This window comes from Jeongeupia naejangsanensis (assembly GCF_016865585.1).
Classification (GTDB): domain Bacteria; phylum Pseudomonadota; class Gammaproteobacteria; order Burkholderiales; family Chitinibacteraceae; genus Jeongeupia; species Jeongeupia naejangsanensis.
Genome location: NZ_JAESND010000009.1, coordinates 1 through 56993 on the forward strand (window position 1 = coordinate 1; position 56993 = coordinate 56993).

Consider the following 56993-nt stretch of genomic DNA (forward strand, 5'->3'; position numbering starts at 1 on the left):
TTGGTCGGGAGGGTGAGATGTGTTTTAGAGACAGTCGCCGTGGCGGAGGCCGAGGCCGGTCTCGGGCAAGTTCAGGTTTGCGCCGTATGTCGATGTCAGCGGCAGCTTCGATCCGATCGGCTGGTCGCAAGCTACCGGGCTGAAGTACATCACGCTGGCGTTCTACAACTCGAACGGCGGCTGCGCCGGTACCTGGCCATCCGACGAGGGCACGATCCTGTCCAAGGTGCAGGGCCTGCGCGCACTGGGCGGTGACGTGATCATCTCGAGCGGCGGCTGGAATGCGAACGATCTGGCGCGCCGCTGCAGCGATGCCGCCAGTCTTGCCGCGGTCTATCAGGCGCAGCTCGACAAGTTCGGCGTCGACCATCTCGACCTCGATCCGGAAGCGGGCGACGTCTACAACAACCTCGAGCCGGCCATCGTCGACCGCCGCAGCGCCGCCTTGAAGATCCTCCAGGACAGCTTCAAGGCCAGGGGCAAGACGCTGACGGTGTCGTTCACGCTCGGTGTTCATCCGGTGACCGGCTTCGCTTCGGCCGACCTGTACGTGCTGCAGTCGGCCAAGAATGCCGGCGTCGAAGTCGCCATCGTCAATCCGATGATCATGGACTACTACGACGGCGTCTCGGGCAACCAGATGGGCGCGCGCTCGGTGTCGGCACTGCAGGGCGTGTTCTCGCAGCTCAAGACGCTGTGGCCGGGCAAGACCGATGCGCAGTACTGGGCGATGATCGGGGCGACGGCGATGATCGGTCAGAACGACAACCCGACCGAGGTCTTCACGCTGGCCGATGCGCAACTGGTGCGCGACTTTGCCGTACAGCAGGGCATGGGCCGGCTGGCGTTCTGGTCGCTCGGCCGTGACAACGGCAACTGCGCCGGCAACACCGCAGCGAACTGGCAGTGCAGCGGCATCGTGCAGCAGCAGTGGGACTTCAGCAGGATCTTCGGCAACTTCTAAGCCGGGCATTCACTGACCAGCCGGGGCCTGCGGGCCCCGGTTTTTTTTAACTGTTGGCACCGTCCGCGCATCGGCGATAATTGCGCTTTCGCGGAGCCATCATGACCATTTCCAGCCCCGGCGTCCGGACCGACGTCGACCTCAGTCCGTTCAACACGCTGCGTCTGCCGGCGCGTGCCAGCCGGCTGCTGACGATCGCCGATCCGGCGCAGCTGGCCGGGATCGCGGGTGACGCGCCGCTGGCGGCAATGCCCAAACACGTGCTCGGTGGCGGCAGCAATCTGGTGCTGCCCGATGTCGTCGACGGCCTGGTCCTGCAGGTCGGCATCAAGGGTCGTCGCGTGCTCGCCGAGGACGGCGATGCGGTCTACGTCGCCGCCGGCGCCGGCGAGGTCTGGCACGACTTCGTGATGTGGACGCTGGCGCAGGGCTGGGGCGGACTCGAAAACCTGGCGCTGATTCCGGGGACCGTCGGCGCCGCGCCGGTGCAGAACATCGGTGCCTACGGCGTCGAGGTCAAGGACTCCCTGGTCGAACTGACGGCCTACCGGCTCGACGACGGCAGTGCGAGGGTGTTCACGCATGCCGATTGCCGTTTCGCCTACCGCGACAGCGTGTTCAAGCAGGAAGAGGCCGGGCGCTGGCTGATCGGCGAGGTGGTGTTCAAACTGAGCAAGGCTGCGGCGCTGCATACCGGCTATGGCGACATCGAAGCCGAGCTGGCCGGTGCCGGTCTGCCGCGCACGCCGGCCGGCGTGGCGCAGGCGGTGATCAACGTCCGTCAGCGCAAGCTGCCCGACCCGGCCGTGATCGGCAATGCCGGCAGCTTTTTCAAGAACCCGGTCGTCCCGGCGGTGCTGCGCGATGCACTCGTCGCCGCGCATCCGAAGCTGGTGTCGTATCCGATGCCGGATGGGTGCTACAAGCTGGCCGCCGGCTGGCTGATCGAGCAGGCCGGCTGGAAGGGGCGCTGCCTCGGCCCGGTCGGCATGTACGAGAAGCAGGCGCTGGTCCTGGTCAACCACGGCGGCGCGCAACGTGCCGATGTGGCTGCGCTGACCGCCGCGGTCCAGTCCGGCGTCCGGGCCTGCTTCGGTGTGCTGATCGAGTCCGAACCCGTCTGGTGGTAGGCAGCGATCAGCGCTGCGGCGTTGCCGAGCGCAGCGCGCCGCTGTCGTACCAGTAGTCGGCCGAACGGACCCGTCCCGAGCGCCGGTCCAGCGAGCACTGGTAGCGCAGGTCGCGTTCGTCGTTGCGGTTGCGCGCTTCGCCGCTGCCGAACACACGGACCTCGTTGCCGTTGCGGTCGAGCTGCGGCTGGCCACGGAAGCGCAGCTTGCCGTCGCCGTAGTTGCGGCGCGCAAACTCGTCCTGCACCGCGTTCTGGCAACGCTTGACCACCTTGTTGTTGTCGTAGCCGTCGTCATCACCGGACCAGCGATCGTCGCGCCAGCGGATGTCGACGATGTAGAGCGCGTTGCTCGAACGCGGGTCGAACAGCTCGATCTGCGCCGGGCGGCGGCCGCTGGGCGGATCGGCGCGGGTCAGGTGGCCGCGGCCGCTGCGCAGTTCGACCCGGAAGTCCTTGGGATTGTCCGGCAGCGGGCCCGAGCAGTTCACCTGGCCGAGCGGGAAGTGCTCGCCGCCGAGCGTGCGCACGCGGACGTCGTTGCCGCGCAGTTCGAGCACTACTCGGTCATCGACGCGCTGGCGGATTTCGCAATGGCCTTCGCCGCGTCCGCCGCTGCTCCAGTAGCGGGCGCTGTCATCGTCGGCTGCGGCAAATGGGCTGGCGATCAGGCCAAGCAGCGCTACCGGGGCGAGCCATCGTTTCATGCGTGTTTCTCCTGTCATCATATCGACCGAGCTTAAGTGGCCCGGTCCGGCGATGACAAGAGAACCCGTTCACACTCCACCCAGTGCCGCGAGCAGTTTGCCGTGCACGCCGCCGAAGCCGCCGTTGCTCATCACCAGCACCTGATCGCCGGGGCGGGCGGTCTGCGCGACGGCCGCAACCAGCGCATCGAGGTCGGTGAAGGTCTGCGCCTTGCCGCCAAGGGGCGCCATCGCTTCGGCCGGATCCCAGCCGAGGTTGGCGTTGTAGCAGAACACCGCATCGGCGTCGGCCACCGAGCCGGGCAGGGCGGCCTTCATGGTGCCGAGCTTCATCGTGTTCGAGCGCGGTTCGAGTACCGCCAGAATCCGCGCCTTGCCGACCTTGTGGCGCAAGCCGGCGATGGTGGTCGCGATTGCGGTCGGATGGTGGGCGAAATCGTCGTAGACGGTGACGCCGCCGGCTTCGCCCTTGATTTCCATCCGCCGTTTGACGTTCCGGAATCGCGACAGCGCATCGATCGCCACATCGGGCGTGACGCCGACATGGCGGGCGGCGGCGATGGCCGCGAGGGCGTTCAGCGCATTGTGTTCGCCGAGCAGCGGCCAGACCAGCCGGCCCTGCGGTTCGCCGTTCAGCAGCACCTCGAAACCGTCGGCGTGGACGGTGCCGATCGCCCAGCCGGCCTCGGTGCCGAAGCGCTCCGCCGGTGTCCAGCAGCCGCGTTCGAGCACGCGGTCGAGGCTGGCCTCGCGGCCGTTGACGACCAGCCGGCCATTGCCGGGCACGGTGCGCACCAGATGGTGGAACTGCGTTTCGATCGCGGCAAGATCGGCGAAGATGTCGGCGTGATCGAACTCGAGATTGTTGAGGATCGCCGTGCGCGGCCGGTAGTGGACGAACTTGCTGCGCTTGTCGAAAAACGCTGTGTCATATTCGTCTGCTTCAATGACGAAGAACGGCGAGGTGCTGGCCGGATCCTGCGCCGGCTTGCCCGGCAGCCGGGCCGAGATGCCGAAGTTTTCCGGCACGCCGCCGACGAGGAAGCCCGGGGCGAGCCCGGCGTCCTCGAGTATCCACGCCAGCATGCCGCTGGTCGTGGTCTTGCCGTGGGTGCCGGCGACGGCGAGCACCCACTTGTCGGCAAGGATATGGTCACGCAGCCACTCCGGGCCGCTGGTGTAGGGCAGGCCGGCGTCGAGGATGGCCTCCATCAACGGGTTGCCGCGCTTGACGACGTTGCCGACGACGTAGAGGTCGGCACCGATCGTCAGCTGCGATGCGTCCCAGCCTTCGATCAGCTCGATGCCGAGTGCTTCGAGCTGGGTCGACATCGGCGGGTAGACGCCGGCATCGCAACCGGTAACGGTGTGGCCGGCGGCGCGGGCCAGCGCCGCAACGCCCCCCATGAAGGTGCCGCAGATGCCCAGGATGTGAATATGCATGAAAAGCCCTTTGGGTATTGACGGATGGTGCGGCTTGATGCGCTTCGCGTACAATTCCGTCGCCCACTTGAACAAAAAAAGCCAAAAAGAACATGAGCATAACGCCGCCGGATAACCCGGTCGAAGTTGCCCGAATTGCATTGAAGCGCCTGTCCGAGCGCGGCTTGCCGCCGACGCCGGACAACTATGCGCAATTCTACAACGCGATCGTCACGATCAAGTCGCCGCAGACCAAGGCGCCGGAAGAATTGCAGCAGGCGTGGCAGGTGTTGTGCCAGGTCGACGAGGCGGTGGGCGAGGCGAGCGAGGCGATGCAGCAGCTGATCGACACGCTGGACAGCGAGCGTGGCGCGATGCTGGTCAGCCTGGGGCGGCTGCAGCATGCACGCGATGCCCATGCGGCGCGGCGGGCCAGTGTCGAGGAAACGCACAACACGCTCGCCGACCTGCTCGACAGCGTGATCACGTCGACGAATTCGATCCATTCGACCGTTTCGGCGTCGCACAGCGATCTGCAGTCGATCCGCGATTCGGTCCGGCATATCGAAGAGGATCTGGCGTTCAATCGCCGGATGCTCGAGCAGGATGCGCTGACCGGGACGTTCAATCGCCAGGGGCTCGATCATCATCTGGCGCGCGAGGTGAAGGTGGCGCTGCGCAATGGCGGTCGCCTGACCGCGGTGATCTTCGATCTCGACGATTTCAAGCAGATCAACGACACGCACGGCCATCTGATCGGCGACCAGGTGCTGGTGCACGTCGCCAACCTGACCCGGGTGGTCCTGCGCGAGAACGATCTGCTGGTCCGTTATGGTGGTGAGGAGTTCCTGATTCTGCTGACCGATACCGACGTCAACGGCGCCAGCTACGTCATCGACCGGCTGCGTACCGTCGCCGGCCGGACGCCGTTCCTGCACAAGGGGCAGCGGATCGAGGTGAGCTTTTCGACCGGGATCGCCCAGCTGCGTCCCGATGAGAACGGCCGGGCGCTGCTGCTGCGCGCCGACGAGGCGCTGTACCGCGCCAAGAATACCGGCAAGAGCCGCACCGAGATCGCGCCGGCCTGACTCGATGTCGTGACGCCGCAAACCGGCCGGCAAAGTCCAAACCGGGCGCTTGCCGCGCAGGTGACGCCGTGTGCGTGTTACAGCAGCGTACGTGCCCCGTTGCTGAGCACGAGCACCGCAAAATAAAGATACAGCACCGCCGAGACGAGGTGGCAGCCCTGGATGAAGCGGGGGCCGAGCGTGCGCCCGCCATGATGGGCCGTCATGACGATGAAGCTGCTCCACGCCAGCCCGCCGGCGAAAAATCCGCAGAGGAAACGCGCGGCCGAACCGGCGCTGCCGTCGGTGGCATTGGCGATCAGCGCACCGCCGACGGCGGCGAACCACAGGATCGACGACGGTGACGCCAGCGCGAGCATCAGGCCGCGATTGAACAGCTGGCGCGGGTGCGGTCTGGATGCGGCATCGGTCGACTGCGAGGGTTGCTTGGCCGAGCGCCACGCTTCGCGCGCCATCTTCACCGCAAGCCACAGCAGCAGCGTGCCGCCGACCAGCCAAGTGATCCACTGCACGGCCTTGAACTGCAGCAGGATGCTCATGCCGACCAGCGACAGGACAGCGTAGACCAGATCGCCGAAGCACGAGCCCAGGCCGACGAGCAGCCCGGAGCGCCGGCCGTGCTTGAGGCTTGAATCGATCATCGCCACGTTGACGATGCCGATGTCGAGGCAAAGGGAGAGCGAGAGCAGAAAGCCGGTGATGAAGACGTCCATATCGCGAGTATATCGACGTCCTCGACACCGTGTCAGGCTTAGCGGCCGCCCATGCCACCGCTCATTCCGCCGCCGGAGTTGCTGCCGGGACCGGCGTGCTTTTGCAGCCAGTTGCTCTGGGCCAGACCGCTGCCGTGGTCCGAGTCTTCGTCAGCCGCCCAGGCGATCGTGCCGAGGCCGAGGGTCAGTGCAAGTGCTGCAGCGAGTGTCTTCAGGGTGCGCATGGTCGTTCTCCGAAGGGAACCGCCTTGCGGCGGCTGCCGCATTGCGTCCCTGTCACCACATACGGTCGGCATGCGGCATCGGATGCATCAGTTGCGCCAGAAAGCCGGCGTGAACAGCACCAGCACCGAAAAGACCTCGAGCCGGCCGAGCAGCATGGCCAGCGAGCACAGCCAGAGCTGGACGTCGTTGAGCACGCCGTAGTTCGACGCCGGGCCGATGACCCCGAGGCCGGGGCCGGCGTTGTTCAGGCAGGCCATGGCCGCCGAGAAACTCGACACGAAATCGAGGCCGGTCGCGAGCAGCGCGAACGTCAGCACCACCGCGCTCATGAAGTACAGGAAGATGAAGCCGAGCACGGCGAAGACCACCGGGTCGGGAATGCCCACGCCGTTGACGCGCAGCGGCCGCACCGCGTTCGGATGCAGCAGCGTGGTGAATTGCCGGCTGGCACCGCGGACGAGGATGATGGTGCGGATCATCTTGATGCCGCCGCCGGTCGACCCGGAGCACGCCGCGACGCCGGACAGGAACAGCATCCACAGCGGGACGAAGATCGGCCACTGGCCGTAGTCGGTGCTGGCGTAACCGCTGCCGGTCGAGATCGACACCAGGTTGAACAGCACCATGCGCAGGCTGGTCAGGTAATCGCCATAGGTATGCTGCCAGACGAGGTAGCCGGCGAGGCCGAGCGTGCTGAAACCCAGCAGCAGCACCATCGCCTTGAACTCCGAGTCGCGCCAGTAGCTTTTCAGGCTGCGGTTGGTCAGCGCGAGATAGTGGGTGGCGAAGTTGGTCGCGGCGATCAGCATGAAGCCGATCAGGATGGCCTCGACGACCGGCGAGTCGAACTGGCCTACGCTGTTGTCGTAGGTCGAGAAGCCGCCGAGGCTCATTGCCGACAATGCGTGGCAGACCGCGTCGAACCAGCGCATGCCGCCGACGTAACGGAGCATCAGCGCGCAGGCCAGCGTCAGCGCCGCATAGATCAGCCACAGGTTGCGCGCGGTCTCGCGGATGCGCGGGGTGAGCTTGGCGTCCTTGATCGGCCCGGGCGTTTCGGCCTTGAACAGCTGCATGCCGCCGACGCCGAGCATCGGCAGGATCGCGACCGCGAGCACGATGATCCCGAGGCCGCCGATCCAGTTGAGCTGGTGGCGCCACAGGTTGATCGACGGCGGAAGGTGTTCGAGCCCGGACAGTGCGGTGGCGCCGGTCGTCGTCAGTGCCGACAGCGCCTCGAAATAGGCGACCGAGAGCCGGATGTCCGGCATCTGGAAAATCATCGGTACCATCGCCACGGCAGGCAGCAGCGTCCACAAGCCGACGACGAGGACAAAGCCGTCGCGCACCTTCAGCTCGCGGTGGAAGCGCCGGGTCAGGGCGATGGTGATCAGGCTCAGCGTCGTCAGCCCGGCCAGCGCGTCGATGAAGTGCCACAGTGCGGCATCGTCGAAATACAGCGATGCGGCAATCGGCACCAGCATCGTGAACGAGAACAGCAGCGCGACCTTGGCCAGCACGTTGACGACCGGCAGCACGCGCAGCGCCGCCGAAATGCCGGCCGGCAGCGCCATCAGCGCCGGGCCCTGTGCGGTCCGGCGGCGCATCAGAGGAACCCCAGCTTGACGGCAAACAGCTGCTCGACTTCACGGATGCCGCGCTTCTTGTCGACGAAGACGATCACGTGGTCCTCGGCTTCAATCATCGTGTCGTGGTGGGCCATCAGCACTTCGTCGCCCCGGATCAGCGCGGCGATGTACAGCCCGGCGGGCAGGTTCAGCTCCTCGATACGCCGGCCGACGACGCGCGACGTGGCGCGCTTGCCGTGGGCGATGATTTCCAGCGCTTCGGCCGCGCCACGGCGCAGGCTGTGTACCGAGACGATGTCGCCGCGCCGGACGCGTGCCAGCAGCGAGCCGATCGTCGCCTGCGCCGGCGACAGCGCGACGTCGATCCGGCTGCCCTGCAGCAGGCCGACGTAGCGCGAGCGGTTGATGATGGCGATGACCTTGCGCGCGCCCATCTGCTTGGCCAGCAGGCCGGACATGATGTTGTCCTCGTCGTCGCTGGTCAGCGCCAGATAGAGGTCGGTCCGGTCGATCTGCTCGGCGTCGAACAGCGTCTCGTCGGTCGCATCCCCGGCGAGCACCAGCGTCTTCGGCAAGGCCTCGGCGAGCCAGGCGGCCCGTTCGCGATTCGATTCGATCAGCTTGATCTGGTAGTCGTCCTGCAGCGATTGCGCCAGCCGGAAGCCGACGTTGCCGCCACCGGCGATCATGATCCGCCGGATCTTGCGTTCCTCGCCGTGCAGTTCCCGGATCACCTTGCGCATGTGCTTGCCGGCAGCGAGCACGAAGACTTCGTCGCCGACTTCGAGCACGCTGTCGCCGTCCGGGCGGATGTAGCGGTTGCGACGGTAGATGCCGACGGCGCGGCTGTCGACGTTCGGCAGCCGCTGGCACAGGCTCGACAGCGTCTTGCCCTGCATCGGCGCATCGGCCTCGACCCGGACGACGACCATCTGCGCCTTGCCGTCGGCGAAGTCGAGGACCTGCAGCGCTTCGGGCGTTTCGACCAGGCTGACCAGATAGTCGGTAACGATCTGCGCCGGGGTGATCACGTGGTCGATGGCGAAGTTGCCGTGATCGAACAGCTCGGGCCGGGCAAGAATGTCCGGATTGCGCACCCGGCCGAGCCGGGTGGGAACGTTGAAGAGCTCGTGGGCAATCTTGCACGCGACCATGTTGACCTCGTCACTCGGCGTCACCGCGAGCAACAGGTCGGCATCGCGTGCGCCGGCGGCCTCGAGCACTGCCGGGCTGGCGGCATTGCCGACCAGGGTGCGCAGGTCGAGCCGGTCCTGCAGCCCCTTCAGGTTGGCGGCATGCTCGTCGACGATGGTGACGTGATAGTGCTCCTGCACCAGCTGTTCGGCGACCGACGCGCCGACACGACCGGCGCCGAGGATGAGGATGTTCGACACGTTCTTCCTTGGGCTGAAATGCCAAACGCAGCCGCGAGCGGCTGCGTTCAGTGTAGTGCGTACTGCGCCGGGCTCAGCTCTCGCTGACCGGCCGGTTCTTCTTCGGCATCTGGATGCCGAGCGACTTGAGCTTGCGGTACAGGTGCGTCCGCTCGAGGCCGATCTTCTCGGCGACGCGGCTCATGTTGCCGCCGGACAGCTCGATATGGCGCTCCAGATAATACTTCTCGAACTGGTCGCGTGCCTCGCGCAGGGGCAGGGCGAGGTCGAGCATCGGCAGCGGTGGCGGTGCTGCTTGCGGCAGGGTCACGATGCTTTCGCCGCCCGGCGCGAACTGCGACAGGATGCGCGAGACCGGCGTGATGTCGATATCGCCGTCGCGGCTGGTCAGTGCCAGGCTCTTGACGACGTTGGCGAGCTCGTCGAGGTTGCCCGGCCATTCCTGTTGCGCCAGCAGCTGCAGTGCAGCCTGGCTGAAACGGCGCGGACCGAGCTTGTTGACGGCCACCGTTTCGGCCAGCAGATTTTCTGCCAGCCGGGCGATGTCCTCGCGATGATCCTTGAGACGCGGGACCGGCACGATCAGTTGCGACAGCGCGTTCAGCAGCTCCGGATCAAGCTGGCCGGCGAGCTGGTCGAGCGGCTTGCTCGACGCCGAGACAAGGCGGACCTTCTGCTTCTCGAGCTTGCCGAGCAGCGTGCGCAAGCCGGCTTGTGCGCGGCGGTCGAGGTAGGCGATGTCGCGCAGGAACAGCGTGCCGCCGGTCGCCTTGTTGACGAGTTCGAGCGGCGCAACGGCGATGTCTTCGTTCGACAGCGGTGCGACGAAAGGCTGGTTCGGTGCGGCGAGGTAGCGGGCGCAGATCTCGAAACCGACGCCCGGCGCGCCGACCAGCAGCACCGGCGAGGCCTGGCTGCGGGCGGTATCGAGCACGCGGTTCAGCTCGCGCACGACGTCGGCTTCGCCAAGGCGGGCTAGCGTCGGCAGCGGCTTGGCGGCTTCGACCGGTTGCGACAGCGCGCGCTTGACCGTCGCGAGCAGTTTTTGCAGGCCGATCGGCTTCTCGAGAAAATCGAGTGCGCCGATCCGGGTGGCTTCGACCGCCGTATCGATGGTTGCGTGTCCCGACATCATGACGACCGGCATCGTCAGCTGGCCGTTGCGCGCCCATTCCTTCAGCAGCGTCACACCGTCGGTATCCGGCATCCAGATATCGAGCAGCACCAGTCGCGGTTGGGCCTGATTGCGAAGCTTGCGCGCCGCTTCGGCGTTTTCCGCTACAGCAACGCTGTAGCCTTCGTCCTGCAGAATCTCGGACAAGAGTTCGCGAATGCCAACCTCGTCGTCGACGACCAAAATATCCTGACTACCCACTTGTTTCCTCCGTGAGCGGCAGTTCGATCCTGACGAACGCGCCGCCGCTGTCGCGGTTTCCGGCCGTGATCCGGCCGTGATGCTCTTCGATGAGCTTCTTGACGATGGCCAATCCGAGCCCCGTGCCCTTTTGCTTGGTGGTCACGTAGGGTTCGAAAATCCGCGGCAGCAAATCGCCGGGGAAGCCTGAACCGCTGTCTTCTACTATCAAGCGAACAAATTTATCGGCTTTTTCCGTTTTCACGCAAATTTGCCGGACTTCGCTGGCCTCGATCGCATCCTGCGCGTTCTGCAGCAAGTTGTGGATGACCTGGCGCAACTGCGTCGCATCACCCATGACGAACATCGGCTCGTGGGCGTTGTCGATCCGGGTGACCGGCGCTGCCTCGTACAGTACCAGCACTTCGGCCAGCAGCTGCTGCAAGTCCAGACTTTTTTTCTTGCCGGTCGGTTTGCGGGCGTAATCGCGGAAGGCGTCGACCATCTGCTTGAGGGCGGCGACCTGCTTGACGATGGTCTGTGTATTCTTTGATAGCAGCTCGGCGCCAGCGGCGTCGAGTTTATCGGCCAGCTTGAACTCCATCCGTTCGGCGGCGAGCTGGATCGGGGTCAGCGGATTCTTGATTTCATGCGCCAGGCGGCGGGCGACTTCGCCCCAGGCCGCATCGCGCTGCGCCGACAGCAGTTCGGTGATGTCGTCGAAGACGACCAGATAGCCGCTGTCCTCGTCGCCGAGCATCAGGTGGGTACCGCGCAGGTTTAGCACGCGCTTTTGTTCGGCGATTTCGACCTGACGCTGCCAGTGTTCGTCGTCGCTGGCGAAACCGCGGGCAACTTCGTCGCAGAGGCCGGTCAGCGCCGGATAGCAGACCGGCCATTCGGGCAGGGGGAGCGCACTGACGCGGGCCGGATCGACACCGAGGATGCGCAGGGCGCTCTGGTTGTTCGACGCCAGTCGCCAGTCGCGGTCGAACGACAGCACGCCGGCCGAGAGCGAGCCGAGGATGCCCTCGAGATAGACCTTGCCGGCCGCCTGGGCCGCTTCCTGTTTCTCGAGCGACGTACGTGCTTCGGCCAGCTGCCGGGTCATCCGGTTGAACGAGTGGGTGAGGATGCCGAGCTCGTCGCGGCTGATCACCGGCTGGCGCCGGCTCAGGTCGCCCGAGGCGACGGCACGGGTCGCTTCGGCCAGAACCGACAGTGGTGCGGAAAGCTTGTCGGACAGATACATGGCCAGCGCCAGTGCGCCGAGTAGCGCCATCAGCAGTGCCAGCGTCAGGGTCAGGCTGAAAATCAGTTTTAGCCCCTGTCGGGCTTGCGACAACTGCTTGTAGTCGGCGCGCACCGTTTCGACCAGTTCGGCGTCGTCGGCCAGCTGTTTGGGCACGGGCTGCATCAGTTGCAGTACACGGGCGCGTTCGCCGAATCCTGACCCGTGCATCGCGACCAGCGTGCGCATCATCAGTCCCTGATCGGCGGTGGATTCGATCTGCCGGACGGGTTCGCGCAAGGCCCGCCGTAGCAGCGAGCGTTCGGGCAGATTGGGGAAGAGCCCGGCGTTTTCGTTGCCGATGTGCGCGACGGTGTTGCCCTGTTCGTCGAACAGCGAGATTTCCTGAACGCCAACCTGTTCGCGCAGCCGGGTCAGCCGGGAAAACAGCTCCGAACCGGTTTCGTCATGGACGTCGAGCGAAATGACCCGGGCCTTGCGGACAAGGTCGGTCAGTTGATAGTCGATCGCGTTGTGGCCGAGATTGAGGCCGCGGTCGAGCGCATTGTCGACGCGAACGTTGAACCAGTTCTCGATCGAACGGTTGAGAAATTGCACCGACAGCGTGTACACCAAGGTGCCCGGCAGCACAGCGACCAGAGAGAACGACAGCACCAGCCGCAGCGTCAGCCGCGAGCCGAATACCTTGGCGCGGACGCGCTTGATCAGCTGCCACAGCCGCGCGCCGACGACGATGATCAGGCCGAACAGCAGGATGCCGTTCAGCGTCAGCAGTTCGGAGTAGTACTGCGAGAATGCCGAGGTATTGCCCGATGCCGTCGCCAGCAGGAAAACCAGAATCGTCGCGATCGACGCGAGAATCAGCAGCAACCGCCTCATTCACGTGCCTCGTCGCGGCTCGGTACGATGTCGACCCAAGCCGATTCGAGCTTCCAGTCGTTCTGGCCCAGCGTCGACAGCTGGAAGGGCTTGGGCATCTGCGACAGGTCGAGCCGCAATCTGACCTTGCCGGCAAAATCGGCCTTGTCTTCGGCAATGCTGCTGCCGGCGAGCACGCTCCAGCCACGAACGACGCCGAGCGCGGCCAGCGCATCGTCGAGCGAGGCAAAGCTGCGGTAGAAGCTGCCGAGGTGCAAACGGTACTGGCGCGAGATCGCGTGATAGGAAAGCCGGTAGCCGAGTTCGGCGGTCGGCGAAAACCAGTCGGCGACCTGACGGTACATCGCGTAGCCGCGCGGCCGCGTCAGCTGGAATTCGTAAACGAAGGGCAGCGAAACGCCGTTGGCAAGGGCGTTTTCGAGTGTGGGATTCAGGGTCACGACAAACCGGGCCGACAGTTCGACCCGGTTGCTGGCGTAGCTGGCGCCAGCCGATTGCGCGCGGATGCCGTCGCCGAATGCGACGCTGGCCGCGAGCCACAGCAGTAGCGCGAAGACGGCATTAAGGACGTTTGCGGAAAAGCGCGTAGTAGAAGCCATCGTGCTCGGGGGTCGGCAACAGCTGGCCATCGACGGGAAGGCCTTCGCTCAGCGGCAGTCGCTCGGCATCCGGATGCCGAGCCGCAAAGGCGTCGGCCTGTGCGCTGTTCTCGGCCGGGAAAATCGAGCAAGTAGCGTAGACCAGTTTGCCGCCGGGTGCCAAGAGCGGCCAGAGTGCATCGAGCATCTGCCGCTGTTGTTGCGAAAAAGTGACAAAATCGTTGTATCGGCGCAACCACTTAATATCGGGGTGGCGACGGGCGACACCGGTGGCCGAGCAGGGGACGTCGGCGAGGATGCGGTCGAACGGCTTGCCGTCCCACCAGATCTTCGGTACGGCCGCGTCGCCGGCCCTGAGCGCCGCCTTGAGGCCGAGGCGCTTGAGGTTGTCGTCGACGCGCGCCAGTCGCTGGCCGTCGACGTCGATCGCCATCAGGTCGAGGTCGGCAAGTTCGAGCAGGTGCCCGGTCTTGCCGCCCGGTGCCGCGCACGCATCGAGCACGCGCATGCCGGGCTGTGCGTCGAGCAAGCGCGCGGCATGTTGTGCCCCCCAGTCCTGTACCGACACGCGGCCGTCGAAAAAGCCGGGCAGCTTGTCGACGCCAACCGGGTGCGCGAGCAGGATGGCCGTGTCGTCAAGTGCGCGGGCCTGGATGTCGACGGCGGCGAGTTCGGCCAGATAGCCATCGACCGTGCCTTGGCGACGATTGACGCGCAAGGTCATCGGCGGGTGCTGGTTGGATTGCTCCAGTACGCTGCGCCATGCGCTCGGGTAAGCCTTGCGCATTGCCGCGATCCACCAGTCCGGGTGCGACCAGTGACCGGCGTCGGTGCGGCGTGCTTCCTTGACCAGTTCGTCGCGCCGGCGCAGGAAGTTGCGCAGGATGGCGTTGACGAGGCCTTTGCCCTGACCGGTTCCGGTATGCGCAGCGACCTTCACCGCGTGATCGACGACGGTATACGGGGCCGCACGGGTGAAGTTGAGCTGGTAGATGCCGACCAGCAGCAGGGCGCGCAGCTCCATTTCATGCACCGGCTTGGACAGCAGCGTGTCGAGCATGGTGTTGAGCAGGCCAAGCTGGCGCAGTGCGCCGTAACACACGTCCTGGATGGCGCCGCGCTGTTGCGGCTTGAGTTCGGGGTCGGCACGCCAGACTTCGGCAAGTGCGTCGGTCAGCGTCTTGCCGCCCATGACGGCGGACAGGATGCGGGTGGCGTGTTTCTGGGTGGCGTACATATCGGGTTCCGCTATGGGGTGCGCCGGAAAACGGACTGAATGCGCCGCCGCGTCATCGGCGGCTGGCGTCGGTCGCGCAACCCGGCGTGGAGTATCAGTACGGCAACTGGCCGCGTGCCATCGCGCTGAGCCGCGCAACGCGGTCCGCGGTTTGCGGGTGGGTGCGGAACAGGTCGGACAGGCCGCCGCCGGTGAGCGGATTCATGATCATCATCTGCGCGGTTTCCGGGTGCGCTTCGGCGGCGTGCATCGGAATGCCGCGGGCGTAGGCTTCGATCTTCTGCAAGGCGTCGGCCAGCGCCTGCGGGTCGCCGCTGATGCGGGCGCCACCGGCGTCGGCGGCGAATTCGCGCGAACGCGAGATCGCCATCTGGATCACGCTGGCCGCCAGCGGGGCGAGAATGGCCAGCAGGATGCCGACGATCGGGTTGATCGAACGGCCGTTTTCGTCGCGGCCGCCGAAGAACATCGCAAAGTTGGCCAGTGCCGAGATCGCGCCGGCCATCGTTGCCGAGATCGTCGAGATCAGGATGTCGCGGTGCTGGACGTGCGCCAGTTCATGCGCCATCACGCCGCGCAGCTCGCGGTACGACAGTACGCGCATGATGCCGGTGGTCGCGGCGACGGCGGCATTTTCCGGGTTGCGGCCGGTCGCGAAGGCGTTCGGCTGGTCTTCGTCGATCACGTAGACCTTGGGCATCGGCAGGCCGGCGCGCTGCGCCAGCTCCTGCACCATGCCGTAGAGCTCCGGCGCAGTCCGGGCGTCGACCTGATGGGCGTTGTACATCTTCAGCACCATCTTGTCGGAGTTCCAGTAGGCGAACACGTTCATCGCGCCGCCGAACAGCAGCGCCATCATCATGCCGCTCTTGCCGCCGATGAGGCCGCCGATGAAAACAAACAGCGCCATGATGGCGGCCATCAGGATGGTCGTCTTGAGCCAATTGTTCATATCGTGAAGTCTCGCAAAGGTAAGAGGCGTGGTGACGGGCAGTACGGTGCGGCTGTACTGCCCTGCTGCAGATGTGATTGCGGCGGCGGCGGAAAATTCAATCGCCGAGCACGATTCCTGCCGACAGCGGGCGGCCGGCGAGAAAGGCCGCGGCGTCGAGGCGTTTGCCGCCGGCGAGCTGCAGCGTCGTCAACGCCAGTGCGCCCGTGCCGCAGGCGACGACGATGCCGTGGCGGTCGGCCGACAACAGGGTGCCGGCGGCGCCTCGGGCGTCGACCGGGTGTGCGGCCCAGATTTTCAGCGCCGCGCCTTCGAGCGTCGTCTGTGCCGACGGGAAGGGATTGAACGCGCGGATCATCCGGTCGAGCTCGGTTGCAGGGCGTTGCCAGTCGATGCGCGATTCGTCCTTTTGCAGCTTCTCGGCGTAGGTGACGCCGTCTTGCGGCTGTACCCGGCGCGCGGCCTGCAGCGCCGGCAGGTCGGCCAGAGCGGCGACGATGGCATCGGCGCCTTGCACGGCCAGCTTGTCGTGCAGGGTATGTGCGTTGTCGTCGGCGGCGATCGGCGTCACGTGGATGCTGAGCATGTCGCCGGTATCGAGTCCGGCGTCCATCTGCATGATGGTGATGCCGGTTTCGGCGTCGCCAGCGAGGATGGCGCGCTGGATCGGTGCCGCGCCGCGCCAGCGCGGCAGCAGCGAGGCATGGATGTTCAGACAGCCGAGTCGCGGCAGGTCGAGCACCGCCTGCGGCAGGATCAGCCCGTAGGCCGCGACGACCATCACGTCGATGTCGAGGTCCTGCAGCGGCGTCTGCTGTTCCGGCGTGCGCAGCTTTTCCGGCTGGTAGACGGGCAGGCCGTGGTCAAGTGCGACCTGCTTCACCGGCGACGGTGTGAGTTTCATGCCCCGGCCGGACGGGCGGTCCGCCCGGGTCAGCACCATTACGACCTCGTGGCCGGCGGCGATCAATGCGCGCAGTGCGCTGGCGGCAAAGTCCGGCGTACCGGCAAAAACGATCTTCATTCGACCCCGTTACAGCGTCTTGCGCTGGTTTTTTTTCAGTTTCTGGATAATGCGGTCGAGCTTGAGCCGGGAAAGCTTTTCGACGAAAACCTTCCCGTTCAGGTGATCGAGTTCGTGCTGGACGCAAATCGCCAGCAGCTCGTCGGCGTCGAATTCGAATTGCTCGCCATTCACGCGCTGGGCCCGGACCTTGATGCGTTCGGCGCGTTCGACTTCCTCGTAAATGCCGGGAACCGACAGGCAACCTTCCTCGTAGCGCGTCTTGCCGTCCATCTCGGTGATTTCCGGGTTGATCAGCACCAGCAATTCGTCCTTGGTTTCGGACAGGTCGATGACGACGATGCGCTTGTGCACGTCGACCTGCGTCGCGGCTAGGCCGATGCCCGGTGCGGCATACATGGTCTCCGCCATATCGGCGACGAACTGTTGCAAATGTTCGTCAAAAACAGTGACCGGTTTGGCGACGGTATGCAGTCGTTCATCCGGGTAGTGCAGAATATTCAGAATGGCCATGATTGCTTGCGGCTGAAAAAGTTTGTATGCAGAATCGGAATCGGTTTGGCTTTCAGGGCTTATCGCCCGGCATTACATATCGCTTAATAAAGAATCCGGAATCGGATTCAAACTAAACAGAGACGAGCGCCACCATGCGTAAAACGATTATATCGCTTCTTTTGGCCTTGGGCGCCGGCATTGGTTCAGTACAGGCCGATACGCTGGCGCTGCAGCAGGACGCACCGGAGCGTTATGTGGTGGTCAAGGGCGATACGCTGTGGGGCATTTCCGGCCATTTTCTCAAGCAACCGTGGCGCTGGCCTGAAATCTGGAAGCTGAACAAGGATGAAATCAAGAATCCGCACTGGATTTACCCCGGTGACGTGGTCATCCTCGACCGTTCCGGCGATACGCCGCGGCTGAAGCTGCTCAAGTCCGACAAGGTCGCCAATCGCGGCGTGGTCAAGGTCGGACCGCGCGTGCGTTCGACCCCGATCGACGAAAACGGCGCCGCGCCAAGCATTCCGTATGCCGCGATCGAGCCGTTCCTGAACAAGCCGCTGGTGATCGAACCCGACGCGTTCAAGGCCGCGCCGCGTGTGGCTGCCGGCCCCGATTCGCGCGTGATGTTCGCCAACGGTGATCGTATTTATGCGGTCGACCTCCAGGGCGAGCCCGGCGATACCTGGCAGGCCTTCCGCCCCGGCCAGCCGCTGACCGACCCGGATGATCCGGACGGCAAGCGGGTGATCGGTTATCAGGTCGACTATCTTGGCGACGTGCGGATGGAGAAGGGCGGCGACGTTGCAACGCTGCGCGTCGTCAGCACGAAGGAAGAGATCGGCGTCGGCAGCCGGCTGATTCGCGCCAACGATGCACCGTTCATCAACTATGCGCCGCATGCACCTTTGCAGCCGCTGAACGGCCGCGTTGTGTCGGCCTACGGCGGTGTTGCCGAGGCGGGCCAGTACACGACGGTGGTCGTCAACCGCGGCAGCGAGGCCGGTGTCGATATCGGCACCGTACTGAATACCTACAAGCGCGAGCGACCGATCAAGAAGGAAAGCAGTGCCGAGCCGGATCGCGTCACGCCGCCGGAAAAAAGCGGCAACCTGTTCGTCTACCGCGTGTTTCCGAAGTTCAGCTACGGTCTGCTGCTCGACAGCACCTTGCCGGTCAATATCGGTGACGACGTGAAGTCGCCAAGCTGAATGATTGGATGAACCTGACGGCCGCGCATTGCGCGGCCGTTTCATTTCGGAGCAGCGATGGCTGAGACTGACCTAGTCGACTGGTTGCGATTTTCGACCGTGCCCGGCATCGGGCCGCGCCGGCAGCTGGCCCTGTTGCACGCATTCGGCGAGCCCGGCCTTGCGCTGGCAGCGAGCGAAGCCGCGCTGCGTGAGCACCTGCCGGAGAGTCTCGTTTCGGCCTGGAGGGCCGCCGCTGCAGCTCCATCGCCGCAGGTCGACGCCACACTGGCATGGTTGCAGACGCCGGCAACGGCGGTGATCACACTGGGCGATGCCAACTATCCCGCACGCCTGCTCGATCTGCCCGATCCGCCGGTACTGCTTTATCTGAAGGGTTGTGCCGCGCAGCTGCAAGGCACGATGCTGGGCGTCGTCGGCAGTCGGGGTGCCACGCCGCAGGGGATCGCCAATGCCAGAGCGTTTTCCGCCGCGCTGTCGGTGGCCGGGCTGGGCATTGTCAGCGGATTGGCCGCGGGGATCGATGCGGCCGCGCACGAGGGCGGTCTGGACGGGACGGGCGGCACGATCGCGATCGTCGGTACTGGGCTCGACCGCGTGTACCCGGCCGGCAACCGCGCGCTGGCACACCGGATTGCCGAGGCCGGCCTGCTGGTCTCGGAGTTTCCGCTCGGCGCACCGCCGAAGGCCGAACACTTCCCGCGCCGCAACCGGCTGATTGCGGCCTTGTCGCACGGTGTACTGGTGGTCGAGGCGGCGCTCGGCAGCGGATCGCTGATTACGGCCCGGCAGGCGGTCGAGCTGGGGCGCGAGGTGTTCGCCATTCCCGGTTCGATCCACTCTCCGCAATCGCGCGGCTGTCATCGTCTGATCAAAGACGGTGCCAAGCTGGTCGAGTCGGCCGACGACGTACTCGACGAACTCGACTGGCAGGCGCGGTTGCTGCCGCAGCAGCGTTCAATTACATCGCCGCCGCAGCGCGTCAGCCTGCCGCCGACGCCGACGTCCGAGGCCGGCGTCGACGACGTGGTGCTGAGTGCGCTCGGCCACGATCCGGCCGATCTCGACGCCCTGGTGGTACGAAGCGGCTTGACGGTCGAGCAGCTGTGCGCGATTCTGCTCGGCTTGGAATTGACCGGCCGGGTCGCGACGTTACCGGGTGGCCGCTACCAGCGGCTGGCTTGAATCGTGCGGCAGCGGCCCCAGATGGATTGCATGCTCGACGTTCTTGCCTACCTCTTTCAGCAGTACTACGACGCCGATGGCGAACCGGACATGCCGCAACTGGCGCGCCGTTTGTCAGGGGCGGGTTTCGACGACGAAGAGATTCGTGAAGCGCTGGCCTGGCTGTCCGAGCTGCCGCAGCTCGATGCCGGTGCCTACGCCGCGCTGTCGATCGACGGGCCACGGATGCTGCATCCGATCGAAGCCCACAAGCTGAGCGACGAGGCAATCGGCTACTGGCATTCGCTCGAAGCTTCGAAGGTCCTGTCGCCCGAAGAACGCGAGCTGGTGCTGGATCGCGTGTTGCGCGACGACGCCGGCGAAGTCGAGGCCGACCGACTCAAGCTGATCGTGCTGATGGTCGTCTGGCGCAAACGCGATGAACTGTCTAACCTCCTGATCGAGGAGATACTCTTCGGTCGCGACGGCGCGACGCTGCATTAAGCCTCGCTTGCCACCCCGGCACACCGGGTCTAATATCCGCCACTTTTTTGAGCATCGGCCGCCATGCCCGCCAATCTGTTGATCGTCGAGTCGCCCTCCAAGGCGAAGACGTTGCAAAAGTACCTCGGCAAGGATTTCCAGATCCTCGCCTCCTACGGTCACGTCCGCGGTCTGGTGCGCAAGGACGGCTCGGTCGACACCGAACACGACTTCAAGATGAAGTATCAGGTGATCGACAAGAACAAGAAGCACGTCGACGCGATCTGTGCGGCGGTGAAAGAGGCGGACAACGTCTACCTCGCATCCGACCCGGACCGCGAAGGCGAAGCAATCTCCTGGCACATCATGGAGATCCTCAAGGGCAAGAAGCTGCTGGATCCGGCCAAGACGTTCAAGCGGGTCGTGTTCCACGAAATCACCGAATCGGCGGTCAAGGCCGCGATCGAGCACCCGCGCGACATCGACAGCAACCTCGTCAACGCACAGCAGGCGCGCAGTGCGCTCGACTATCTGGTCGGCTTCAACCTGTCGCCGCTGTTGTGGCGCAAGGTCCGCTCGGGTCTGTCGGCCGGTCGCGTACAGAGCCCGGCACTGCGGCTGATCTGCGAGCGCGAGATCGAAATCCGCGCCTTCACCGCGCAGGAGTACTGGAGCATCCATCTCGACAGCCACAAAGGCCGGACCAAGTTCGGGGCACGGCTGTCGCAGTGGCAGGGCAAGAAGCTCGACCAGTTCGACATTCCGGACGAGGCCACGCAGGCCGACATCCTCAAGTCGCTCGACGGCGCCGAAGCACGTGTCGCCAAGGTCGAGAAGAAGAAGAAGTCACGCAGCCCGGCGGCGCCGTTCACGACCTCGACGCTGCAGCAGGAAGGCGTGCGCAAGCTCGGCATGACGACCGACCGCGTCATGCGTACCGCGCAGCAGCTGTACGAAGGTATCAACCTCGGCGGTGAAACCGTCGGTCTGATCACCTATATGCGTACCGACGCGGTGGCGCTGTCGAACGAGGCGCTGGAAGACATCCGCGGCTATATCGGCGACAACTTCGACAAGGACTACCTGCCGAAAGACGCCATCGTCTACAAGAACAAGTCCAAGAACGCCCAGGAAGCGCACGAGGCGGTGCGCCCGACGTCGATCGCGCGCACGCCCGACTCGGTCAAGGCCTTCCTCAGCGCCGACCAGTTCAAGCTCTACCAGATGATCTGGAAGCGCACGCTTGCGTGCCAGATGACGCCGGCCAAGTTCGACACCGTTGGCGTCGACATCGAAGTCGGCGCGCAGGCGGTGTTCCGTGCTTCGGGCCAGACCCTGGTGTTCCCGGGCTTCATCGCCGTGTATCAGGAAGACCAGGACGACGTCGAGGACGACGAGGACGAAGCCCGTCTGCCGGCGCTCGAAGAGGACGAAGCGCTGCCGGTCGACAAGGTCTTCGGCGAACAGCACTTCACCCAGCCGCCGCCGCGTTACTCCGAAGCGTCGCTGGTGAAGGCACTGGAAGAGTTCGGCATTGGCCGGCCGTCGACCTACGCGTCGATCATCAAGACCCTGAAGGATCGCGAATACGTCGATCTCGACAAGAAGCGCTTCATCCCCACCGATACCGGCGAAGTGGTCAACAAGTTCCTGACCGACCATTTCACCCAGTACGTCGATTACAACTTCACCGCCAAGCTCGAAGACCAGCTCGACGAAATCTCCAACGGCTCGCGCGAATGGGTGCCGGTGCTCGACGATTTCTGGAAGCGCTTCCACAGCACGGTCGAGGAAAAGCAGAGCCTGTCGCGCAAGGAAGTGACGCAGGAAGAGCTCGAGGAAGACTGCCCGAAGTGCGGCAACAAGCTGGCGATCCGGCTCGGCAAGCGCGGCCGCTTCATCGGTTGCACCACGTATCCTGAGTGCGACTACACCCGCAACCTCGGTGACGACGCCGATGCGGCGCCGGTCGAGCCCGAGGTCGTGCCGGACCGGACCTGCCCGAAGTGCGACAGCCCGCTGCACATCAAGATGGGCCGCTACGGCAAGTTCATCGGCTGCTCGGCCTATCCGAAGTGCAAGCACATCGAGCCGCTGGAGCCGCCGAAGGACACTGGCGTCGAATGCCCGTCCTGCCACAAGGGCACGCTGAAGGAAAAGAAGAGCCGCTACGGCAAGCTGTTCTATTCGTGCAGCACCTATCCGGACTGCACGTACGCGACCTGGGATCCGCCGATCGCCGAAGCCTGCCCGCAGTGCCAGTGGCCGGTACTGACGATCAAGACGACCAAGCGTCGTGGCGTCGAAAAGAAGTGCCCGCAAAAGGAATGCGGCTGGTCCGAAGTGATCGAGCCGCCGGCACCGAAGGAATGATGACGAACACCCGGCTACGGCCGGGTGTTTCAATGGACTCCCATGCCCCATTCCTCCGATTGGTTGCCCGCCGCCGCCTCGGCCGCTCCGGCACCGTTTGCCCGCCAACAAGCCTACTTTGACGCCTTCGATCGCGTCGTGGCCCAGTTCGCCGGCTTTGATGCGCCCGACCTCGACGCACTGGTCGAAGCCCTGGCCGACGCCAGCCTGGCGGATCTCGTCTGCCTGTACCGCTGCGATGGCGCGCGACTTCGTCTCGACGCGCGATGGCTGGCGCCGGGCGCCGGCCTGTCGCTCATTCCGCTGGGCAGGCTGCCGCTGAGCGAGCACCCGCTGCTTGCCGATACGCTTGCGGTCGGCATGTTGCTGCAGCGCTCGCTGCTCGAGTTGCCGATGCCCGAACAGATGCTGCTGGCCGGCATTGGCGCACGCCGCATCGTGACGCTGCCATTGCTCGATCGCGGCGAGCCGTTCGGTCTGCTGGCGTTTTTCGACGAGGACGAGGCTCGGGTCCGCAGTCACGATGAACTGACCTTGCTGACCATGCTCGGTCGGCAGCTGGCGCAGGGTATGGTGCGGCTCGATATCGACGCTGCACTGCGCGCCGAGCGCGACAGGCTGGCCGCGCTGGTCGGCGCGACCGACGACATGGTGTTCGAGGTGTCGGCCCAAGGGGCGATCATCCGGGCCTGGTCGGGTCATCCGGTCATGCCGGATGCCGCGGCGCTCGAAGGCCGCTTGCTGACGCAGGTGCTGCCGGTCGAGCTGGCAAGCTTGCTGGTCGCCAAGCTGCCTTCGGTTTTGGCGGGCGAGGCCGCAACGGTCGAATGCCGGCTGGACGGCGTGCATGGCCCGGTGTGGTTCGAAGGCCGGATGCGGCCGGCGCAGGGGGATGTGCTGGTTTTGCTGCGCGATGTCAGCAGCAGCCGGCTCGATGCGCTGCAGCAGCAGGCGCTCGGCGAGACCTTGCAGGTGTTGGGCGAGGCGGTGATCGATCTGTCGCGGCAGGGCTATCTGGTTCGCGCCAGCGCGGCGTGGGCCCGTTTGCGCGGGCTTGATCCGCGGCTGATCGACCTTGATTTCGGCATGCCGCTGCTGCACTGGGTGCATGAACAGGATGTGGCTGCGGTGCAGGCCGTGCTGGTTCGACCTGCCCTTGAGCCGGCCACGCTTCGTTTCAGGTTGTACCGCGAAAGCGGCGAGCTGATCTGGGTCGAGGCCTGTCTGCTGCCGCTGCCCGCGGCGGCCGACCGTGCTGCGACGATGCGCGGCGTGCTGCGGGACGTGACGGAGATTCAGCTGAACCAGCAGCAGATCAGCCGGCTGGCGCTGTATGACGACCTGACGCGATTGCCGAACCGGCTGATGCTCGACGATGCGCTGGCGCAGGCGATCGCGCAGGCGCGACAGTCGCACCGCAAGGTCGCGCTCGGCTTCATCGATCTGGATCACTTCAAGCAGATCAACGATGCCTTCGGTCATCGGGTCGGTGACCAGTTGCTGACCAGCATGGCGACGCGCCTTTCGGCGGTGTTGCGCGAGCAGGACCTGCTGGCGCGCTGGGGCGGCGACGAGTTTGTCGTGCTGATGCCGGATCTGGCTGACCCGAAGCAGATCCGGACGATGGCCGAACAGTTGCGCAATGCGGCGCGCGAGGCGGTGATGCTCGACGGACTCGAAGCCCACCCGTCGGTCAGCTGCGGTTTCGCGATCTTCCCCGATAACGCCGAATCGTGTGAAGAGCTGCTCTCGGCGGCCGATCACACGATGTACCACGCCAAGCACGCCGGCCGGAACAATGTGTGTTTCTACGGCGACATCCTGCACCTGAAGGCGCTGGGTCGCGAGCACGTGGCGTTGCAGTCGCGTCTGTCTGCCGCGATCCGCTGCGAGCGGCTGAGCGTGTTCTACCAGCCGGTGGTGTCCGCGCGTGATGGCGGCGTGATCGCGGTCGAAGCGCTGGCGCGCTGGCAGGATGAACACAATGGCTGGATCAGTCCGGACCTGTTCGTGCCGATGGCCGAGAAGGTCGGCCTGATTCAGGAGCTGTCCGATCTGGTGATGCAGCAGGCGTTCCCGCAGCTGCGTGCGTGGCGCGATGCCGGACTGACGCAAAAGCTGATGCTGAACATCTCGCGCAGCCAGTTGTTTTCACCGGTGTTCGTGTCCAGGCTGGTCGAACGGCTGGCCGCTCATCGCTTGCGTCCGCACGACGTGATCGTCGAGATCACCGAATCGGCCGCGCTCAACGACTATGCGCGACAGCTCAAGCATTTGCGCCAGCTGGCCAGCGCCGGCTTCCAGATCGCCATCGACGACTTCGGTACCGGCTATTCGTCGCTGGCGCAGGTGAACGAGATGCGGGCGCAGTGGCTGAAGGTCGATGTGTCGTTTACCCAGAAACTGCATACCGAGGCCGGTCGGCGCGTCATGCAGGCCATCGTCCAGTTCGGCCAGGGGCTGGGCCTCGGGCTGGTGGTCGAAGGCGTAGAGAGTCTGGATGCGGCACGTTATCTGCAGGGGCTCGGCGTCGAGTACCTGCAGGGGTTCCACTTCAGCGAGCCGGTCCCCGCCGGCGTCGCCGAGCTGTGGATGCGGCTGGGACTGGCGAACAAGGTATGACGTAAAAAAACCGGGCATTGCCCGGTTTTTTGTTAGCCCGCCATCGAACCCGGGCCGGCCAGCTCGTGCAGCCGCTGGTTCTGGACCCGGCCGTCGACACTGCTGACTTGTGTGGATTGTGCCGTTTGCGAGTGGGCACTCGGATGCAGGTTGATCGAACGCTGCATCGGCATGGCCTGGGCACTGGCAAACTGGGCGAAGGCAAGCAGGGTGGCAGCAATGGCAAGTTTCGATGTACGCATGACAGTTCTCCTGATGGGGCGCCGGACCTGATGACCGGTGCGTCAATGAGCTCATCATATGGCATGCCATTTGGTTGATCAAAGCAATAATTAACATATTTATTATATGATCGGAACAAAGGCCGCGATCAGCGGCCTTTGTGATTCGTGCGGTCTCTTGCTCAGTGCTGGAGGATCTTGGACAGGAAGGTCTGCGCGCGCTCGCTGCGCGGGCTGCCGAAGAAGTCGTCCTTGTTGGCATCTTCGACAATGGCGCCCTGGTCCATGAAGATCACCCGGTTGGCCACTTTGCGGGCAAAGCCCATTTCATGGGTGACGCACATCATCGTCATGCCTTCGTGGGCCAGCTGCACCATCACGTCGAGCACTTCGTTGATCATTTCCGGGTCCAGAGCCGAGGTCGGTTCATCGAACAGCATGGCGATCGGGTCCATGGCCAGTGCCCGGGCGATGGCGACGCGCTGCTGCTGACCGCCCGAGAGCTGCCCCGGGAACTTGGCGGCGTGCGCGGACAGGCCTACGCGGTCGAGCAGAGCGAGGCCCTTTTTCTTCGCCTCGTCTTCCTTGCGGCCGAGCACCTTGATCTGTGCCAGTGCGAGGTTGTCGGTGATCGACAGGTGCGGAAACAGTTCGAAGTGCTGGAACACCATGCCGACGCGCGAACGCAGCTTGGGCAGGTCGGTCTTGGGCGAGCCGACCGAGATGCCGTCGACAATGATGTCGCCGGACTGGAACGGCTCCAGCCCGTTGACGCACTTGATCAGCGTCGACTTGCCCGAGCCCGACGGGCCACAGACAACGACGACTTCGCCTTTCTGTACTTCGGTAGTGCAATCGGTCAGGACCTTGAAGTCGCCGTACCATTTGCTGACGTTCTTGATCGAGATCATACGGTCAACCTCTTTTGCAGGCGCTTCACCAGGGTGGAGGCGCCGAAACTGATAATGAAATAGACGAGGCCGGCAAAGAGCAGGAACTGGTGCAGCTCACCGACGATGTCGCCGCCGGAGCGGGCGCTGTTCAGGAAGTCCATCAGGCCGACCGCGTAGACGAGCGACGTATCCTGGAACAGGATGATCGATTGCTGCAACAGCAGTGGCGTCATCTTGCGGAAGGCCTGCGGCAGGATCACCAGACGCATCGTCTGGCTGTAGCTCATGCCGAGCGCGTAGGCAGCGTTGACCTGTCCTTTGGAAATGGACTGGATGCCGGCCCGGACGATTTCGCAATAATAAGCGGCTTCGAACATCATGAACGCGACCAGGCACGAATAGAACGCACCGATCGGTTCATTGGTCCCGGTGAGCCAGCCGATGATGAAGGGCACCACGAAATAGAACCAGGTGATGACCAGCAGCAGCGGGATCGAACGGAAGTAGTTGACGTAGAAGCCGGCCAGCGTCGACAGCAGCTTGTTGTTCGACAGCCGGGCCAGCGCCAGCAGCGTACCGAGCGCGACGCCGCCGATGATGGCCAGCACCAGCAGCTTGAGCGTCAGCATCATGCCCGAGAGCAGCCCGGGCATCGCCGTGATGAGCGATGAGAAATCCATCTTACTTGCCTCCCAGCGCGATCAGTCCCGGCACGCGCACACGCTTTTCAACCCAGCGCATGAACAGCATCAGGCCCATGTTGAGCACGAAGTAGATGATCGTCGCCAGCGTGAATGCTTCGAACAGGTTGGCGGTGAATTCGGCGGTCTGTTTGGTTTGTGCCAGCAGTTCCATAAGGCCGATCAGCGACGCAACCGACGAATTCTTGAAAATGTTCAGGAATTCGCTGGTGAGCGGCGGGATGATGATCCGGAACGCTTGCGGCAGCAGCACTTCCTTGTAGATCTGCGGTACGCGCAGGCCCAGCGCATAGGCGGCGTTGGTCTGGCCTTTCGGCAGCGCCTGGATGCCGGTGCGCACCTGCTCGCAGACGCGCGCGGCGGTGAACAGCCCCAGACAGATGACGACACTGATGAACGCGCTGGTCGCCGGGTTCAGGTCCTGCTTGAACCAGGTTTGCAGGCCTTGCGGCAGCAGGTCGGGCACGATGAAGTACCAGACGAACAGCTGCACCAGCAGCGGAATATTGCGGAATATTTCGACGTAGACCGCCGCAATCTTGGGCAGGATCTTGCCCGGTAGCGTGCGCATCACGCCGAGTACGGTACCCAGCAGCAAAGCGATCACCCAGCCGGCCAGCGACAGTGCGATCGTCCACCCCAGGCCCTTGATGAACCAGTCCAGGTAGATTTCGCTGCCGATACCTGTGGAGTGGAAAAATACGCCCCAATCCCAATTGTAATGCATCTCGGGGTTCCCCCTATCAAACAAGAAGCCGGCCGCAATCCGCTGGCCTGCTCGATTCAATCGGACAGGCCGCGGTTTGCCACGGCCGGCTTCGTTCCGGTACTACCCGCTTTACATTTGCTCGGCGGACTTGTCGGTCGGCTTGGCGATCAGTTCCTTGAGCTCGTCGCTCATCGGGAAGTTCAGGTTCAGACCCTTGGGCGGAACCGGGCTCTGGAACCAGCGCTTGTAGATGGTATTGATTTCGCCGGACTTGTAGGTGTTGGTCAGCGCGGTGTCGACCAGCTTCTTGAACTGGGCGTCGTCCTTGCGCAGCATGCAGCCGTAGATTTCGTACGATTGCGGCTTGCCGACAATGGTCCAGTCGTTCGGGTTCTTGGCCTTGGCCATTTCGCCGGCCAGCAGCGCATCGTCCATCATGAAGGCGACGGCACGGCCCGATTCCAGCATCAGGAAGGACTCGCCATGGTCCTTGGCGCTGATGATGTTCATGTTCAGCTTCTTCTCGTCGTTCATCTTCTTGATGAGCCGCTCGGACGTGGTGCCGGCGGTGGTGACGACGTTCTTGCCGGCGAGGTCGGCGAAGTCCTTGATGCCCGAGGTCTTCTTCACCAGCAGGCGGGTACCGATTTCGAAGATGCCCGACGAGAAGGCAACCTGCTTCTGGCGCTCTAGGTTGTTGGTGGTCGAGCCACACTCGACGTCAACCGTGCCGTTCTGGACCAGCGGAATCCGCGTCTGCGAGGTGACGAGGTTGTAGCGGACTACAAGGCTCGGCATCTTCAGCTCTTTCTTCACCGCATCGACGATCTTGGCCGACAGGTCCATCGAATAACCGACCGGCTTCTGGGTGGCATCGAGGTACGAGAACGGAATCGAGGAGTCGCGGTGGCCGACGACGATGGTGCCGGTTTCCTTGATTTTCTTCAGCGTACCGGTCAGCTCCTCGGCCTGGGCGGAGGCTGCGAAAACGGCGGACATGGCCAAACACAACGGCAGCAGTTTCTTCATGTGGGAAATCTCCATAGCGTGTTTTTTCACACAAACCGAGTATAGGTGGCACTCGGGAATGCTGCGCTTGGTGAAAACCCTGGCTTACAACCTGGATGCGATACCCCGTTTCAAACATGAAAAAAGCCGCCCGTAGGCGGCTTTTTGCTGCTTTAGCCATGCATTGGCGACAGGATCTGTCGCAAGAACTGCTTCGCACGATCGGTTTTCGGCGCGGTGAAAAAGGCTTCCGGCGTGGTGTCTTCGAGAATTTCGCCGTCGGCGAGAAAGAGCACCCGGTCGGCGACTTCGCGGGCGAAGCCCATTTCATGCGTCACGACCATCATCGTCATGCCGGATTCGGCGAGCTTTTGCATGACGCCGAGCACTTCGCCGATCATTTCCGGGTCGAGTGCCGAGGTCGGCTCGTCGAACAGCATCACCTTGGGTTGCATTGCCAGGCCACGGGCAATGGCCACGCGCTGCTGCTGGCCGCCGGACAGGTTGGACGGGTAGGCGTCCCGCTTGTTGGCGAGGCCGACGCGCTCGAGCAATTCCATTGCCAGCTTCTCGGCCGCGCTGCGGCTCATTTTCTTGACCTGGATCGGCGCCAGCGTGATGTTGTCCAGCACCGACAGGTGCGGATAGAGATTGAAATGCTGGAAGACGAAGCCGACTTCGGCCCGCAGCGTATTGATGTCGGTCTTCGGGTCGTTGACGACGATGCCGCCCACGCTGATTTCGCCGTCGTTGATGGGTTCGAGCTGGTTGATCGTACGGATCAGCGTCGATTTGCCCGACCCGGACGGCCCGCAAACGACAACGACTTCGCCTTGCCTGACCTCGAGGTTGAGGTTCTTGAGCACATGGTGGTCGCGTCCGTACCACTTGTTGACGCTGGAAAATCGGATCATGGGAGGGCTGTCTGTCATGGGTTCAGGCGGTCGATTGTGAGTCCGGGGTCGTACACCGGGCAAGGGTATTGCTCGGTTTTTGCGATCAATGGCTGCCGCTCAGCGGGTGGCCAGCAGGTTGGCGAGTGAGACGTACTGGCCGACCGTGACATTCTCGGGGCGCCAGCCCGGCTCGATGCCGGCCGCGAGGAGTTGCGCGTCGTCGGCGATGCCCTTGAGGTTGTTGCGGATGGTCTTGCGCCGCTGGCCGAATGCGGTGGTGACCAGCTTCTCCAGTGCGTCGAGATCGCCGACCGGCCACGGATTGGCGGCCCAGGGCATCATCCGCACGACGCTGGAGTCGACCTTCGGTGGCGGGTAGAACGCGGTCGGCGGGACATCGAGTACCTTGTCCATGTTGAAACGCACCTGCAGCATCACCGAGAGCCGGCCGTAGTCGGCGGTGCCCGGCTCGGCGACCATCCGGTCGACGACTTCCTTCTGCAGCATGAAATGCATGTCGGAAATGGCCGGGCCGAAACTGGCCAGATGGAACAGCAGCGGTGTCGAGATGTTGTACGGCAGGTTGCCGGCAAGACGGATCGTCGCGTCCGGACTGATGTCGGCGGCGAGTGCGGCGAAATCGAACTTCAGTGCGTCGGCGTTGTGGATGACCAGTTGTTCGGGCGAAAAACGCGCCGAAAGGTGACTGACGATGTCCCGGTCGATCTCGACGACGTGCAGCCTGCCGGCCCGCTGCATCAGCGGTTCGGTCAGTGCGGCGAGGCCGGGGCCGATTTCGACCAGCACGTCGCCGGGACGCGGATCGATCGCGGCGATGATGCCGTGAATGACGCCCTGGTCCTGCAGGAAGTTCTGGCCGAAGCGCTTGCGTGGAATGTGTGACATGGAGAAACCCGGGTAAAGCGTGGATCAGCCGCGGTGACGGGAGAGCTCGGCGGCGAGGTCGATCGCGGCGGCGAGGCTGCCCGGATCGGCGCGGCCGCTGCCGGCCAGATCGAGCGCGGTGCCGTGATCGACCGAAGTGCGGATCACCGGCAGACCCAGCGTGATGTTGATGCCTTCGCCGAAGCTGGCGAACTTGAGCACCGGCAGGCCCTGGTCGTGGTACATCGCCAGCACGGCGTCGCCCTGATCAAGCTGCTTGCGGTTGAAAAGGGTGTCGGCCGGCAAGGGTCCGATCAGCGTCATGCCCTCGGCGCGCAATGCATCGAGCACCGGAATGATGACGTCGATTTCCTCGCGGCCAAGGTGGCCCGATTCGCCGGCGTGCGGGTTGAGCCCGGCAACGAGGATGCGCGGCCGGGCGAGGCCGAACTTGGTTTGAAGATCGGCGTGCAGAATGCGAAGTGCCTTGCTCAGCGATTCAAAGGTGATCGCCGCCGGGACATCCTTGAGCGGCAGGTGCGTGGTGGCGAGTGCGACGCGCAGACCGCCACCGGCCAGCATCATCACGACCTGTTCGGTGCCGGTGCGTTCGGCAAGATATTCGGTGTGGCCGTAGAAAAACGGGCCGCCGATGCCGTCGTTGATCACCCCCTTGTGCAGCGGCGCGGTGACGATGGCGTCGAATTCGCCGGCTTGCGCGCCATCGATTGCCCGGTCGAGCAGGTCGAGCACGTAGCGTGCGTTGGCCGGATCCAGCGTGCCGGCAACGCAGGGCGCGGCCAGCGGCAGGTGCAGTACCGAGACCGGTGCTTGGTCGCCGGCGCGGTAGTCGGGCCAGTCGGCATCGACGCCGACGGCGGCGGCGCGCTCGGCCAGCAGGGCGCGATCTCCGAGCAGCACCAGCCGCGCCTTGCCGCATTGACCCGAGATGGCCGCGGCAAGCTCGGGGCCGACGCCGGCAGGTTCGCCGGTCGTCAGCGCCAGTACCGGCAGGCGGTGCATTACTCTTCCTTCAGCCGGATGTCGACATAGGCGCGATCGCGCTGCTGCCGCAGCCAGTCTTCGTACTGTTCTTCGGCCTTGCGCTGCTTCAGCTCCTGGCGGACGCGGAAGCGCTCGCGTTCCTGGGTGACGTCCTGCTGGCGGCGCTCGAGAACCTGGATCAGGTGATAGCCGAACGGGCTGTGCACCGGTTGGCTGACCTGGTTCGGTTGCAGCGCATTCATTGCCTGTTCGAACTCCGGCACGGTTTCGCCCGGGTTCACCCAGCCGAGATCGCCGCCTTTGCTGGCGCTGGTGTCGTCGGAGTAGGCGCGGGCCATGTCCTCGAACTTGGCGCCGCCGTTGACGATGCGGTCGCGCAGCTGAACCAGCTTCTGGCGCGCATCAGTCTCGGAAACGAGTTCATTGGTCTTGATCAGGATATGCCGCGCATGCGTCTGGGTGACGATTTCCTTCGGATTCTGCTCGCGCTTGTCGAGCAGCTTCATCAGGTGGAAGCCCGCGGGACTGCGGATGATTTCGGTGGTCGAACCGACTGGCAGCTTGTCGAGCAGTTCGGTAAAGGCTTGCGGCAGGCTGCCGGCCGGGCGCCAGCCGAGCTGTCCGCCGCTGGTCGCATCGGGTGCGGTCGAGAACTTGGCCGCGATCGCCGAAAAATCGGCGCCCGACATGATCTCCTGCTTCGCCGTTTGCGCACGCAGCCGGCGTTGCTGGATCTGTTCCGGCGAAGCGTTTTCGGGCACCGAGATCAGGATGTGCTGCAGCTTGTACTCGACCTTGGTCTTGCCGGCGTTGAGCTTGATGTAGTCGTCGACTTCGCTGTCGGTAATCACGACCTTGGAGTCGATTTCACGTTCCTTCAGACGGCCCATGACCATTTCGCGGCGGATGTCTTCGCGGAAGCCTTTCCAGGTCATGCCCTGCTTTTCCAGCGTGGCACGGAACTGCGGCAGGCTCATCTTGTTCTGTTCGGCGATCCGGTTCACGGCGCGGTCGAGCGTCGCATCGTCGGCCTTGATCCCCATCGCGTTGGCGTACTGGACCTGCAGCAGGTCGGTGATCATCCGTTCGAGGACCTGCTGCTTGAGCACGTCCTCGGGCGGCGCCTGGATCTTCTGGTTGGTCAGGTTCTGCTTGACCGACGCGATCCGGTCGTCCAGCTCGTCCTGCGTGATCACACCGCGATTGACGACGGCAATGACGCGGTCGACGGTTTCGATTGCCGCGTTGGCCAGCGGCGCCAGCAGCGTGGACAGCAGCAGGGCCGCCAGGGTCAGGGAACGGAGCTTCATGGTGGAGTTCACTTCAAAGTATCGAAAGTACTGGAGTAACCGGGGATCGAGTCGCGCAAGGTGCCGACCGGATTGCTGCCGAGGCCGAGGCCGCCGAGTTCGAGTACGGCAAAGTAGGTGGTGTTGTAGTCGCCGTCGCTGGTGATGTAGCGCTGCGCGGCCATCCGGAATGCCCAGCAGCCGGCGTTGTACTCAAGCCCTGCGAGCGCCTCGAAGGTCTGGCTGTCGTGCAGCGAATAGGTATAGCGTCCGACCCCGTACCAGCCGCGGCCGAGCGGCCACTGGCCCGACAGGTCGACCTGCTCGAGAATGCCGTCGGTGGTGGCGACACCGTTGCTGTTGTAGTTGATCGGCGCATTGGTATTGCGTGTGTAGCGCAGGTTGATCACCCGCGCGGCGTCCGGCGCCCATTGCAGCGATGCGTCGGCACGGCTGGTCCTACTGTTGACGCCGTCGTACTGCAGTGTGTAATCGTACTTGAACTGCTTCCACAATTGTCCGCCGACCGACAACAGCAGGTCGGTCTTGGTCGCGTCCGAAGGTGCCGAGTTGTCGAGCGTCACCTTGGGCGTCGTGAAGTAGTAACGCTGGCCGATCGTGGCGCGGAACAGCTCCGAGCCGTCCTCGGCGTCGAGAATGCGGCTGGTCAGCGCCGCGGTGATTTCGTTGGCGTCGTTGATCCGGTCGTGGCCGACGAACTTGTTGTCCGAGAACAGCTGGGTCATCGACAGGTCGGTCAGGCCCGAGTCGAAGTTTGGCAGCATCGACTGGTCTTTGTACGGCACGTAGACGTAGAACAGCCTTGGTTCGAGTGTCTGGATGTACTCGTTGCCGCGCCAGTCGGCGTCACGCTCGAAAAACAGCCCGGAGTCGATGCTGGTGATGGGCAGGACACGGCTTTCGGTCCGGTCGTTCTGGCCGTTGGCGTCCTGCAGCTGGTAGTAGGTCGCGTCGAGCGAAATCTTGGGAACGATGAAGCTGTAGGCCGTGTTGAACGGCATCTTCACCGTCGGCGTGATCCAGGTCCGGGTGCCGTTGACCTTGGTCGGATGGTTGAAGTCGGCGAATTCGGCCGCGACCGAGGTCTGCACGCCCTTGATCCAGCTTGGTGCTGCGCTGAAATTGACCACCGGCATCCGGTCGTACGGAATGTCGACCGCGTTGGTGTCGCTCTGCAGCGTCTGGAAGCGCTGCCACAGCAGGGAGGCGTTCCAGCCGTCGCCGGCGTAGTTCAGGCCGGCTTCGCGTGGCAGATTGGTCTGTTCGGCGATGGCGTCGCGGCTGCCGAAGTCGTTGAAGTAATCGTCGTCGGAGACCGACTGGATGTTGATGTGGCCGGAAAGCCGGCTGGTGAACTGCTGGTTGTGCAACCAGGTGAAGGATGAACGGTTGGTGTCCGTTTCCTTGTCCTTGATGAAGGAGCCACCGATCTGCCCCGAGTAGTTCGGCTGCAGGTAGCGGAATTCGCCACCCAGCATCAGCCCGCGTTCGGTCATGTAGTGCGGATACAGCGTCGCGTCGTAGTTCGGCGCGATATTCCAGTAGAACGGCGTCAGCAAGTCGACGCCGCTGCGGCTGTCGAAGCTCACCGTCGGCGTGAGCATGCCGGTCTGGCGGTTGCCGGTCAGCGGGAAGTTCATCCACGGCGAGTACATCACGGGCACGCCCTTGAACTGGATCCAGCCGTTCCGGGCGACGCCCATATTGTCGATGTAATCGAGGTCGAGCTTTGAAGCGTGGATGTACCAGTCGTCGTTGCCGACCGGGCACGAGGTGAAGCGGCCCGAGTCGATGTGATACAGCTTCTCGCCGCCGAACAGCAACTTGACGCCGTCGGCGCGGCCGAGCCCCTGGCCGACCACGTAGTCGGGGTCCGACAACTCACCGGTCGACGAGTCGAGGTAATAGTCGAGCCCCTTGCCGGTCAGGACGTCGCCTTCCTTTTCCATCCTGACGTCATCGCCGGCGCGCAGGTGCTTCTGCGCCTCGTCGTAGGTCGCCCATTCGGAGTACAGCGTCGAATTCTCCTGCTGGATGACGACATTGCCCTCGGCCTTGAGGGTCTTGGCGCCATCGGCCTGATTCTGTGCGTCGACGCGATCGGCCTCGACATACATGGGGGCATCGCTGGCGCTCTCGGCTGCGCAGGACAGGGCCGACGACAGGGCGAGCAGGAGGGCTGAGTAGCGGAAAGGCGGCGGCGGAAGGCGGGTCATGCGGCCGGTGGAAGCTCTTGATAGAATCGCTGAATTCTACCCGGTTTTTCTCTGATTTCATGAACGTTTCCGATTCCGTTTCCACCTGGCTGGCCGCGACGACCGGCACACCGCCCGATTCGCTTGCCTCTGGCGGTTCCGATGCCAGCGTGCGCCATTACTGGCGGGCAAGCTGGCCCGATCGCAGCCTGATCGTGATGCAGGCCGACCCCGCACTGTTCGATGCCCGCCCGTTTCTCGCTCGACAGGCCGAACTGAAGTCGGCCGGCATCCGCGTGCCGGAGGTGCTGGCGCACAGCCCCGACGAGGGCTTGGTCCTGCTCGAGGACATGGGCGAGACGCTGCTGGCGCCGCTGCTGACGGACGAGACACAGGCCAAAGCCTGGTATGTACGCGCAATCGATCTGCTGGTGACGATGCAGGCCCGTATGGTCAGCGAGCAGCTGCCGCCGTTCGATACCGCGTTCATGCAGCGCGAAATGGAAATCGGCCGCGAGTGGTATCTGGAGAAGCACCTCGGTGTCGTGTTCGACGGCGAGCCATTGGCGAGCTGGCAACGCAGTTGCGCGCTGATTGCCGCGTTCAACGCCAGCCAGCCTGCCGGCTTCATGCATCGCGACTATCACTCGCGCAACCTGATGATCAAGGACGACAAACTGGTCGTCATCGATTTTCAGGATGCCGTGCATGGGCCGCTGGGTTACGACATCGTCTCGCTGCTGCGCGATGCCTACGTCGATTGGGAGGAGGCCTTCGTCCTTGATCTGGCGATCCGCTACTGGGAAAAGGCGCGTGCAGCCGGGCTGCCGATCCAGGCGGATTTCGGCGAGTTCTACAAGGCCTTCGAGTGGCTGGGCTTGCAGCGCCATCTGAAGGTCCTCGGCCTGTTCGCACGCTTGCATCATCGCGACGGCAAGAGCCGCTATCTGGCCGACATTCCGCGCGTGCTGCATTACGTCAACAAGGTCTGCGAACGCTACGTCGAACTCGGCAGCCTGAAGCGCCTGCTGGTCAAGGCACACGGCGATCAGGTCGACGTCGGCTTCACTTTCTGAGCGAGGCGCCGCGATGAAAGCGATGATTCTGGCCGCGGGCCGTGGCGAGCGGATGCGTCCGCTCACCGATACCTGCCCCAAGCCGCTGCTCGACGTCGGCGGAACACCGCTGATCGGCTGGCATCTCAGGCGGCTGGCTGCAGCTGGCATCACCGACGTGGTCATCAACCACGCCTGGCTGGGCGGCATGATCGAGGCGGCGCTTGGCGATGGCTCTGCATACGGCGTGCGCATTGCGTATTCGCCGGAAACTTCGGCGCTGGAAACCGCCGGCGGCATCGCCAAGGCACTGCCGCTGCTCGGCGATGCGCCGTTTGCAGTGATCAACGGTGACGTATTTACCGATTACGACTTCGGCGCACTGGCCGGTGTGGCCGAGCGGCTGCGCGCAAACGATGCCATCCGGGCGCATCTGGTGCTGACGCCGAAGGCCGGCTACCCGACCGGCCGTGATCTGGCGATCGCGGCCGACGGGCTGGCCAAGGCCTGCGACGAGGGCGACGCGCCGATGACGTTCTGCGGCATCGCCGTTTACCACCCGGCATTTTTTGCCGCTGTTCCGCAAGGGCAGGCGTCGCCGTTGCTGCCGCATTTCCTGACGGCGATGGCGCGGCGGCAGGTCGGTGCGGAGCGTTTCGACGGTCTGTGGCTCGATGTCGGCACGGTGGAAAGGCTTGAATATGCGGGGAAAATCGCGCGTTCTTGCGTGCACGATGGTTGAATTTGCGCATTGAGTTCTGTTGCACTGCAACGTAAGCTGAGCGTATTCAGGTAGCCGCACAGGGGGCCGTCATGGCCGACAAGCGATTCTTCCACGAGCAGGCGGATCGTTTCACCGCCTTGCAGCATGCATTGCGTCAGGCATTCGATCCGTTCGGTTTTGCAAGTACCGCGCTCAAGGCACAGCAGGCGTGGCTGCAGCACCCGGGTGAACTGGCCGATACGCTGGTCGAGTGGGGATCAGATGCCTGGCAGTGGCAGCAGCATTCGATCAGCCGGCTGGCCGGCGCCCCGGACATCGACCTGTTCCCGTCCCATCCCGACGATACGCGTTTCGCCGATCCGATCTGGTCCGATTCGCCGCAATGGGATGCGGTCAAGGAGTGGTACCTCTTCAATACCCGCTGGCTGCAGGACGTGCTGTACGCCACGCCGGGCCTGTCCGACATCGAGCGCAACCGCAGCGCATTCTGGCTGCGGCAATGGCTGAATGCCGTCGCGCCGACCAACTGGTTCTGGCTGAACCCGGTGGCGATGACCAAGGCCGCACTGACCCGTGGCGACAGTGCCTGGCAGGGCTACAAGCATTTCGCCCGCGACGCGGGCCGTGGCGACATTCCGATGACCGACATGGATGCATTCAAGGTCGGTGAAAACCTCGCGACGACGCCGGGCACCATCGTCCATCGCAGCCGGCTGCTCGAGGTCATCCAGTACACGCCGGCGACGCCCAAGGTCAAAGCCGTGCCGATCGTCATCGTCGCGCCGTGGATCAACAAGTATTACGTGCTCGACCTCGATGCCCGAAAGAGCCTCGTCCGCTATCTGGTCGAGCAGGGCTATACGGTGTTCGTCACCAGCTGGAAGAACCCGGGGGGCGACGAGCGCAATGTCGGCTTCGACGACTACGTCACCGACGGCATCGCGACCCTCGTCGACGTCGCCCGCGAAGCATCGGGAAGCAAGCAGGTGCATCTGGCCGGCTACTGCATCGGCGGTACACTGACGGCGATCTACCTCGCCTGGCTGGCGAAGCGGGGCGAGGCCGACAAGATCGCCAGCGCGACCTTCCTGACCACGCTGACCGACTTCTCGCGACCGGGCGACATCGACGTCTTCCTCGACGACGAGGGGCTGGCGTTCGTAGAAAGCGTGATGGCGCGCAAAGGCTATCTCGACGGCAAGGAAATGGCGTCGAGCTTCCGGATGCTGCGGCCGAACAGCCTGATCTGGAACTACTGGGTCAGCAGCTACCTGCTCGGCGAAACGCCGACGGCGTTCGACGTGTTGTACTGGAACATGGACACGACGCGGATGCCGCAGAAAATGCACAGCTATTATCTGCGCGAGTTCTATGTCCACAACAAGCTGATCCAGCCCGATGCGCTGACGATCGCCGGCGAGCCGATCGACCTGTCCCGGATCGAAACGCCGCTGTTCATGGTCGGCACGCAGGAAGACCACATCGCGCCGTGGCAGCAGACGTGGGCGCTGACCGGCAAGGCACGCGGCTCGGTGACGTTCACGCTGTCGAGTTCGGGTCACATCCTCGGCATCGTCAACCCGCCGCGGCCCGATTCGAAACGCAGCTACTGGCAGGGCGAGGCGCAACGCGGCGAGGGTGCCGAAGCGTGGCTGGCGCGTCAGACACCGGTGGCCGGGTCGTGGTGGCCGAGCTGGGTCGAGTGGCTGCAGCCGCGCTCGGGCAAGGACGTCAAACCGCCGGTCGCCGGGGCCGATCTGGGGCCGGCGCCGGGGACTTACGTGCTCGAGTGATCAGAGCGTGCGCTTGGCGACGACCCTGAGGCTGTCGTCGAGCGTGTAGACGATGGGTTCGCCGTTGGGAATCTCGACACCGACGATGGCGTCGTTGGAAATCCCTTCGAGGTGCTTGATGAGCCCGCGCAGCGAGTTGCCGTGTGCCGAAATCAGCACAGTGCGGCCCGATTGCAGTGCCGGGGCGATGGCATCGAACCAGTAGGGCATCACCCGGGCGATCGTGTCCTTCAGCGATTCGGTCAGCGGCAGTTCGGCATCCGGGATCGCCGCGAACTTCGGATCGCCACGGCCGACCCGCTCGTCATCGTGGTCCAGTGCCGGTGGCGGCACGTCGTAGCTGCGGCGCCAGATCTTCACCTGCTCGTCGCCGTGCTTCTCGGCGGTTTCGGCCTTGTTCAGTCCGGTCAGCCCGCCGTAGTGGCGCTCGTTCAGGCGCCAGTCCTTTTCGGTCGGCAGCCACATCCGGTCCATTTCGTCGAGCGCCAGCCACAGTGTGCGGATCGCGCGCTTCAGGACCGAGGTGAATGCCAGGTCGGGGTGAATGCCGGCGTCGCGCAGCTTGCGGCCGGCGTCGCGCGCCTGCTCGGCACCGAGTTCGGTCAGGTCGACGTCGTGCCAGCCGGTAAAGCGATTTTCTTTGTTCCAGGTCGATTCGCCGTGGCGGATCAGGATCAGCGTGGACATGGGCAGCTCCGGAATGAGCGTTCAGAGGGTAAGCGCGAGCAGGGCGCCGAGCCAGATCAGCCCCCCGAGACCGTAACGCAGACGGCGGCGCAGTACGTGGGCAGACATGTGGACCTCCCGGCGGTCGCCGACGGTCAGGCGGCGGCGACATCAAGTGTTGCGATACAATTCATTATTGAGAATCATTTTCACTTGTGGAAGTGATTTTTCCCTTCTACCAACATAGCCGCTCGCTATGGAGTAGCGTACGCACCATGCGCCAGCCGGCTTTGCGCTGGCGCAACGTCATCTTGCGGGGGTTGCGGTAAAACCTAACCCGATTCCGGTTGTCCCGGCATGTATGCGTCGGGGATAATGCTGCGAACCGCTGTATGCCGTTTTCCCTTTGAATCGAATTGTTTGCGGAGGATGTACCTCATGGCCAACCGCGCCGAACTTGCCAATGCCATTCGCGCTCTTGCGATGGATGCCGTGCAGAAAGCCAATTCCGGTCACCCCGGCATGCCGATGGGCATGGCCGAAATCGCGCTGGCGCTGTGGGGCGAAGGCGAAATGCGCTTCAATCCGCGGAATCCGGACTGGGCCAACCGTGATCGTTTCATCCTCTCCAACGGCCATGGCTCGATGCTGCAGTACGCGCTGCTGCACCTGACCGGCTACGACGTGTCGATCGACGACCTGAAGAACTTCCGCCAGCTGCACAGCAAGACCCCGGGCCACCCGGAGTACGGCTACACCGTCGGCGTCGAAACCACCACCGGTCCGTTGGGCCAGGGCATCACCAATGCCGTCGGTTTCGCGCTGGCCGAAAAGCTGCTGGCGCGCGAATTCAACAAGCCGGGCCTCGACATCGTCGACCATCACACCTACTGCTTCCTCGGCGACGGTTGCCTGATGGAAGGCATCAGCCACGAAGCCGCTGCGCTGGCCGGTACATGGGGCCTTGGCAAGCTGATCGCCTTCTGGGACGACAACGGCATCTCGATCGACGGCCACGTCGAAGGCTGGTTCACCGATGACACCCCGGGCCGTTTCGAAGCCTACGGCTGGCACGTGATCCGCCCGATCGACGGCCACGATGTCGAAGCCGTGCGCAAGGCGATCGACGCCGCCAAGGCCGTCACCGACAAGCCGACGCTGATCTGCTGCAAGACCATCATCGGCAAGGGTTCGCCGAACAAGGCCGACAGCCATGATTCGCACGGCGCACCGCTGGGCGATGCCGAAATCGCTGCGACCCGTGCGGCCATCGGCTGGAATTACGGCCCGTTCGAAGTACCGGCCGACGTGTACGCCGGTTGGGACAAGAAGGAAGCCGGCGCAGCCTGGGAAGCAGAGTGGAACACGCTGTTCGCCAAGTACGAAGCGGCGCATCCGGCGCTGGCTGCCGAGTTCAAGCGCCGCAACGCGGGCGAGCTGCCGGCAAACTGGAACAAGGTCGTTGCCGACGCGATCGCCGAAGCCAACACCAAGGCCGAAACCATCGCCACCCGCAAGGCCAGCCAGAACGCCCTGTCGGCCTATGTACCGAACGTGCCGGAAATGCTCGGCGGCTCGGCCGACCTGACCGGTTCGAACCTGACCAACTGGAAGGGCAGTACGCCACTGCGCCGTGAAGGCAACGAACTCGTCGGCGACCACATCAGCTACGGCGTGCGCGAATTCGGCATGAGCGCGATCATGAACGGCATCCAGCTGCACGGCGGCTGGCGTCCGTACGGCGCAACCTTCCTGATGTTCAGCGAATACGCACGCAACGCGCTGCGCATGGCCGCGCTGATGAAGATCCCGACGCTGTTCGTGTTCACCCACGATTCGATCGGCCTCGGCGAAGACGGCCCGACCCACCAGGCCGTCGAGCAGACCGCAACGCTGCGCCTGATCCCGAACATGAACGTCTGGCGTCCGGCCGACACCATCGAAACGCTGGTGGCCTGGGCCGATGCGATCGAGCAGAAGCAAACCCCGTCGACGCTGATCTTCACCCGCCAGAACCTGCAGTTCCAGACGCGGACCGAAGCGCAGATCGCCGACATCAAGAAGGGCGGTTACGTGTTGCGTGACGCGGCCGATGCCAAGGTCGTGCTGATTGCGACCGGCTCCGAGCTCGACCTGATCGTCAAGGCTGCCGAGAAGCTCGCGGCCGAAGGCATTGCCGCCCGCGTCGTGTCGATGCCGTCGACCAATGTGTTCGACAAGCAGGACAAGGCCTACCAGGCATCGGTGCTGCCGGCCGGCGTGCCGCGTCTGGCGGTCGAAGCCGGTGTCACCGACGGCTGGCGCAAGTATGTCGGCCTCGAAGGCGACGTGATCGGTCTGGACCGCTTCGGCGAATCGGCTCCGGCCGGCGAGCTGTTCAAGCTGTTCGGCTTCACCGTCGACAATGTCGTCGCGCGTGCCAAGGCACTGGTGAAGTAAGCGTTCACTGCTGCCGTCGACAACGGGCCCCTCGGGGCCCGTTTTTGTTGCCTGCCGTTCGTGCGTGCCGGGTGGCGCTTGTGGGCCGGAGAGGGCCCACCTAGAATCGCCCGGTCATTCTGCCGGCATCATCGTGTCCTTCTCGCTCAACCGCTTCCTCCGACTCGGCCGTGTGCCGGCGCTGATTGCGCTGGTGTTGCAGCTCGCGCTGCCGTTCGTGCACGCGGGGGCGATGGCGAGCGGTGCGGTCACCGTGGCGCTGTGCGCACCGGGCGGCGAGATCCGTCAGGTCGTGATTGGTGGCAAGGACCAGCCGGTCAAGTCTGCCACCGCTTGCCCGGTTTGCGCGATCATGGCGGCGCAGGCCTTGCCGCCGCCGGTACCGACTTTCACGCTGCCGCTGGTCGCGCTGATTTCGGTCACGCCGCAACTCGTCGCGACGCTGTGGCCGGCACCGGCACGCCGCGTCTGGGCGCATGCGCCGCGGGCCCCGCCCTCCCTGCTCTGATTCGTTTCCCCCACACCTAGAACAACGAATCGCCGGCCCGCCATTGCGCGCGGCCGGCTGCCGCGCACGTGCGCGGTGCTGGAGCCTGCATGAAACAGCCACACACACTGGCGCGCCGCTGTGCGCTTGCCGTCGCGGTTGCGTCGGCGTTCGTCTATGCCAACGACACCCCGTTGCTCGACGAGGTCGTCGTCTCCGGTTCGCGTGAAGCGACACCGCTGAAGGAAACCGCCGCCGCGATCGGCAAGGTCGACGCGAAAGCCATTGCCGACGCCAAGCCGACGTCGATCAGTCAGGTGCTCGACACCGTACCCGGGGTGCTGATGCCCGATCTGGGCAACGAGCAGCACAGCATGGCGATCCGCCAGCCGATCTCGACCCGGCCGCTGTACCAGTATCTCGAGGACGGGATTCCGATCCGCCCGGTCGGCGTGTTCAACCACAACGCCACCTACGAGATCAACCTCGACGGCGAGGACAGCATCGAGGTGATGCGCGGCCCGGCGTCGAGCCTGTACGGCAGCAACGCCGTCGGCGGCGCGGTCAACTTCATCAGCCGTGCACCGAGCAGTACCCTCGGCGGCGACATCGCATTGCGCGGCTCGAACCAGGGCTACAGCCGTGTCGATGCCGAAGTCACCGGCGGCAACGATGTACTCGCCAGCCGCCTGAGCGGCTACCGCAGCTGGCAGCGCGACGGCTGGCAGGACTACAGCGATGCCGACAAGACCTCGCTGACCCTGCGCAGCGACCTGACGCTGTCGGACGTCGCGTATCTGAAAACGCTGTTCAGCTACAACAAGCTCGACACCGACATGCCGGGCAGCCTGAACCCGAGCGACTACAACAGCCGCCCCGGCTTCAGCTACCAGAGCTTCACCTACCGCAACGTCGAAGCTATGCGGGCGTACGCGCAGCTGATCGGCAACTGGAACGAGGGTGGCGAGACGACGACCAGCGTCTACTGGCGGCACAACAATACCGACCAGCTGCCGAGCTATCTGATCTTCAACACCGGTCCGGCCAGCGCATCGGGGCGGACGACCGAGAACTTCTTCAGCTCGGTCGGGATCGACACGCGTCACCGGCAGGACTGGGGGCCGCTGCGGCTGATCGGCGGCGCGACGCTCGAGGAAAGTCCGAACGATCAGGGCGAGTGGAACCTCGCCGTGCAGCGTGATCCGGCCTCCGGCCGCTACCTGAGCTACCGGGAGACGACACGGCGCCGTGATTACCACGTCGACCTGAGCAACGCCGCCGTGTACGGCGAAGCGCAATGGGCGATCAGCCGTGCGTGGCGTGCAACGGCCGGCTTGCGCTGGGACCGCGTCGGCTACGACTACAGCAACAACCTGAGCCCGAGTGCGACCACCGGCGCACCGAGCCAGGAACAGACCTTCTCGCACACCTCGCCCAAGCTCGGGCTGACCTGGCAGACGAGTGATAGCGTCAGCACCTACGCCAGCTACAGCCAAGGCTTCACGCCACCCGAAGTCGGCCAGCTGTTCTCGTCGCTGGCGGTGCCGGACCTGAAGCCGGCGACGTACAACAACGTCGAGATCGGCCTGCGCGCGCAGTTGCCGTACAAAACGTCGCTGGAACTGGCGCTGTACCAGCTCGACGGCGACGACGAGATCGTCAATTACAGCAGCCAGCCGGGCAAGTCCGAACCGCGCAACGCCGGCAGGACCCGGCATCGCGGCGTCGAGCTGGGCCTGAACGGCGCGCTGGCCGAGGTGTGGCAATGGCGGCTGTCGGGCAGCTACGCGCAGCACGAGTACCGCGACTACCAGGCGACACCGCAGCTCAACTACGCCGGCAAGACGATGGCGCAGGCGCCGAACTGGTTCGGCAACGCCGCGCTGGCTTGGCTGCCGGTCGAAAAGGCGAGGCTCGCGCTCGAGGTCCAGTATGTCGGTCCGTACTGGATGAACGACGCCAATACCGTGCGCTACGACGGCCATACGCTGCTGAACCTGCGCGCCAACTGGGGCTTCGCCCGTGGCTGGGAGGCGTGGGCAAGCGTGATCAACCTGACCGACCGGCACTATGCCGAGTCGGCATCGTCGACCTATAGCGGCACCGGCGTCTACAGCCCGGATGCGCAGGACACCTATACGCCGGGCGCGCCGCGCACCGCGCTGGTCGGCGTACGCTATGCCTTTGGCGGCGAGGTGGCGAAATGAGCGGCGGCTTCTTTCGATACTTGCGCCGGCGCCGGCCCAAGCCGGTGACGCCACCACACCGGCAAGCGGGCTTCGTCGCGCTGCAGGCGCTCGGGACCGGCCGGCTTGTCGGCGTGCTGACCCGCTGGCACCGTCGGCTGGCGTTGCCGGCCGGTGTCGCCGTGTTGCTGTGGGGCTTGTCCGGCGTGATGCATCCGATCATGTCGGCGCTGTCGCCGCAACCGCAGCGCCCTGCGCCGGCGGCGACCTTGCCGGCCGGATTCGTGCCGGTGCAGCCGGCGCTGACCGGACCGGTGCGCGAGCTGAAACTGATGATGTTCGCCGGCCGTCCCGCATGGCAATGGCTGACCGGCGATGGCCGGCTGCGGCATTGGGCCGACGCACGGACCGGCCGCGAGATCGTTGATGCCGACCGGGTCGAGGCCGAACGCTTGGCGCGGGCCTTTGCCGGGGATGCATCCGGCCCGGTCGCGCGGATCACGCCGGTCAGCACCTTCGGCGGCGATTACCCGGCGATGAACAAGATCCTGCCGGTCTGGCGGGTCGAGTTCGCGCGCGATGACGGTCTGACCGCCTTCGTCGATACCGGCGAAGCCCGCTTGTCGACGCTGACCGACGACCGCAAGCGCGTGCTGATGGGGGCTTTCGTGCTGCTGCACAGCTGGGCGTGGGCAAGCGAGCCCGTCAAGCTGACCGGGATCGCCGTGCTGCTGGGCTGCGGGCTGCTGACGATGGCCGGCGGCCTGGTGCTGTGGCTGGTGCGCCAGCGCGCCGCGACGCTCAAGCCGGGACAGCCTCGCCTGCGGCGCTGGCATCGCGGGCTGGGCACGGCGGTGGGCGTGGCCGGCATGCTGCTGGTCGGCAGCGGGCTGATCCACCTGTACTTCTCGCGCGCCCAGGCGCCGGCCCAGCCTGCGCCGTTGCTGACCGCGATTCCGGCGCTGGCCGTGGTGCCGGACGGTGCGCAGCGACTGAGCGCGGTCCGGTTCGGCGAGCACAGCGGCTGGCTGGTCGCTGCTGCGCAGCCGGGCGCCAGTGGCGGCGGCGAACACCAGCATCACCACGCGGCTGACGCCGATGCGCTGCCACGCTACTGGAATGGTCAGGCCGAGACCGATCTGGCGCAGCAGCACGCACTGGCGCTGGCCGAGCGCGCCGGCGCACCAGCGGGGCAGGCAGCGACCGTGTCGCTGGTGACGCAGTTCGGTGGCGAGTACGGCTTCTTCCAGAAACGGCTGCCGGTCTATCGTGTCGACTATGCCGTGCCGGGCAAGCCGGCTTACTATGTCGAGCCGGCGACCGGCGCGTTTTCGGCGCGCATCGACGATCGCGATCGACTGGAAGGATACGTGTTCGCCTATCTGCACAAATGGCACTGGCTCGACGGTCTCGGCAAGACGCCGCGTGATGTCATCCTTGCCGGCTTTGCTGCCGCCAATGTCGCCGCCGCCGCACTCGGCCTGACGCTGTGGTGGCGACGGCACAGGGCGCGCTAATGCACTTGCGCCACGCCGTGTTGCTGTCGCTGGCCGGCCACGCGGCCGTGCTCGGGGGCGGCTGGCTCGGTCGTGGCGTGCCGCCATCGTCACCGCCGGAGCAGGTACTGACCGTCCGCCTGCAGGTCGGGCCGGGCATCGCCGCGACCAACCCGCAGCCGGCGCCAAGTCACCCTGCGCCACCTGCTGGCCGGCATCCACCGGTACCGGCCCGCTCGGCGTCGCCCAAATCTGCTCCGCAGAACACGGCAGCACCCGTGACTGCAGCGGCTCGACGACACTCGGATACGGCGAGGCCGGTCGAGGCAGCGGTGATGCCGAGTAGTCCGGTTCGGGCAGCGGAGGAACAGGCACGGGCCGAAGCCGCCAGCGGAGCCAATCTGTCGGCGCCGGATCACGGGGCGGCAGGCGGTGTGGATGTGGCGCCGAGCTGGCCCGGTTACCTCGCCAATCCGGCGCCGGAGATGCCGCTGGCTTCACGCCAGCGCGGCGAGGTCGGCAAGGTGGTGCTCAAGGTGCGTGTCGACCAGAGCGGCCGGCCGCAGGCCGTCAGCGTACTGCACACGAGCGGCTTTGCCCGGCTCGACGAAGCCGCGCGCAAGACCGTGGCCGAGCGCTGGCGCTTTGCACCGGCACGCCGTGGCGATACGCCGGTGGACGCCGACGTCAACGTGCCGATCGTTTTCCGTCTGGACGACTAGCTCCGCAGGCCGGCATGGCCGGAGTTCAATCCAGCAGTCGCTTGCGACGCAGTTCGTCCTGGACCAGTGCGCTGATTTTCGGTGCCAGCTGGGCTTCGAGTTCGCTGGCGATGTCGTGGCCCAGCCTCTGCAGCAGATCGTTGTAAACGCTGTTCATCACCGTCGCCATCTGCTGCTTGACCCGCTGTTCGACCTCGAGCGCGATGTCGATCGCCAGATGCGCGCCGACAGCGGCCGTAATCTCGGACACCGTGTCGGCATCGACCGGCGGGGGCGTCGGCAATGGTGGCGCCGCCAGTGCGGGTTCGGCAGCGGCCGTTGCCGCCTGCAGGCTGGCCGGTGCGGTAGACGGCATGGGCGGGGCGGCGTCCAGTGCATCGAGATCGATGATCCAGATGTCGTCATCGGCGGGGTCGGCCACCTGCAGCGTATTCGGCCCGGCGGACCAGACCGCATGCGTGACGGCCGCGTGCGTTTCGACGACCGGCCCGATGCCGTTCTCGGAGCCGGTTTCGAATTCGGTGGTTTCGGGCTCTGCCGGTTCCGGCACGAGTGACTCGGCTTCGACGGCTTCCGGCGCAACGTCGGCGTGATCACCGTGCCAGCGCAATTCGTGCAGGCCATCGCTTGCATCGGTCACCGCATCGGCGATCATCGTTGCCTCAGCCTCAGCCTCAGCCTCAGCCTCAGCCTCAGCCTCAGCCTCAGCCTCAGCCTCAGCCTCAGCCTCAGCCTCAGCCTCAGCCTCAGCCTCAGCCTCAGCCTCAGCCTCAGCCTCAGCCTCAGCCTCAAGCGTCGGCTCGACGGCGTCCTCGGTCAGCGGGGCAGGGCTTTCAGCCGGCACCGTGTCGTCGTCCTGCAGCGGGAGCGGTGCCTCGGGCGCGGGGGAGAAGACGATGGCATCGGCCTGGGCGGGCTCGGCGAGGTCGCTGATTCTGACGGTTTCGTCGTCCCAGCCCAGTCCGGCCGGCGTGATGACGCCGGACTCCACGGCTTCGGAGACTTCAGGCAGCGGTGGCAGCCAGTCGTTGTCGATGCTTTCAGGGTAGGGCGACACCAGCGCGTCGAGATCGAGCAGCGGCAGATCCAGAAACTCCCCCGGCGCCGGGCTGGCGGGGGCCGGCACTGGCGTTGCGGCGACCACGGTAGCGGTCGGGGCAGGCGGGGGCGGAGGGGTAAAGAATTCTTCCGGATCGAACATCAGCACCGGTTCGGCGGCGCCGGCTTCGTCGGTCAGCACCGGAATGTCGTCGTCGTGCGCCGTGGCTTCGACGGTCAGCACCGGAATGTCGTCGTCGCGCGGCGGCTCGCCACGGTGGCGGGCCAGCAGCGCGTCCATCTTGTCGAACAGGGGGCTGACGCTGTCGTCGGTGTCGTTCATCGCTGGGCTGCCAGTTCGAGAAGGTCGATGCCCTCGGGGGTGATGCCATGTGCCAGGTAGGCACGCCAGCGCGCGCGCGCGGCGCTGCGGGCTTCGTCGGACTGATCGACGATCTCGATCACCCGGGTGTACTGCGCCAGTCCGCCGGGTACGCCGTCGGTCCAGTTGAACAGCGCGTCACGCGCCGGCATCAGCTCGACGCGATGGTCGACGAGGATCGGTGTGCGGCCGGCGTCCGGGTGGTCGGCGGCGCAATGCGGCAGGAAACCGGTCTGCGGCAGTTCCCACAGCAGGCGGTCGAGTGCGTAGGCCGCCGACTCGCTGGCGGCGAGCACGCTGATCGACAGCTTTTGCGCCATGGCCTTGCCGACGAGCTGGCACAGGGCCTGCTCGCGGCTGCGGACATTGAAGTAGAACGTGACCTGCGCCACCGGCTTTCCTTACTTTTTCTTCGCGACGCGCTGGCGCAGGAACTCGACCAGCAGCGGCACGGGCCGGCCGGTCGCGCCCTTGGCCGCGCCGGATTTCCATGCGGTGCCGGCGATATCGAGGTGGGCCCAGCGGTAGTCTCTGGTAAAGCGCGCCAAGAAGGCTGCCGCGGTGATCGAGCCGGCCGGGCGGCCGCCGATATTGGCCATGTCGGCGAAGTTCGACTTCAGCTGCTCTTGGTACTCGTCCCAGATCGGCAGGCGCCATGCTTTGTCGCCGGTGTGCTGGCCGGCGGCGTAGAGCGCGTCGGCGAGCGCATCGTCGTTGGCGAACAGCCCGGAGGTATGGTGGCCGAGCGCAATGATGCAGGCGCCAGTCAGCGTGGCAATGTCGACGACGACATCCGGGTCGAACTTGGCGACATAGGTCAGCGCATCGCAGAGGATCAGCCGGCCTTCGGCATCGGTGTTGAGGATTTCGATCGTCTGGCCCGACATCGAACGGACGACGTCGCCCGGCTTGACGGCATTGCCGGCGGGCATGTTCTCGCAGGTCGGAATCACGCCGATCACGTTGACCGGCAGCGCCAGTTCGCACACCGCGCGCAGCGTGCCGAGCACGGTGGCGGCGCCGCACATGTCGTACTTCATTTCATCCATGCCTTCGCCGGGCTTGAGCGAAATGCCGCCCGAGTCGAAGGTGATGCCCTTGCCGACCAGCACGGCCGGCCTGGCGGCTTTCTTGCCGTCGCCGGCACCGAAGTACTCGAGCACGATCAGCTTCGGCGGCTGGGTCGAGCCCTTGGCGACCGACAGCAGCGAGCCCATGCCGAGGGCATCCATGTCGGCCTCTTCGAGCACCGTCAGCTTCAGGTGGAAACGCTCAGCCAGCAGCGCGGCTTCGTCGGCCAGCCGGGTCGGCGTGCAGACATTGCCGGGCAGGTTGCCGAGGTCGCGGGTCAGATTCATGCCGTGACCGATGGCCAGGCCGCGCGCCAGACCTTCTTCGGCGCCTTTCTGTTCGCCCTTCTTGCCGAGCAGGAGTGCAATGCTGGCCAGAACCGGTGCCGGTTCCGGCTCGGATTTGAACTGGGTGAAACGGTAGGATTCGAAGGTGATCGCCTGCGCGATCGTCGCGGCGACGTCGTCGCTTGCAATACCCTTCAGTGCAGGCAGCGCGATGGCCGCACTGGCCGATTTGCCCTGGACCAGCGTGCGCGCCAGGGCTTCGAAGGATTTGCGCAGCGTGGTGACGTTGGCGTCCTTGCCCAGCTGCAGCAGCAGTACTTTTTGCGGCTGGTTGTCGATCGGCAGATAGCCAGCCAGCAGGCTGCCGGCCTTGTCGCCGAATTCGGCGCTGCCGGCCAGTTGCGTCAGCCAGCCGCCGGCTCGCTCGTCGAGCTTGGCCAGCGAAGCAGGGAGTTTGGCGCCCGCAAGCGGCAGCACCAGGCAGTCGGCGGCGGCTTTTTCGGGGGCGGTAAGATTGATGCTAAACTCCATGGCGGATCTCCATTGGTGTCGCGGTAGCGGCTTGCCGCAGCGGCAGCCTGGTGTGTCGGGGCAGGATGGATTGCCCGATCGCACATAGAACGGGCCAGGATGGGCGACGCGCAAGTGAATCAGCCCACTGGTGGCCCACTGGCGACGCCGGCAAGATTCGACCGATTATTTCCCAGCCCCCCTTATAAGTCAAAAACGCGGATGCTGTTCAGACGAAGCCTGATTCACGAGATGTCCTGGGTTGCCATCGCCGTTTTCTCGGTGCTGCTGCTCGTCGTCATGACCACCCAGATCGTCAAGCTGCTGGGCCAGGCGACGCTCGGCGTGCTCGGCAGTGGCGCGGTCTGGGTGCTGATGGGTTTCACCTCGCTGCGCTATCTGCCGATGCTGATGTCGCTGATGCTGTTCATCGCCATCCTGATGACGATGACCCGACTCTGGAAAGATAACGAGATGGTCGTCTGGTTTGCCAGCGGCCGTTCGATCCGCAGCTTTGTCCGGCCGGTGCTCGAGTTCGCGGTGCCGATCGTGTTGCTGATCGCCGCGCTTTCCTTGTTCGCGTGGCCGTGGGCGCAGCGCGAGAGCCGGGATTTTCGCGAGAAATCGGCGCAGCGTCAGGAAGTGTCGCAGGTGGCGCCAGGGGTGTTCCGCGAGTCGTCGGAAGCTGACCGGATCTACTTCGTCGAGCAGTTCGTTGCCGATACCGGCCAGGGCCGGAACGTGTTCGCCCAGTTGCGCGGCAAGAACGGCAAGATTACCGTCGTCGTCGCGAACGAGGGGGGCTTGTTCCTCGACCAGCACGGCGAGCGCTGGCTGTGGCTCGGCAAGGGACACGCCTATACCGGCGTGCCTGGCACGGCGGCGTATGAAACGACCGAGTTCCAGCGCGCACAGGTCAAGGTCGAAACGCAGGACAAACCGGTTTCAAGCCCGAGCACCCAGGCCAAGAGTTCGCTGGAGTTGTGGGGCAGCAGCAGCCCCGAGGAGCAGGGCGAGCTGGCCTGGCGCATCGCCTTGCCGATTTCGGCGCTGATCATGGCGCTGTGCGCGATTCCGTTTGCCTTTTTCAACCCGCGCGGTGGCCGGGCGCTCAATCTGCTCGGGGCGATTTTCGTGTATTTCCTGTATTACAACTTCATCAATATCGGCCAGGCCTGGATCGCTGACGGCAAGATTCCGGCCGTGGTCGGCATGTGGCCGATCCACGCGGCGGCACTGGCGATGATGTTCGCGCTCTATCGCTGGCGGGGACGCGCGCGATGATGAAACTGCTGTCGCGCTACCTGCTCAAGGAAATCACGCTGTTCGTGCTGTTTACCTTGATCGGCCTGCTGGCGCTATACATGTTCTTCGACGTGATCGCGCAATTCTCGCAGCTTGGCAAGGGCGGCTACTCGGTGCTGGATGCGCTGATCTACGTCGCCTTGCAGATTCCGGGCAATGCCTACGAACTGATGCCGATCGCGGTGCTGATCGGCAGCATCTTTGCGCTCTCGAACCTGAACGGCAATTCCGAGTTGACGGTAATGCGCGCCGCCGGTGTTTCGGTGAAACGCCTGCTGGTCTGGCTGGTTGGCATTGGCATCGCCTACAGCAGTTTCACCGTGCTGATGGGCGAGTTCGTCGCGCCGGTGACGATGCGCATGGCCAGCCAGTACCGGCTGGCGGCGACCAAGCAGATGATCGCCGGCGACTTCCGTTCGGGCGTCTGGGTCAAGGATGGCCGGCAGATCGTCAACATCGCCGAAATGATGCCGGACCTGAGCATCCAGCGCGTGCGCATCTATGAATTCACCCCCGAGCGTACGCTCGACCGCATCGTCGACGGCGTGCAGGGACGTTACCTCGGCGACGGCGTCTGGCGGCTCGAACCGGCGGTGCAAACGACGTTCCTGCCGGCCTCCGGCGGCGTCACGCTGAAGAGCGACAAGCTGTTCGACTGGCCGACGCAGATCACGCCGGACATGCTCGCGGTGCTGCTGGTCGAGCCGGCGCAGATGTCGGCAAGGGCGCTGCTGCGCTATATCGATCACCTCGAGCTCAACGGCCAGAAGACGCAGCGTTACCAGTTGGCACTGTGGGGCAAGCTGTTCTATCCGCTGGCCTGCCTGTCGATGGTGGTGATTGCCTTGCCGTTCTCGCAGACACAGCGGCGCAGCGCCAACGTTGGCGTGAAACTGTTCATCGGCATCCTGACCGGCGTGACCTTCCACTTCTTCAACCGCCTGGTCGTCTATCTGGGCGAGCTGCAGAACTGGCCTGCGCCGGCGGTGGTGTCGATTCCGACGCTGACCTTCATGGCCGTTGCGCTGTATCTGCTGTGGCGGCAGGAAAAACGCTAAATCCAAACCCGGAGCATTGCATGCACGTGCTTTTGACTGGCGGCGCCGGCTATATCGGCTCGCATACCTACGTCGAACTGATTGCCGCCGGCTTCAAGCCGGTGATCCTCGACAACTTCTACAACGCCAAGCCGGCGGTGCTCGAGCGGCTGGCGACGATTACCGGCACCGAGATCGAATGGGTCAAGGCCGACGTGCGCGACCGCGCCGCGCTCGACGAGGTATTCAAGCGCTTTCCGATTTCGGCCGTCGTCCATTTCGCCGGCCTGAAGGCGGTCGGCGAATCGGTTGAAAAGCCGCTCGAGTATTACGACAACAACGTCGTCGGCACCCAGCGCCTGCTTGAGGCCATGCGCGATGCCGGCGTGAAGAAGCTGGTGTTCTCGAGTTCGGCCACCGTGTACGGCGACCCGCACGCAGTGCCGATCCGCGAGGACTTTCCGCTGTCGGCGACCAATCCGTACGGCCGCTCCAAGCTGATGGTCGAAGACATCCTGCGCGACCTGTACAAATCCGATCCGGGCTGGGATCTGGCCTTGCTGCGCTACTTCAATCCGGTCGGCGCGCATGCGTCTGGGCTGATCGGCGAGGACCCGCAGGGCATTCCGAACAACCTGATGCCTTTCGTTGCGCAGGTTGCCGTCGGCAAGCGCGAGCAGCTGTCGGTGTTCGGCGACGACTACCCGACGCCGGACGGCACCGGCGTGCGCGACTACATCCACGTGGTCGATCTGGCGCGCGGCCACGTCAAGGCGTTGCAAAAACTCGCTACGAATCCGGGCCTCGTGACCGTCAACCTCGGTACCGGCGTCGGTTATTCGGTGCTCGACATGGTCAAGGCCTTCGAGGCAGCGTCGGGCAAGCGGGTGCCGTACAAGCTGGTGGCACGCCGCCCGGGCGATATCGCCGCCTGCTATGCCGATCCGGCGTCGGCGCGCGAGCAGCTCGGTTGGGTTGCCGAAAAGACGCTGCAGGACATGTGCAATGACGGCTGGCGCTGGCAAAGCCAGAACCCGAACGGCTACGGCGACTAGGAGCGGCTGACAAAACCCTGCTGGCTGCGTTGTGCTCGCTTGCCGTACTACTCGTACTGTCTGCGCTTCGGACCCTAAAGGGCCCATTGCCAGCACCGTTGCACCGGGTTTTGTTAAAAGCTCCAAATTTGCTCGACCGGGCTGTAGCGCCAAACTGCTTTGGCTCCCTCGCCCATTCGGGCAGGTTGCCGTTGACGGTGCGGTGTTATTTCCGCCGGCCACTGCCGCACTACGGCTAAAATGATCACCACACAGACTTCGCCCGCGCCCTGCGCGGGCTTTTCGCTTGCATGGCACTCGACGCTCGCCTGAAAGGCAACATCTTCGCGCTGTACCTGGTCCAGGGGCTGAACTACCTGGTCTCCTTGGTCACGTTCCCGTTTCTGGCCCGCACGCTCGGCGCCGATGGCTTCGGCGTGCAGTCGTACGCCTTCGCCGTGGTCCAGTACGGCGTGCTGCTGACCGACTTCGGCTTCAACCTGTCGGCAACGCGCGAGGTCGCGATCGCGCGCGGCGATACTGCGGCGATCGCCCGGGTGTTCTGGCGCACCAATGTCGCCAAGGCCATGCTGATGTGCGTGTCTTGCGTGTCGCTCGCCGTGGCGATCGGCACGGTGCCCGAGTGGCGCGAGCATGCGCCGGTGTTCTGGCTGTCGCTGCTCTATGTCGTCTCCAGCGTGTTCTTCCCGATCTGGTATTTCCAGGGGCTGGAACTGATGCGCGCCGCGTCGCTGCTGACCGTCGCAGGTCGGGTTGTCGTGCTGGGCGCCTTGCTGCTGATGGTGCGCGGCCCGGACGATGTCGCAATCGCCGTGGTGCTGCAGGCGCTGCCGGCCTTTGTCGCCGGCGCCTACTGGTGGTGCACCGGCCACGGCGCGCCGCGCCCGTCCTGGGTCGCCCCGACCCGCGCCGATATCGGCGCGTCGCTCAAGGCCGGCTGGCCGCTGTTCCTGTCGGCGCTGTCGACCAATCTCTACACGACCAGCACTGCCGTGCTGCTCGGCTGGTTCGCCAGTCCGGCGCAGGTCGGCTATTTCGCCGCCGCCAACAAGCTCACCTATACGGTGCAGGGGCTGATCGGCCCCTTGGTGCAGGCGACGTATCCGCGCATCGCCCAGCTCGCCAGCCACGACAAGCCGGCGGCAGTCGCGCTGATCGGCAAGGCGTTCAGGATGCAGGGCGCGGCCGGCCTCGGGCTGACCCTGGTGCTGATGCTCGGCGCGCCGTGGATCGTACCGCTGCTGCTCGGCAAGGGCATGCTCGGCAGCGTCGAGACGCTGATCTGGCTGGCGCCGGTGGTGCTACTCGGCGCCCTGTCCTACGTCTACGGCCTGCAAAGCCTGCTGCCCTTCGGTGACGAGCGTTACTACAGCAAGGTGCTGGTCGTGGCCGGCGTGGTCAACGTCGGCCTGCTGCTGTTGCTGTTGCCGGGGCGCGGCGCGGTTGCTGCCGCACAGATCGTTGTCGCGGTTGAGGTCTTCATCCTGATGGCGTTCTGGTGGCGTGCCCGCGTTCATTTGAAGAAGGCCGCATGATGCCGGTCATTTCCATCATCCTGCCTTGCTACAACGCCGCCGCACTGCTGCCCGAGACGCTGGCGTCGCTGTCGGCGCAGACGCTGGCCGATTTCGAATGCATCGCGATCGACGACGGTTCGACCGATGCGACGCGCGCGGTGCTCGAAGCGCATGCAGCACGTGATCCGCGATTCATCGTCGTCAGTCGTGAAAACCGCGGCCTGATCGCGACCCTGAACGAGGCGATCGCGCTGGCTCGCGGTGAATGGATCGCGCGAATGGACGCCGACGATATCGCCCGTCCCGAACGGCTGGCCAGACAGCTGGCAAGGCTGAACGAGACCGGCGCCGACGTCTGCGGTGTCGGCATCCGTTTCTTCGGTGAACGCGACGGCATCTGGCTGCCGCCGGAGTCCGATGCGGCGCTCAAGGCGGCCTTGCTGTTCAATCCGCCATTCGCGCATCCGGGCGTAGTGGCAAGGGCCGCGCTGTTCAAGGCGCACGGCTACGACGCCGGCGCGCAGCATGCCGAGGACTATGCACTGTGGTGCGCGTTCGCCAGGGCCGGTGCCCGCTTTACCGGCATTGCCGAGCCCTTGCTCGATTATCGCGTCCATCCGGGCCAGATCACCCAGACCCGCCGCGCCGAAATGGCGGCGACCGGGGCGGCAATCCGTGCCGACTATGCACACCACGCACTGCCGACCGAGTGGACCGACACCGACAAGCACGGTTTCGCCGAGCTGGCCGCACCCGATCGCGCGCTCGACCGCAGCGACTGGTTCACCTTCACCGCGCAGCTGGTGACGCTGGCACAGCGCGATCCGGCGACACGGCCGGCGTTCTGTACCGTCTGGCTTGATGCGCTGGTGCGGACCCACGGTGTCGACTGGCGCTGCAAGAAGCGGTTTTCACTGCTGTCGCAGCAACTGCCGCCACCTGCGGAAGAGCGGGGGAAATGGCAGCGCCAGCGCGCGCGCGTTTTGGCCGGCGACGCCGTCTACGGCCTGATCAAGAAGCTGCGGGGACGGGCATGAGACTGCTGTTCGTGGTCCGCGACCTCGGTCTTGGCGGCGTTGAACGTTGCGTCGTGCTGGTCGGCAGCTGGCTGGCCGCACGGGGCTTCAAGGTGACCGTCGCGATGCTCGGTGGTAGCCGCAACCTCTGGGGCGCGCGGACGGCGACGCTGGAGATCGTCGATCTCTCCGGTGCGTGGCATCCGAAAAAGCCGTGGACCTGGTTCGCCGGCTGGTGCGCGCTGCGCGGTCTGGCGCAACGGCACGATGCGGTGATCGCCGCGACATTCCTGATGCCGCTCTACCTCACCTGGGCCGCGACGCGGGGGCTGGGCCGGCGGGTGCTCGGCTGGGTGCACGGGCCGCTGGCCGAGGTCGACGCGCGCGCACACATGAATCCGCTGCATCGCCGCGCCTGCCAGTACATCTACCGGCGGCTGCCCGAGCTGGTCTTCGTTTCGGCACATGCGCGCGATTCGCTGGCGAGATGGCTCGGCCATGAGTCCGGGGTTGTCGGGCAGGGCGTCGCCCAGCGCTGGCAGGTCATTCCGAATTTTGTCGAACCGCAGCCGGCACGCCCGGCCGGGCCGGTTCGCGATCCGCTGCGCTTGTTGTTCGTCGGCCGCGTTGCCGAGGAAAAGCAGCCGGCGTTGTGGCTCGATGCGCTGATGGCACTCGATCGCCTGGGACATGCGGCCACGCTGACCGTCGTCGGCGACGGCCCGCTGCTGCCATGGTTGCAGGAGGAGGCGGTGCGGCGCGGCTTGCAAGAGCACCTGATCATCGCCGGTCGTCAGGACGACATTGGCGCCTGGCTGGCCGATGCCGACTGGCTGCTGCTGACCTCGCTGTTCGAAGGCTGCCCGCTGGTCGTACTCGAAGCGATGCGGGCGGGGCTGCCGGTGGTGTCGACGCGTGCCGGCGGCGTGTACGAGCTGTTTGCCGAGCGGGAAGCCGATTTCGTCACCGGTCACGCCAGCGGCGAAGCAATCGCGGCACTGATCGTTGCACAGGCTCCGCACCACGCGGAACACGCAGCATGGCTGCGCTGGCGTGCCGATGCCTACAGTCCGGATGCGCTCGGCGCGCGCTGGCTGCATTTGCTGGAAAACACCCGATGACCGCTTCATCGAATCGCGTTGCACTGCTGATTCCGCACTACAACAACCCGCAAGGGCTGGCCGCGTCGCTGGCCAGCATCGGTGCCGCCGAGCAGGTCGATGCCGTTGTCGTCGACGACGGCAGCACCCGTACCCGGATCGACGAGGCGGCATGCCGCGCTGCGTTCAGGGCGCGCGGTGAGGTGGTCTTCCTCTATCTGCCGCAGAACGCCGGGATCGAGCACGCACTCAACACCGGGCTGCAGCACATCGTCGACGCCGGCTACGAATTCGCCGCCCGGCTCGATTGCGACGATCTGGTCATGCCGGACCGATTCGCCAGACAGGCGGCCCATTTCGACGCCCATCCCGAAGTGATGCTGCTCGGCAGTGCAGTGACCTTCTTCG

50 protein-coding genes (1 of these 50 running past the window's edge) are annotated in these 56993 nt (G+C 64.9%); 23 read left to right on the forward strand and 27 right to left on the reverse strand.

Annotation, left to right across the window (positions count from 1 at the left end):
• Positions 1–226: 226 nt before the first annotated feature.
• Together JMJ54_RS15230 and murB are read left to right on the forward strand one after the other, a co-directional pair.
• Positions 227–964, forward strand: a complete 738-nt coding sequence (locus JMJ54_RS15230; RefSeq protein WP_373310153.1) for a chitinase — start codon at positions 227–229, stop codon at positions 962–964.
• 101 nt (positions 965–1065) lie between these two features.
• A complete protein-coding gene (gene murB / locus JMJ54_RS15235; RefSeq protein ID WP_203539413.1) occupies positions 1066–2094 on the forward strand; it encodes a UDP-N-acetylmuramate dehydrogenase in 1029 nt (342 codons plus the stop codon).
• A gap of 7 nt (positions 2095–2101) precedes the next feature.
• On the opposite strand, the gene JMJ54_RS15240 is transcribed toward murB, so the two are convergent.
• Positions 2102–2800: a hypothetical protein gene (locus JMJ54_RS15240; RefSeq protein WP_203539414.1), complete on the reverse strand. Its 699-nt coding sequence runs from the start codon at positions 2798–2800 to the stop codon at positions 2102–2104.
• A gap of 69 nt (positions 2801–2869) precedes the next feature.
• Positions 2870–4243, reverse strand: coding sequence for a UDP-N-acetylmuramate:L-alanyl-gamma-D-glutamyl-meso-diaminopimelate ligase (mpl, locus tag JMJ54_RS15245; RefSeq protein ID WP_203539415.1), 1374 nt, complete (start codon positions 4241–4243; stop codon positions 2870–2872).
• Positions 4244–4335: 92 nt separating this feature from the next.
• Here mpl and JMJ54_RS15250 point away from each other — a divergent pair, with 92 nt between their 5' ends.
• Entirely contained in the window at positions 4336–5310 is a 975-nt protein-coding gene (locus JMJ54_RS15250) for a GGDEF domain-containing protein (protein WP_203539416.1), read from the forward strand.
• Between the two features lie 77 nt (positions 5311–5387).
• Here JMJ54_RS15250 and JMJ54_RS15255 read toward each other — a convergent pair whose 3' ends face one another.
• The 11 genes from JMJ54_RS15255 to def all read right to left on the reverse strand — a co-directional run bounded on the left by JMJ54_RS15255 (position 5388) and on the right by def (position 17041).
• Entirely contained in the window at positions 5388–6023 is a 636-nt protein-coding gene (locus JMJ54_RS15255; protein ID WP_203539417.1) for a LysE family translocator, read from the reverse strand.
• A 38-nt stretch (positions 6024–6061) separates the two neighbouring features.
• A complete protein-coding gene (locus tag JMJ54_RS15260; protein ID WP_203539418.1) occupies positions 6062–6247 on the reverse strand; it encodes a hypothetical protein in 186 nt (61 codons plus the stop codon).
• A gap of 87 nt (positions 6248–6334) precedes the next feature.
• The gene (locus JMJ54_RS15265; protein ID WP_203539581.1) at positions 6335–7822 is read right to left on the reverse strand and encodes a potassium transporter TrkG; all 1488 of its coding nucleotides are present in this window, start codon (positions 7820–7822) and stop codon (positions 6335–6337) included.
• Between the two features lie 32 nt (positions 7823–7854).
• Positions 7855–9231: a Trk system potassium transporter TrkA gene (trkA, locus tag JMJ54_RS15270; RefSeq protein WP_203539419.1), complete on the reverse strand. Its 1377-nt coding sequence runs from the start codon at positions 9229–9231 to the stop codon at positions 7855–7857.
• Positions 9232–9304: 73 nt separating this feature from the next.
• A complete protein-coding gene (locus JMJ54_RS15275; RefSeq protein ID WP_203539420.1) occupies positions 9305–10606 on the reverse strand; it encodes a sigma-54-dependent transcriptional regulator in 1302 nt (433 codons plus the stop codon).
• Positions 10599–12716 carry a sensor histidine kinase gene (locus JMJ54_RS15280; RefSeq protein ID WP_203539421.1) on the reverse strand — a complete coding sequence of 706 codons (2118 nt, stop codon included), beginning with the start codon at positions 12714–12716 and terminating at the stop codon, positions 10599–10601. The genes JMJ54_RS15275 and JMJ54_RS15280 overlap by 8 nt, the downstream gene beginning before the upstream one ends.
• On the reverse strand, positions 12713–13315 hold the full coding sequence (locus JMJ54_RS15285) for a DUF4390 domain-containing protein (protein ID WP_203539422.1): 603 nt from the start codon (positions 13313–13315) through the stop codon (positions 12713–12715). The genes JMJ54_RS15280 and JMJ54_RS15285 overlap by 4 nt, the downstream gene beginning before the upstream one ends.
• Positions 13278–14552: a 16S rRNA (cytosine(967)-C(5))-methyltransferase RsmB gene (rsmB, locus tag JMJ54_RS15290; protein ID WP_203539423.1), complete on the reverse strand. Its 1275-nt coding sequence runs from the start codon at positions 14550–14552 to the stop codon at positions 13278–13280. Before rsmB ends, JMJ54_RS15285 begins: the two co-directional genes overlap by 38 nt.
• A gap of 94 nt (positions 14553–14646) precedes the next feature.
• Positions 14647–15504: a zinc metalloprotease HtpX gene (gene htpX, locus JMJ54_RS15295; protein WP_189461650.1), complete on the reverse strand. Its 858-nt coding sequence runs from the start codon at positions 15502–15504 to the stop codon at positions 14647–14649.
• Positions 15505–15601: 97 nt separating this feature from the next.
• Positions 15602–16528: a methionyl-tRNA formyltransferase gene (fmt, locus tag JMJ54_RS15300; protein ID WP_203539424.1), complete on the reverse strand. Its 927-nt coding sequence runs from the start codon at positions 16526–16528 to the stop codon at positions 15602–15604.
• Between the two features lie 9 nt (positions 16529–16537).
• Positions 16538–17041, reverse strand: a complete 504-nt coding sequence (gene def, locus JMJ54_RS15305) for a peptide deformylase (RefSeq protein WP_203539425.1) — start codon at positions 17039–17041, stop codon at positions 16538–16540.
• 134 nt (positions 17042–17175) lie between these two features.
• Here def and JMJ54_RS15310 point away from each other — a divergent pair, with 134 nt between their 5' ends.
• The 5 genes from JMJ54_RS15310 to JMJ54_RS15330 all read left to right on the forward strand — a co-directional run bounded on the left by JMJ54_RS15310 (position 17176) and on the right by JMJ54_RS15330 (position 24876).
• Positions 17176–18234: a LysM peptidoglycan-binding domain-containing protein gene (locus JMJ54_RS15310; protein ID WP_203539426.1), complete on the forward strand. Its 1059-nt coding sequence runs from the start codon at positions 17176–17178 to the stop codon at positions 18232–18234.
• 57 nt (positions 18235–18291) lie between these two features.
• On the forward strand, positions 18292–19419 hold the full coding sequence (dprA, locus tag JMJ54_RS15315) for a DNA-processing protein DprA (protein ID WP_203539427.1): 1128 nt from the start codon (positions 18292–18294) through the stop codon (positions 19417–19419).
• Positions 19420–19449: 30 nt separating this feature from the next.
• Complete coding sequence (locus JMJ54_RS15320; protein ID WP_203539428.1) at positions 19450–19902, forward strand: Smg family protein; 453 nt, start codon at positions 19450–19452, stop codon at positions 19900–19902.
• A 63-nt stretch (positions 19903–19965) separates the two neighbouring features.
• Positions 19966–22254 (forward strand): type I DNA topoisomerase, encoded by a 2289-nt coding sequence (topA, locus tag JMJ54_RS15325; protein ID WP_203539429.1) that lies wholly within the window; start codon positions 19966–19968, stop codon positions 22252–22254.
• Positions 22255–22296: 42 nt separating this feature from the next.
• Positions 22297–24876: an EAL domain-containing protein gene (locus tag JMJ54_RS15330; protein WP_203539430.1), complete on the forward strand. Its 2580-nt coding sequence runs from the start codon at positions 22297–22299 to the stop codon at positions 24874–24876.
• Positions 24877–24908: 32 nt separating this feature from the next.
• Here JMJ54_RS15330 and JMJ54_RS15335 read toward each other — a convergent pair whose 3' ends face one another.
• From JMJ54_RS15335 to JMJ54_RS15380, 10 genes are all read right to left on the reverse strand, one after another.
• Entirely contained in the window at positions 24909–25118 is a 210-nt protein-coding gene (locus tag JMJ54_RS15335; RefSeq protein WP_203539431.1) for a hypothetical protein, read from the reverse strand.
• Between the two features lie 161 nt (positions 25119–25279).
• Complete coding sequence (locus tag JMJ54_RS15340; RefSeq protein ID WP_203539432.1) at positions 25280–26008, reverse strand: amino acid ABC transporter ATP-binding protein; 729 nt, start codon at positions 26006–26008, stop codon at positions 25280–25282.
• Positions 26005–26670 carry an amino acid ABC transporter permease gene (locus JMJ54_RS15345; RefSeq protein WP_203539433.1) on the reverse strand — a complete coding sequence of 222 codons (666 nt, stop codon included), beginning with the start codon at positions 26668–26670 and terminating at the stop codon, positions 26005–26007. The genes JMJ54_RS15340 and JMJ54_RS15345 overlap by 4 nt, the downstream gene beginning before the upstream one ends.
• Before the next feature lies 1 nt (position 26671).
• Entirely contained in the window at positions 26672–27418 is a 747-nt protein-coding gene (locus JMJ54_RS15350; protein WP_203539434.1) for an amino acid ABC transporter permease, read from the reverse strand.
• A gap of 111 nt (positions 27419–27529) precedes the next feature.
• The gene (locus JMJ54_RS15355) at positions 27530–28429 is read right to left on the reverse strand and encodes a glutamate/aspartate ABC transporter substrate-binding protein (protein ID WP_203539435.1); all 900 of its coding nucleotides are present in this window, start codon (positions 28427–28429) and stop codon (positions 27530–27532) included.
• Positions 28430–28581: 152 nt separating this feature from the next.
• Complete coding sequence (locus JMJ54_RS15360; protein ID WP_203539436.1) at positions 28582–29322, reverse strand: amino acid ABC transporter ATP-binding protein; 741 nt, start codon at positions 29320–29322, stop codon at positions 28582–28584.
• 99 nt (positions 29323–29421) lie between these two features.
• Positions 29422–30210 carry a 16S rRNA (adenine(1518)-N(6)/adenine(1519)-N(6))-dimethyltransferase RsmA gene (gene rsmA, locus JMJ54_RS15365; protein WP_203539437.1) on the reverse strand — a complete coding sequence of 263 codons (789 nt, stop codon included), beginning with the start codon at positions 30208–30210 and terminating at the stop codon, positions 29422–29424.
• A 24-nt stretch (positions 30211–30234) separates the two neighbouring features.
• The gene (gene pdxA / locus JMJ54_RS15370) at positions 30235–31212 is read right to left on the reverse strand and encodes a 4-hydroxythreonine-4-phosphate dehydrogenase PdxA (protein WP_203539438.1); all 978 of its coding nucleotides are present in this window, start codon (positions 31210–31212) and stop codon (positions 30235–30237) included.
• Positions 31212–32504, reverse strand: a complete 1293-nt coding sequence (locus JMJ54_RS15375; RefSeq protein WP_203539439.1) for a peptidylprolyl isomerase — start codon at positions 32502–32504, stop codon at positions 31212–31214. Before JMJ54_RS15375 ends, pdxA begins: the two co-directional genes overlap by 1 nt.
• An 8-nt stretch (positions 32505–32512) precedes the next feature.
• Positions 32513–34720 carry an LPS-assembly protein LptD gene (locus JMJ54_RS15380; RefSeq protein WP_203539440.1) on the reverse strand — a complete coding sequence of 736 codons (2208 nt, stop codon included), beginning with the start codon at positions 34718–34720 and terminating at the stop codon, positions 32513–32515.
• A gap of 59 nt (positions 34721–34779) precedes the next feature.
• On the opposite strand from JMJ54_RS15380, the gene JMJ54_RS15385 reads away from it, so the two are divergent.
• The 3 genes from JMJ54_RS15385 to JMJ54_RS15395 all read left to right on the forward strand — a co-directional run bounded on the left by JMJ54_RS15385 (position 34780) and on the right by JMJ54_RS15395 (position 38271).
• The gene (locus JMJ54_RS15385) at positions 34780–35775 is read left to right on the forward strand and encodes an aminoglycoside phosphotransferase family protein (protein ID WP_203539441.1); all 996 of its coding nucleotides are present in this window, start codon (positions 34780–34782) and stop codon (positions 35773–35775) included.
• A 13-nt stretch (positions 35776–35788) separates the two neighbouring features.
• A complete protein-coding gene (gene murU, locus JMJ54_RS15390; protein ID WP_203539442.1) occupies positions 35789–36496 on the forward strand; it encodes an N-acetylmuramate alpha-1-phosphate uridylyltransferase MurU in 708 nt (235 codons plus the stop codon).
• Between the two features lie 71 nt (positions 36497–36567).
• The gene (locus JMJ54_RS15395) at positions 36568–38271 is read left to right on the forward strand and encodes a PHA/PHB synthase family protein (protein ID WP_203539443.1); all 1704 of its coding nucleotides are present in this window, start codon (positions 36568–36570) and stop codon (positions 38269–38271) included.
• On the opposite strand, the gene gpmA is transcribed toward JMJ54_RS15395, so the two are convergent.
• On the reverse strand, positions 38272–38958 hold the full coding sequence (gene gpmA / locus JMJ54_RS15400) for a 2,3-diphosphoglycerate-dependent phosphoglycerate mutase (protein ID WP_203539444.1): 687 nt from the start codon (positions 38956–38958) through the stop codon (positions 38272–38274). It abuts the gene before it with no gap.
• A gap of 417 nt (positions 38959–39375) precedes the next feature.
• On the opposite strand from gpmA, the gene tkt reads away from it, so the two are divergent.
• The 5 genes from tkt (at position 39376) to JMJ54_RS15425 (ending at position 46267) form a co-directional block, all read left to right on the forward strand.
• Positions 39376–41376, forward strand: coding sequence for a transketolase (gene tkt, locus JMJ54_RS15405; RefSeq protein ID WP_203539445.1), 2001 nt, complete (start codon positions 39376–39378; stop codon positions 41374–41376).
• 133 nt (positions 41377–41509) lie between these two features.
• Positions 41510–41884 carry a DUF2946 family protein gene (locus JMJ54_RS15410; RefSeq protein WP_203539446.1) on the forward strand — a complete coding sequence of 125 codons (375 nt, stop codon included), beginning with the start codon at positions 41510–41512 and terminating at the stop codon, positions 41882–41884.
• Between the two features lie 89 nt (positions 41885–41973).
• Positions 41974–44070 carry a TonB-dependent receptor gene (locus JMJ54_RS15415; protein WP_203539447.1) on the forward strand — a complete coding sequence of 699 codons (2097 nt, stop codon included), beginning with the start codon at positions 41974–41976 and terminating at the stop codon, positions 44068–44070.
• Between the two features lie 44 nt (positions 44071–44114).
• The gene (locus tag JMJ54_RS15420) at positions 44115–45566 is read left to right on the forward strand and encodes a PepSY domain-containing protein (protein WP_203539448.1); all 1452 of its coding nucleotides are present in this window, start codon (positions 44115–44117) and stop codon (positions 45564–45566) included.
• A complete protein-coding gene (locus tag JMJ54_RS15425) occupies positions 45566–46267 on the forward strand; it encodes an energy transducer TonB (protein WP_203539449.1) in 702 nt (233 codons plus the stop codon). Before JMJ54_RS15420 ends, JMJ54_RS15425 begins: the two co-directional genes overlap by 1 nt.
• Before the next feature lie 25 nt (positions 46268–46292).
• Here the strand turns inward: JMJ54_RS15425 and JMJ54_RS15430 are convergent, their stop codons facing one another.
• The 3 genes from JMJ54_RS15430 to JMJ54_RS15440 are packed head-to-tail and all read right to left on the reverse strand — an operon-like array spanning position 46293 to position 49576.
• Positions 46293–47648 carry a hypothetical protein gene (locus JMJ54_RS15430; RefSeq protein WP_203539450.1) on the reverse strand — a complete coding sequence of 452 codons (1356 nt, stop codon included), beginning with the start codon at positions 47646–47648 and terminating at the stop codon, positions 46293–46295.
• Positions 47645–48079, reverse strand: a complete 435-nt coding sequence (locus tag JMJ54_RS15435; RefSeq protein ID WP_203539451.1) for a DNA polymerase III subunit chi — start codon at positions 48077–48079, stop codon at positions 47645–47647. The genes JMJ54_RS15430 and JMJ54_RS15435 overlap by 4 nt, the downstream gene beginning before the upstream one ends.
• Positions 48080–48088: 9 nt before the next feature.
• Positions 48089–49576: a leucyl aminopeptidase gene (locus tag JMJ54_RS15440; RefSeq protein ID WP_203539452.1), complete on the reverse strand. Its 1488-nt coding sequence runs from the start codon at positions 49574–49576 to the stop codon at positions 48089–48091.
• A 201-nt stretch (positions 49577–49777) separates the two neighbouring features.
• On the opposite strand from JMJ54_RS15440, the gene lptF reads away from it, so the two are divergent.
• The 7 genes from lptF to JMJ54_RS15475 form a co-directional block, all read left to right on the forward strand.
• Positions 49778–50839: an LPS export ABC transporter permease LptF gene (gene lptF, locus JMJ54_RS15445; RefSeq protein ID WP_275411129.1), complete on the forward strand. Its 1062-nt coding sequence runs from the start codon at positions 49778–49780 to the stop codon at positions 50837–50839.
• Positions 50836–51918 carry an LPS export ABC transporter permease LptG gene (lptG, locus tag JMJ54_RS15450; RefSeq protein WP_203539454.1) on the forward strand — a complete coding sequence of 361 codons (1083 nt, stop codon included), beginning with the start codon at positions 50836–50838 and terminating at the stop codon, positions 51916–51918. The genes lptF and lptG overlap by 4 nt, the downstream gene beginning before the upstream one ends.
• 20 nt (positions 51919–51938) lie before the next feature.
• Entirely contained in the window at positions 51939–52952 is a 1014-nt protein-coding gene (gene galE, locus JMJ54_RS15455; RefSeq protein WP_203539455.1) for a UDP-glucose 4-epimerase GalE, read from the forward strand.
• A 290-nt stretch (positions 52953–53242) separates the two neighbouring features.
• Complete coding sequence (rfbX, locus tag JMJ54_RS15460; RefSeq protein WP_203539456.1) at positions 53243–54487, forward strand: oligosaccharide flippase family protein; 1245 nt, start codon at positions 53243–53245, stop codon at positions 54485–54487.
• Positions 54484–55506: a glycosyltransferase family 2 protein gene (locus JMJ54_RS15465; protein WP_203539457.1), complete on the forward strand. Its 1023-nt coding sequence runs from the start codon at positions 54484–54486 to the stop codon at positions 55504–55506. The genes rfbX and JMJ54_RS15465 overlap by 4 nt, the downstream gene beginning before the upstream one ends.
• On the forward strand, positions 55503–56606 hold the full coding sequence (locus JMJ54_RS15470; RefSeq protein WP_203539458.1) for a glycosyltransferase: 1104 nt from the start codon (positions 55503–55505) through the stop codon (positions 56604–56606). The genes JMJ54_RS15465 and JMJ54_RS15470 overlap by 4 nt, the downstream gene beginning before the upstream one ends.
• On the forward strand, positions 56603–56993 hold the 5' end (the start) of the coding sequence (locus JMJ54_RS15475) for a glycosyltransferase (protein ID WP_203539459.1). 428 nt of this gene lie beyond the right edge of the window; only the first 391 of its 819 coding nucleotides appear in the window; its start codon is at positions 56603–56605; its stop codon lies beyond the right edge, outside the window. Before JMJ54_RS15470 ends, JMJ54_RS15475 begins: the two co-directional genes overlap by 4 nt.

What these genes read in the sequence shown, in the direction of transcription:
- murB (WP_203539413.1), top strand. Translation starts at nt 1,066, where the DNA reads ATGACCATTTCCAGCCCCGGCGTCCGGACCGACGTCGACCTCAGTCCG.
- JMJ54_RS15240 (WP_203539414.1), bottom strand. Translation starts at nt 2,800, where the DNA reads ATGAAACGATGGCTCGCCCCGGTAGCGCTGCTTGGCCTGATCGCCAGC.
- mpl (WP_203539415.1), bottom strand. Translation starts at nt 4,243, where the DNA reads ATGCATATTCACATCCTGGGCATCTGCGGCACCTTCATGGGGGGCGTT.
- JMJ54_RS15250 (WP_203539416.1), top strand. Translation starts at nt 4,336, where the DNA reads ATGAGCATAACGCCGCCGGATAACCCGGTCGAAGTTGCCCGAATTGCA.
- JMJ54_RS15255 (WP_203539417.1), bottom strand. Translation starts at nt 6,023, where the DNA reads ATGGACGTCTTCATCACCGGCTTTCTGCTCTCGCTCTCCCTTTGCCTC.
- JMJ54_RS15260 (WP_203539418.1), bottom strand. Translation starts at nt 6,247, where the DNA reads ATGCGCACCCTGAAGACACTCGCTGCAGCACTTGCACTGACCCTCGGC.
- JMJ54_RS15265 (WP_203539581.1), bottom strand. Translation starts at nt 7,822, where the DNA reads ATGGCGCTGCCGGCCGGCATTTCGGCGGCGCTGCGCGTGCTGCCGGTC.
- JMJ54_RS15280 (WP_203539421.1), bottom strand. Translation starts at nt 12,716, where the DNA reads ATGAGGCGGTTGCTGCTGATTCTCGCGTCGATCGCGACGATTCTGGTT.
- JMJ54_RS15285 (WP_203539422.1), bottom strand. Translation starts at nt 13,315, where the DNA reads ATGGCTTCTACTACGCGCTTTTCCGCAAACGTCCTTAATGCCGTCTTC.
- rsmB (WP_203539423.1), bottom strand. Translation starts at nt 14,552, where the DNA reads ATGTACGCCACCCAGAAACACGCCACCCGCATCCTGTCCGCCGTCATG.
- htpX (WP_189461650.1), bottom strand. Translation starts at nt 15,504, where the DNA reads ATGAACAATTGGCTCAAGACGACCATCCTGATGGCCGCCATCATGGCG.
- fmt (WP_203539424.1), bottom strand. Translation starts at nt 16,528, where the DNA reads ATGAAGATCGTTTTTGCCGGTACGCCGGACTTTGCCGCCAGCGCACTG.
- def (WP_203539425.1), bottom strand. Translation starts at nt 17,041, where the DNA reads ATGGCCATTCTGAATATTCTGCACTACCCGGATGAACGACTGCATACC.
- JMJ54_RS15310 (WP_203539426.1), top strand. Translation starts at nt 17,176, where the DNA reads ATGCGTAAAACGATTATATCGCTTCTTTTGGCCTTGGGCGCCGGCATT.
- dprA (WP_203539427.1), top strand. Translation starts at nt 18,292, where the DNA reads ATGGCTGAGACTGACCTAGTCGACTGGTTGCGATTTTCGACCGTGCCC.
- JMJ54_RS15320 (WP_203539428.1), top strand. Translation starts at nt 19,450, where the DNA reads ATGCTCGACGTTCTTGCCTACCTCTTTCAGCAGTACTACGACGCCGAT.
- topA (WP_203539429.1), top strand. Translation starts at nt 19,966, where the DNA reads ATGCCCGCCAATCTGTTGATCGTCGAGTCGCCCTCCAAGGCGAAGACG.
- JMJ54_RS15330 (WP_203539430.1), top strand. Translation starts at nt 22,297, where the DNA reads ATGCCCCATTCCTCCGATTGGTTGCCCGCCGCCGCCTCGGCCGCTCCG.
- JMJ54_RS15335 (WP_203539431.1), bottom strand. Translation starts at nt 25,118, where the DNA reads ATGCGTACATCGAAACTTGCCATTGCTGCCACCCTGCTTGCCTTCGCC.
- JMJ54_RS15340 (WP_203539432.1), bottom strand. Translation starts at nt 26,008, where the DNA reads ATGATCTCGATCAAGAACGTCAGCAAATGGTACGGCGACTTCAAGGTC.
- JMJ54_RS15345 (WP_203539433.1), bottom strand. Translation starts at nt 26,670, where the DNA reads ATGGATTTCTCATCGCTCATCACGGCGATGCCCGGGCTGCTCTCGGGC.
- JMJ54_RS15350 (WP_203539434.1), bottom strand. Translation starts at nt 27,418, where the DNA reads ATGCATTACAATTGGGATTGGGGCGTATTTTTCCACTCCACAGGTATC.
- JMJ54_RS15355 (WP_203539435.1), bottom strand. Translation starts at nt 28,429, where the DNA reads ATGAAGAAACTGCTGCCGTTGTGTTTGGCCATGTCCGCCGTTTTCGCA.
- JMJ54_RS15360 (WP_203539436.1), bottom strand. Translation starts at nt 29,322, where the DNA reads ATGATCCGATTTTCCAGCGTCAACAAGTGGTACGGACGCGACCACCAT.
- rsmA (WP_203539437.1), bottom strand. Translation starts at nt 30,210, where the DNA reads ATGTCACACATTCCACGCAAGCGCTTCGGCCAGAACTTCCTGCAGGAC.
- pdxA (WP_203539438.1), bottom strand. Translation starts at nt 31,212, where the DNA reads ATGCACCGCCTGCCGGTACTGGCGCTGACGACCGGCGAACCTGCCGGC.
- JMJ54_RS15375 (WP_203539439.1), bottom strand. Translation starts at nt 32,504, where the DNA reads ATGAAGCTCCGTTCCCTGACCCTGGCGGCCCTGCTGCTGTCCACGCTG.
- JMJ54_RS15380 (WP_203539440.1), bottom strand. Translation starts at nt 34,720, where the DNA reads ATGACCCGCCTTCCGCCGCCGCCTTTCCGCTACTCAGCCCTCCTGCTC.
- JMJ54_RS15385 (WP_203539441.1), top strand. Translation starts at nt 34,780, where the DNA reads ATGAACGTTTCCGATTCCGTTTCCACCTGGCTGGCCGCGACGACCGGC.
- murU (WP_203539442.1), top strand. Translation starts at nt 35,789, where the DNA reads ATGAAAGCGATGATTCTGGCCGCGGGCCGTGGCGAGCGGATGCGTCCG.
- JMJ54_RS15395 (WP_203539443.1), top strand. Translation starts at nt 36,568, where the DNA reads ATGGCCGACAAGCGATTCTTCCACGAGCAGGCGGATCGTTTCACCGCC.
- gpmA (WP_203539444.1), bottom strand. Translation starts at nt 38,958, where the DNA reads ATGTCCACGCTGATCCTGATCCGCCACGGCGAATCGACCTGGAACAAA.
- tkt (WP_203539445.1), top strand. Translation starts at nt 39,376, where the DNA reads ATGGCCAACCGCGCCGAACTTGCCAATGCCATTCGCGCTCTTGCGATG.
- JMJ54_RS15415 (WP_203539447.1), top strand. Translation starts at nt 41,974, where the DNA reads ATGAAACAGCCACACACACTGGCGCGCCGCTGTGCGCTTGCCGTCGCG.
- JMJ54_RS15425 (WP_203539449.1), top strand. Translation starts at nt 45,566, where the DNA reads ATGCACTTGCGCCACGCCGTGTTGCTGTCGCTGGCCGGCCACGCGGCC.
- JMJ54_RS15430 (WP_203539450.1), bottom strand. Translation starts at nt 47,648, where the DNA reads ATGAACGACACCGACGACAGCGTCAGCCCCCTGTTCGACAAGATGGAC.
- JMJ54_RS15440 (WP_203539452.1), bottom strand. Translation starts at nt 49,576, where the DNA reads ATGGAGTTTAGCATCAATCTTACCGCCCCCGAAAAAGCCGCCGCCGAC.
- lptF (WP_275411129.1), top strand. Translation starts at nt 49,778, where the DNA reads ATGCTGTTCAGACGAAGCCTGATTCACGAGATGTCCTGGGTTGCCATC.
- lptG (WP_203539454.1), top strand. Translation starts at nt 50,836, where the DNA reads ATGATGAAACTGCTGTCGCGCTACCTGCTCAAGGAAATCACGCTGTTC.
- galE (WP_203539455.1), top strand. Translation starts at nt 51,939, where the DNA reads ATGCACGTGCTTTTGACTGGCGGCGCCGGCTATATCGGCTCGCATACC.
- rfbX (WP_203539456.1), top strand. Translation starts at nt 53,243, where the DNA reads ATGGCACTCGACGCTCGCCTGAAAGGCAACATCTTCGCGCTGTACCTG.
- JMJ54_RS15465 (WP_203539457.1), top strand. Translation starts at nt 54,484, where the DNA reads ATGATGCCGGTCATTTCCATCATCCTGCCTTGCTACAACGCCGCCGCA.
- JMJ54_RS15470 (WP_203539458.1), top strand. Translation starts at nt 55,503, where the DNA reads ATGAGACTGCTGTTCGTGGTCCGCGACCTCGGTCTTGGCGGCGTTGAA.